The 48,513-nt window shown below is 72.1% G+C and carries 50 protein-coding genes (1 of these 50 cut by a window edge); 24 read left to right on the top strand and 26 right to left on the bottom strand.

Annotated features, from left to right (window positions below; translation table 11 throughout):
• Nucleotides 1-73: 73 nt before the first annotated feature.
• The 3 genes from Q1B24_RS15885 to speB form a co-directional block, all read right to left on the bottom strand.
• On the bottom strand, nucleotides 74-565 hold the full coding sequence (locus Q1B24_RS15885; protein WP_299930816.1) for a MarR family transcriptional regulator: 492 nt from the start codon (nucleotides 563-565) through the stop codon (nucleotides 74-76).
• Between the two features lie 64 nt (nucleotides 566-629).
• On the bottom strand, nucleotides 630-815 hold the full coding sequence (locus tag Q1B24_RS15880) for a hypothetical protein (protein ID WP_299930814.1): 186 nt from the start codon (nucleotides 813-815) through the stop codon (nucleotides 630-632).
• A 102-nt stretch (nucleotides 816-917) separates the two neighbouring features.
• A complete protein-coding gene (gene speB / locus Q1B24_RS15875; RefSeq protein ID WP_299930812.1) occupies nucleotides 918-1,928 on the bottom strand; it encodes an agmatinase in 1,011 nt (336 codons plus the stop codon).
• 77 nt (nucleotides 1,929-2,005) lie between these two features.
• Here speB and Q1B24_RS15870 point away from each other — a divergent pair, with 77 nt between their 5' ends.
• Nucleotides 2,006-3,307, top strand: a complete 1,302-nt coding sequence (locus Q1B24_RS15870; protein WP_299930810.1) for an aspartate aminotransferase family protein — start codon at nucleotides 2,006-2,008, stop codon at nucleotides 3,305-3,307.
• Nucleotides 3,304-4,308 carry a formylglycine-generating enzyme family protein gene (locus tag Q1B24_RS15865; protein ID WP_299930807.1) on the top strand — a complete coding sequence of 335 codons (1,005 nt, stop codon included), beginning with the start codon at nucleotides 3,304-3,306 and terminating at the stop codon, nucleotides 4,306-4,308. The genes Q1B24_RS15870 and Q1B24_RS15865 overlap by 4 nt, the downstream gene beginning before the upstream one ends.
• 22 nt (nucleotides 4,309-4,330) lie before the next feature.
• Here Q1B24_RS15865 and Q1B24_RS15860 read toward each other — a convergent pair whose 3' ends face one another.
• The 4 genes from Q1B24_RS15860 to Q1B24_RS15845 are packed head-to-tail and all read right to left on the bottom strand — an operon-like array spanning nucleotide 4,331 to nucleotide 7,216.
• Nucleotides 4,331-5,470 carry an SGNH/GDSL hydrolase family protein gene (locus tag Q1B24_RS15860; protein WP_299930804.1) on the bottom strand — a complete coding sequence of 380 codons (1,140 nt, stop codon included), beginning with the start codon at nucleotides 5,468-5,470 and terminating at the stop codon, nucleotides 4,331-4,333.
• Entirely contained in the window at nucleotides 5,467-6,063 is a 597-nt protein-coding gene (locus tag Q1B24_RS15855; protein WP_299930801.1) for a TetR/AcrR family transcriptional regulator, read from the bottom strand. The genes Q1B24_RS15860 and Q1B24_RS15855 overlap by 4 nt, the downstream gene beginning before the upstream one ends.
• Before the next feature lie 45 nt (nucleotides 6,064-6,108).
• Entirely contained in the window at nucleotides 6,109-6,708 is a 600-nt protein-coding gene (locus Q1B24_RS15850) for a DNA starvation/stationary phase protection protein (RefSeq protein WP_299930798.1), read from the bottom strand.
• Nucleotides 6,709-6,751: 43 nt separating this feature from the next.
• Nucleotides 6,752-7,216, bottom strand: coding sequence for a DUF6328 family protein (locus tag Q1B24_RS15845; RefSeq protein ID WP_299930795.1), 465 nt, complete (start codon nucleotides 7,214-7,216; stop codon nucleotides 6,752-6,754).
• 85 nt (nucleotides 7,217-7,301) lie between these two features.
• Between Q1B24_RS15845 and Q1B24_RS15840 the strand changes: the two genes are divergently transcribed.
• A complete protein-coding gene (locus tag Q1B24_RS15840; RefSeq protein WP_299930792.1) occupies nucleotides 7,302-7,577 on the top strand; it encodes a Rho termination factor N-terminal domain-containing protein in 276 nt (91 codons plus the stop codon).
• Nucleotides 7,578-7,596: 19 nt separating this feature from the next.
• On the opposite strand, the gene Q1B24_RS15835 is transcribed toward Q1B24_RS15840, so the two are convergent.
• Nucleotides 7,597-8,433: a DICT sensory domain-containing protein gene (locus tag Q1B24_RS15835; RefSeq protein ID WP_299930789.1), complete on the bottom strand. Its 837-nt coding sequence runs from the start codon at nucleotides 8,431-8,433 to the stop codon at nucleotides 7,597-7,599.
• Between the two features lie 107 nt (nucleotides 8,434-8,540).
• Here Q1B24_RS15835 and Q1B24_RS15830 point away from each other — a divergent pair, with 107 nt between their 5' ends.
• Together Q1B24_RS15830 and Q1B24_RS15825 are read left to right on the top strand one after the other, a co-directional pair.
• Nucleotides 8,541-8,729 (top strand): hypothetical protein, encoded by a 189-nt coding sequence (locus tag Q1B24_RS15830; protein WP_299930786.1) that lies wholly within the window; start codon nucleotides 8,541-8,543, stop codon nucleotides 8,727-8,729.
• A gap of 164 nt (nucleotides 8,730-8,893) precedes the next feature.
• Nucleotides 8,894-9,067: a CsbD family protein gene (locus Q1B24_RS15825; RefSeq protein WP_172257600.1), complete on the top strand. Its 174-nt coding sequence runs from the start codon at nucleotides 8,894-8,896 to the stop codon at nucleotides 9,065-9,067.
• Here Q1B24_RS15825 and Q1B24_RS15820 read toward each other — a convergent pair.
• Entirely contained in the window at nucleotides 9,057-10,229 is a 1,173-nt protein-coding gene (locus Q1B24_RS15820) for a hypothetical protein (protein ID WP_299930778.1), read from the bottom strand. The two genes, Q1B24_RS15825 and Q1B24_RS15820, sit on opposite strands and share 11 nt — an antisense overlap.
• A 48-nt stretch (nucleotides 10,230-10,277) precedes the next feature.
• On the opposite strand from Q1B24_RS15820, the gene Q1B24_RS15815 reads away from it, so the two are divergent.
• From Q1B24_RS15815 to Q1B24_RS15795, 5 genes are all read left to right on the top strand, one after another.
• Entirely contained in the window at nucleotides 10,278-10,412 is a 135-nt protein-coding gene (locus Q1B24_RS15815) for a hypothetical protein (RefSeq protein ID WP_299930775.1), read from the top strand.
• Nucleotides 10,413-10,478: 66 nt separating this feature from the next.
• Nucleotides 10,479-13,841, top strand: coding sequence for an exodeoxyribonuclease V subunit gamma (gene recC / locus Q1B24_RS15810; protein WP_299930772.1), 3,363 nt, complete (start codon nucleotides 10,479-10,481; stop codon nucleotides 13,839-13,841).
• Between the two features lie 10 nt (nucleotides 13,842-13,851).
• Nucleotides 13,852-17,187 carry a UvrD-helicase domain-containing protein gene (locus Q1B24_RS15805; RefSeq protein ID WP_299930849.1) on the top strand — a complete coding sequence of 1,112 codons (3,336 nt, stop codon included), beginning with the start codon at nucleotides 13,852-13,854 and terminating at the stop codon, nucleotides 17,185-17,187.
• Nucleotides 17,184-18,992, top strand: coding sequence for an exodeoxyribonuclease V subunit alpha (gene recD / locus Q1B24_RS15800; RefSeq protein WP_299930769.1), 1,809 nt, complete (start codon nucleotides 17,184-17,186; stop codon nucleotides 18,990-18,992). The genes Q1B24_RS15805 and recD overlap by 4 nt, the downstream gene beginning before the upstream one ends.
• A gap of 36 nt (nucleotides 18,993-19,028) precedes the next feature.
• Nucleotides 19,029-19,637, top strand: a complete 609-nt coding sequence (locus tag Q1B24_RS15795) for an ACT domain-containing protein (RefSeq protein ID WP_299930766.1) — start codon at nucleotides 19,029-19,031, stop codon at nucleotides 19,635-19,637.
• A gap of 441 nt (nucleotides 19,638-20,078) precedes the next feature.
• Here the strand turns inward: Q1B24_RS15795 and Q1B24_RS15790 are convergent, their stop codons facing one another.
• Nucleotides 20,079-21,395, bottom strand: a complete 1,317-nt coding sequence (locus tag Q1B24_RS15790; protein WP_299930763.1) for an MFS transporter — start codon at nucleotides 21,393-21,395, stop codon at nucleotides 20,079-20,081.
• Nucleotides 21,396-21,518: 123 nt separating this feature from the next.
• On the opposite strand from Q1B24_RS15790, the gene Q1B24_RS15785 reads away from it, so the two are divergent.
• Nucleotides 21,519-21,698, top strand: a complete 180-nt coding sequence (locus Q1B24_RS15785) for a hypothetical protein (RefSeq protein ID WP_299930760.1) — start codon at nucleotides 21,519-21,521, stop codon at nucleotides 21,696-21,698.
• 1 nt (nucleotide 21,699) lies between these two features.
• Here Q1B24_RS15785 and Q1B24_RS15780 read toward each other — a convergent pair whose 3' ends face one another.
• Nucleotides 21,700-22,140 (bottom strand): nitroreductase family deazaflavin-dependent oxidoreductase, encoded by a 441-nt coding sequence (locus tag Q1B24_RS15780; RefSeq protein ID WP_299930757.1) that lies wholly within the window; start codon nucleotides 22,138-22,140, stop codon nucleotides 21,700-21,702.
• Nucleotides 22,141-22,200: 60 nt separating this feature from the next.
• Here Q1B24_RS15780 and Q1B24_RS15775 point away from each other — a divergent pair, with 60 nt between their 5' ends.
• Nucleotides 22,201-23,151 carry a 1,4-dihydroxy-2-naphthoyl-CoA synthase gene (locus Q1B24_RS15775; RefSeq protein WP_299930755.1) on the top strand — a complete coding sequence of 317 codons (951 nt, stop codon included), beginning with the start codon at nucleotides 22,201-22,203 and terminating at the stop codon, nucleotides 23,149-23,151.
• Between the two features lie 36 nt (nucleotides 23,152-23,187).
• Here Q1B24_RS15775 and Q1B24_RS15770 read toward each other — a convergent pair whose 3' ends face one another.
• The 6 genes from Q1B24_RS15770 to Q1B24_RS15745 all read right to left on the bottom strand — a co-directional run bounded on the left by Q1B24_RS15770 (nucleotide 23,188) and on the right by Q1B24_RS15745 (nucleotide 27,538).
• A complete protein-coding gene (locus Q1B24_RS15770; RefSeq protein ID WP_299930752.1) occupies nucleotides 23,188-23,652 on the bottom strand; it encodes a DUF5994 family protein in 465 nt (154 codons plus the stop codon).
• 142 nt (nucleotides 23,653-23,794) lie between these two features.
• Nucleotides 23,795-24,019, bottom strand: a complete 225-nt coding sequence (locus tag Q1B24_RS15765; protein WP_299930847.1) for a hypothetical protein — start codon at nucleotides 24,017-24,019, stop codon at nucleotides 23,795-23,797.
• Between the two features lie 2 nt (nucleotides 24,020-24,021).
• Nucleotides 24,022-24,366 carry a hypothetical protein gene (locus Q1B24_RS15760; RefSeq protein WP_299930749.1) on the bottom strand — a complete coding sequence of 115 codons (345 nt, stop codon included), beginning with the start codon at nucleotides 24,364-24,366 and terminating at the stop codon, nucleotides 24,022-24,024.
• A 147-nt stretch (nucleotides 24,367-24,513) separates the two neighbouring features.
• Nucleotides 24,514-25,554 (bottom strand): glutathione synthetase, encoded by a 1,041-nt coding sequence (locus tag Q1B24_RS15755; protein WP_299930746.1) that lies wholly within the window; start codon nucleotides 25,552-25,554, stop codon nucleotides 24,514-24,516.
• Nucleotides 25,551-26,738, bottom strand: coding sequence for a tyrosine/phenylalanine carboxypeptidase domain-containing protein (locus Q1B24_RS15750; RefSeq protein WP_299930739.1), 1,188 nt, complete (start codon nucleotides 26,736-26,738; stop codon nucleotides 25,551-25,553). Before Q1B24_RS15750 ends, Q1B24_RS15755 begins: the two co-directional genes overlap by 4 nt.
• Nucleotides 26,735-27,538 (bottom strand): N-formylglutamate amidohydrolase, encoded by an 804-nt coding sequence (locus Q1B24_RS15745; protein ID WP_299930736.1) that lies wholly within the window; start codon nucleotides 27,536-27,538, stop codon nucleotides 26,735-26,737. The genes Q1B24_RS15750 and Q1B24_RS15745 overlap by 4 nt, the downstream gene beginning before the upstream one ends.
• 90 nt (nucleotides 27,539-27,628) lie before the next feature.
• On the opposite strand from Q1B24_RS15745, the gene Q1B24_RS15740 reads away from it, so the two are divergent.
• The gene (locus tag Q1B24_RS15740; protein ID WP_299930733.1) at nucleotides 27,629-28,306 is read left to right on the top strand and encodes an NAD-dependent deacylase; all 678 of its coding nucleotides are present in this window, start codon (nucleotides 27,629-27,631) and stop codon (nucleotides 28,304-28,306) included.
• 15 nt (nucleotides 28,307-28,321) lie between these two features.
• Here the strand turns inward: Q1B24_RS15740 and Q1B24_RS15735 are convergent, their stop codons facing one another.
• Nucleotides 28,322-30,109 (bottom strand): GAF domain-containing sensor histidine kinase, encoded by a 1,788-nt coding sequence (locus tag Q1B24_RS15735; protein ID WP_299930730.1) that lies wholly within the window; start codon nucleotides 30,107-30,109, stop codon nucleotides 28,322-28,324.
• A 118-nt stretch (nucleotides 30,110-30,227) separates the two neighbouring features.
• Nucleotides 30,228-31,997: a HAMP domain-containing sensor histidine kinase gene (locus Q1B24_RS15730; protein ID WP_299930726.1), complete on the bottom strand. Its 1,770-nt coding sequence runs from the start codon at nucleotides 31,995-31,997 to the stop codon at nucleotides 30,228-30,230.
• Nucleotides 31,998-32,114: 117 nt separating this feature from the next.
• Between Q1B24_RS15730 and Q1B24_RS15725 the strand changes: the two genes are divergently transcribed.
• The 3 genes from Q1B24_RS15725 (at nucleotide 32,115) to Q1B24_RS15715 (ending at nucleotide 34,632) form a co-directional block, all read left to right on the top strand.
• Nucleotides 32,115-33,260, top strand: a complete 1,146-nt coding sequence (locus Q1B24_RS15725; RefSeq protein WP_299930723.1) for an acyl-CoA dehydrogenase family protein — start codon at nucleotides 32,115-32,117, stop codon at nucleotides 33,258-33,260.
• A gap of 13 nt (nucleotides 33,261-33,273) precedes the next feature.
• Nucleotides 33,274-33,831 (top strand): RNA 2',3'-cyclic phosphodiesterase, encoded by a 558-nt coding sequence (thpR, locus tag Q1B24_RS15720; RefSeq protein WP_299930845.1) that lies wholly within the window; start codon nucleotides 33,274-33,276, stop codon nucleotides 33,829-33,831.
• A 66-nt stretch (nucleotides 33,832-33,897) separates the two neighbouring features.
• The gene (locus Q1B24_RS15715; RefSeq protein WP_299930720.1) at nucleotides 33,898-34,632 is read left to right on the top strand and encodes a VIT family protein; all 735 of its coding nucleotides are present in this window, start codon (nucleotides 33,898-33,900) and stop codon (nucleotides 34,630-34,632) included.
• Between the two features lie 18 nt (nucleotides 34,633-34,650).
• Here the strand turns inward: Q1B24_RS15715 and Q1B24_RS15710 are convergent, their stop codons facing one another.
• Nucleotides 34,651-35,943, bottom strand: coding sequence for an HNH endonuclease signature motif containing protein (locus tag Q1B24_RS15710; RefSeq protein ID WP_299930717.1), 1,293 nt, complete (start codon nucleotides 35,941-35,943; stop codon nucleotides 34,651-34,653).
• A gap of 691 nt (nucleotides 35,944-36,634) precedes the next feature.
• Between Q1B24_RS15710 and Q1B24_RS15705 the strand changes: the two genes are divergently transcribed.
• Both Q1B24_RS15705 and Q1B24_RS15700 read left to right on the top strand, forming a co-directional pair.
• Nucleotides 36,635-37,111: a hypothetical protein gene (locus Q1B24_RS15705; protein ID WP_299930715.1), complete on the top strand. Its 477-nt coding sequence runs from the start codon at nucleotides 36,635-36,637 to the stop codon at nucleotides 37,109-37,111.
• Complete coding sequence (locus Q1B24_RS15700; protein ID WP_299930712.1) at nucleotides 37,108-37,512, top strand: hypothetical protein; 405 nt, start codon at nucleotides 37,108-37,110, stop codon at nucleotides 37,510-37,512. The genes Q1B24_RS15705 and Q1B24_RS15700 overlap by 4 nt, the downstream gene beginning before the upstream one ends.
• Nucleotides 37,513-37,670: 158 nt before the next feature.
• On the opposite strand, the gene Q1B24_RS15695 is transcribed toward Q1B24_RS15700, so the two are convergent.
• The 3 genes from Q1B24_RS15695 to Q1B24_RS15685 all read right to left on the bottom strand — a co-directional run bounded on the left by Q1B24_RS15695 (nucleotide 37,671) and on the right by Q1B24_RS15685 (nucleotide 39,589).
• Nucleotides 37,671-37,796 carry a hypothetical protein gene (locus Q1B24_RS15695; protein ID WP_299930709.1) on the bottom strand — a complete coding sequence of 42 codons (126 nt, stop codon included), beginning with the start codon at nucleotides 37,794-37,796 and terminating at the stop codon, nucleotides 37,671-37,673.
• Nucleotides 37,783-37,965 (bottom strand): hypothetical protein, encoded by a 183-nt coding sequence (locus Q1B24_RS15690; RefSeq protein ID WP_299930706.1) that lies wholly within the window; start codon nucleotides 37,963-37,965, stop codon nucleotides 37,783-37,785. Before Q1B24_RS15690 ends, Q1B24_RS15695 begins: the two co-directional genes overlap by 14 nt.
• A 604-nt stretch (nucleotides 37,966-38,569) precedes the next feature.
• Nucleotides 38,570-39,589: a LacI family DNA-binding transcriptional regulator gene (locus tag Q1B24_RS15685; protein WP_299930703.1), complete on the bottom strand. Its 1,020-nt coding sequence runs from the start codon at nucleotides 39,587-39,589 to the stop codon at nucleotides 38,570-38,572.
• A 125-nt stretch (nucleotides 39,590-39,714) separates the two neighbouring features.
• Here Q1B24_RS15685 and Q1B24_RS15680 point away from each other — a divergent pair, with 125 nt between their 5' ends.
• The 3 genes from Q1B24_RS15680 to Q1B24_RS15670 all read left to right on the top strand — a co-directional run bounded on the left by Q1B24_RS15680 (nucleotide 39,715) and on the right by Q1B24_RS15670 (nucleotide 42,990).
• Nucleotides 39,715-41,022 carry an extracellular solute-binding protein gene (locus tag Q1B24_RS15680; protein ID WP_299930700.1) on the top strand — a complete coding sequence of 436 codons (1,308 nt, stop codon included), beginning with the start codon at nucleotides 39,715-39,717 and terminating at the stop codon, nucleotides 41,020-41,022.
• 100 nt (nucleotides 41,023-41,122) lie between these two features.
• Nucleotides 41,123-42,070: a sugar ABC transporter permease gene (locus Q1B24_RS15675; RefSeq protein ID WP_299930697.1), complete on the top strand. Its 948-nt coding sequence runs from the start codon at nucleotides 41,123-41,125 to the stop codon at nucleotides 42,068-42,070.
• Complete coding sequence (locus Q1B24_RS15670; protein WP_299930694.1) at nucleotides 42,070-42,990, top strand: carbohydrate ABC transporter permease; 921 nt, start codon at nucleotides 42,070-42,072, stop codon at nucleotides 42,988-42,990. Before Q1B24_RS15675 ends, Q1B24_RS15670 begins: the two co-directional genes overlap by 1 nt.
• 13 nt (nucleotides 42,991-43,003) lie before the next feature.
• On the opposite strand, the gene pntB is transcribed toward Q1B24_RS15670, so the two are convergent.
• The gene (pntB, locus tag Q1B24_RS15665) at nucleotides 43,004-44,473 is read right to left on the bottom strand and encodes a Re/Si-specific NAD(P)(+) transhydrogenase subunit beta (RefSeq protein ID WP_299930691.1); all 1,470 of its coding nucleotides are present in this window, start codon (nucleotides 44,471-44,473) and stop codon (nucleotides 43,004-43,006) included.
• An 18-nt stretch (nucleotides 44,474-44,491) separates the two neighbouring features.
• Nucleotides 44,492-46,021 carry a Re/Si-specific NAD(P)(+) transhydrogenase subunit alpha gene (locus Q1B24_RS15660; RefSeq protein ID WP_299930687.1) on the bottom strand — a complete coding sequence of 510 codons (1,530 nt, stop codon included), beginning with the start codon at nucleotides 46,019-46,021 and terminating at the stop codon, nucleotides 44,492-44,494.
• A gap of 198 nt (nucleotides 46,022-46,219) precedes the next feature.
• Between Q1B24_RS15660 and Q1B24_RS15655 the strand changes: the two genes are divergently transcribed.
• Nucleotides 46,220-47,131: a hypothetical protein gene (locus tag Q1B24_RS15655; protein ID WP_299930684.1), complete on the top strand. Its 912-nt coding sequence runs from the start codon at nucleotides 46,220-46,222 to the stop codon at nucleotides 47,129-47,131.
• 51 nt (nucleotides 47,132-47,182) lie between these two features.
• Here the strand turns inward: Q1B24_RS15655 and upp are convergent, their stop codons facing one another.
• Nucleotides 47,183-47,824: a uracil phosphoribosyltransferase gene (gene upp, locus Q1B24_RS15650; RefSeq protein ID WP_299930682.1), complete on the bottom strand. Its 642-nt coding sequence runs from the start codon at nucleotides 47,822-47,824 to the stop codon at nucleotides 47,183-47,185.
• Between the two features lie 98 nt (nucleotides 47,825-47,922).
• On the opposite strand from upp, the gene Q1B24_RS15645 reads away from it, so the two are divergent.
• Entirely contained in the window at nucleotides 47,923-48,408 is a 486-nt protein-coding gene (locus tag Q1B24_RS15645; protein WP_299930679.1) for a tRNA adenosine deaminase-associated protein, read from the top strand.
• A gap of 26 nt (nucleotides 48,409-48,434) precedes the next feature.
• Nucleotides 48,435-48,513 carry the beginning of a tRNA adenosine(34) deaminase TadA gene (gene tadA / locus Q1B24_RS15640; RefSeq protein WP_299930843.1) on the top strand. It continues 377 nt past the right edge of the window, so 79 of the gene's 456 nt are visible here — the first part of the coding sequence; it begins with the start codon at nucleotides 48,435-48,437; its stop codon lies off the right edge, out of view.

Genomic DNA, 48,513 nt, shown 5'->3' with positions numbered 1-48,513 from the left:
ACGCCCCTGGCATCATTCCGCCCCCAGCCCACGCTGCCACGCTCGCCCAGATGACGCCTTGTTCAGCAGTCTCCTAGGCCCGGTCGGGGTCGTACAGGGCGGTCATCCGGCCGTCGGGGTCGAGGCGGGCGAGGAGCGCATCGCCGATCTCCTTGAGCTGGGCGAGCTGTTCGCGGCTGAGCGGGTCGAGCACGTGGCGCCGCACGGTGTCGACGTGCCCCGGGGCCGCGGCCACCACCTGGTCCCACCCGGCCCCGGTCAGCCGGGCGTTGGTGGCGCGGCCGTCCTCCGGGCAGGGGAACCGCTCGACGAGCCCGCGGTCCTCGAGGCGTCGTACGACGTGGGACAGGCGCGGCAGAGTGGCATTGGTGCGCTGGGCCAGGCCCGTCATGCGCAGGGTGCGCTCGCGGGACTCCGAGAGCATCGCGAGCACGAGGTACTCGAAGTGGGTGAGCCCGGACCCGCTGCGCAGCTGGTGGTCGAGGACGCCGGGGAGCAGCTCGGCGACGGCGATCAGACGCAGCCAGGCCTCACGCTCGGTGGGATCGAGCCACTGCGTCTCCATGCCCACAGGCTAGCCAATTGGTTGACAGGACAACCCTTGGCGGACCGCCTGTCGCAGGGGCGGGTCAGTGCGGGACGGGGCCGTGCTTCGCCGCGCTCCGGGCATGGCGAGCGGTGGTGCCGCGCTGCTCGCGGTTCGCCGCCACGAGGAACATGCCCATGCCCACGACGAAGAGGATCGCCATCGTCAGGAACACCAGTGCGAAGACAGTGGGCGACCAGTCGTGCTGGACGTACTGCTGGGGGAGCATCGCGGACCTCCGGGACTCGTCGGAACCTCCAGCGTGCGCGTCCGGACGCCCGGGCGGCAGGTCCGAAGGACCCGGGCCGTGCTGCCGGACGTCCCGGCGTGGTCAGCGGTCGAGGAGCGGCCGGGCCGGGTCCCAGCTCGTGCCGTCGCGCTCGTCGCGGCGCTTGCGCGCGATCGCGGACAGCGCCTCGAGGACCACGCGGTTGGCGAGCGCCGCGGTGATGTCGGCGTGGTCGTAGGGCGGGCTGACCTCCACCACGTCGATCCCGACGACGGGCAGCTCGAGGCAGATGCGACGTACGGAGTCGAGCAGCTCGCGTGCGGACAGGCCGCCGGGCTCCGGCGTCCCGGTGCCCGGCGCGTGGCCGGGGTCGCAGACGTCGATGTCGACGGAGAGGAAGACGCCTTCGCACTCGTCGGTCGCGATGGTGAAGGCCTCGGTGAGGCACTCCGGGAGCCCCCGGTGGACGATCTCGGTCATCTCGTAGGACCGCATGTTCTCCGCGGCCATCCAGTCGAGGGTCTCGGGCCCGGGCCAGTAGCCGCGGAGCCCGACCTGCAGGAAGCGGTCGCCGCGCAGCGCACCCGACTCGATGAGCCGGCGCATCGGCTGGCCGTGCCCCCACAGCGACCCGAACTCGATGTCGCCGGTGTCGGCGTGCGCGTCGAAGTGGATCATCGACACCCGGCCGTGGCCGAGCACGTTGGCCACACCCTTGGCGTCGGGGTAGGCGATGGAGTGGTCGCCGCCCAGCACGACCGGGATCGCGCCGGCCCGCGCCACCTTCTCCACCGCCGCCTCGAGCCGGCCGAGGGTGGTCTCGATGTCACCGGGCGGCAGCTCGACGTCGCCGGCGTCGACGACCCGCAGGTCCTGCAGCGCGTCGGTGCGCAGCGCCAGCGAGGGCCGGGAGCCGTCGTGGGGCAGGTAGTCCGTCATCCGGATGGCTTGCGGCCCGAAGCGCGTGCCCGGGCGGTGCGACGTACCCCCGTCGAACGGTGCGCCGACGACCACGACGTCCGCATCGGCGTACGTCGTCTCGTCGTCCAGGTCGCACTGCGGGACGCCGAGGAACGTGATGTCGGGCCCGAACTGGGCGCCGTAGCGAGCCATGCGCCGACTCTAGGGTCTCGTGCTCGCCCGTGTCCCCTGCGAGGCTGTGGCCCACGCACCGACGAGCGGGAGGCAGCATGGGAGAGGACACCTTCTGGACCGATGCCGAGCAGCACCTGATCAGGTACGGCGGCGGGTTCACACCGCGGATCATCGCCCGGGCGGCCGGGTGCTACGTCTACGACGAGCAGGACCGCGCGATCCTCGACTTCACGTCGGGCCAGATGAGCGCCGTGCTCGGCCACTCGCACCCCGAGGTGGTGCGCACGGTCACCGAGTCGATCTCGACGCTCGACCACCTCTACTCCGGCATGCTCAGCCGGCCGGTGGTCGAGCTGGCCCGCCGCCTGGCGACGAGCCTGCCCGAGCCGCTGACCCGGATGCAGCTGCTGAGCACCGGCGGCGAGGCCAACGAGGCGGCGATCAAGATGGCCAAGCTGTCCACCGGGCGCTACGAGGTCGTCGCCCTCGACCGGTCCTGGCACGGCATGACGACGGGCGCAGCGGGGGCGACCTTCTCCGCCGGCCGTCAGGGCTACGGCCCGCCCCCGGTCGGCAACCTGACGCTGCCCGCGCCCGACGCCTACCGCTCTCCCTTCCGGCGTCCGGACGGCAGCCACGACTGGGAGACCGAGCTCGAGTGGGGCTTCGCCACCCTCGACCGGCAGTCCTCCGGCAGCCTCGCCGCGTGCCTGGTCGAGCCGATCCTGTCGTCCGGGGGGATCCTCGAGCTGCCCGAGGGCTACCTCGTGCGCCTGCAGGAGAAGTGCCGCGAGCGCGGGATGCTGCTGGTCGTCGACGAGGCCCAGACGGGGCTCGGCCGCACCGGCACGATGTACGCCGTCGAGCGCGACGGCGTGGTGCCCGACATCATCACCCTGTCCAAGACCCTCGGAGCCGGACTGCCGGTGGCGGTGGTGGTGACGTCCGCGGAGATCGAGGAGCGCTGCCACGAGCGCGGGCACCTCTTCTTCACCACCCACTCCTCCGACCCGCTCGCCGCGGCCGTCGCGCTCACGGTGCTCGGCGTGGTCGAGCGCGAGGGGCTCGCGCACCGCGCGAAGGTGCTCGGCAAGGAGCTCGGCGACCGGCTGCTCGACCTGCACGAGCGCTACGACGTGGTCGGCGACGTCCGCGGCCGCGGCCTGCTGCAGGGCGTCGAGCTCGTCACCGACAAGGAGAGCCGCACGCCCGCCGACGCCCTGGGCCGTGCCGTCACCGCGGCCGCCCTCGACCTGGGCCTGCACATCAACATCGTCCAGCTGCCCGGGCTCGGCGGGGTGATCCGGATGGCTCCGCCGCTCACCATCTCCGAGACCGAGCTCCACGACGGCGTCGACAAGCTGGAGCGGGCGATCGCCGGCGCGGTGGCGCCATGACGTCGTCGGCGGACGACCCGGGCGAGGCCGGCGGCTCCTGCTGTGCCCCGACCGCGAGCCGGCCCGGGGAGGGGCCGACGGCCGCGCCCGTTCCGGCCGTTCCGCCCTCCGAGCGGAGCACCCGCGGCCAGGTCCGGATCCCGGCCGGGACGTTCTGGATGGGCGACAGCCACGGCGACGGGGACCCCGCCGACGGGGAGCGTCCCGTGCACGCGGTGCGCCTGTCGTCGTACCTCATCGACGCGAAGGCCGTGACCAACGCGCAGTTCGCCGCCTTCGTGAAGGCGACCGGCCACGTGACCGAGGCGGAGCGCGACGGCGTGTCCGCGGTGTTCCACCTCGCCGTGCAGGCGGCCCCCGCCGACGTGCTGCAGCGGGTGGCCGCCGTGCCCTGGTGGCTGGCCGTGCGCGGCGCCGACTGGCGCCACCCGGCCGGACCTCGGTCGGGCATCGGGGACCTGCAGAACCACCCCGTCGTCCACGTCTCGTGGCGGGACGCGCAGGCCTACGCCCGGTGGGCCGGCAAGCGCCTGCCCACCGAGGCCGAGTGGGAGCACGCCGCGCGCGGCGGCCTCGACCGCGCGCGCTACCCGTGGGGTGTCGAGCTCACCCACGGCGGCCGCTGGCGCTGCAACATCTGGCAGGGCGACTTCCCCCGCCACAACACCCTCGAGGACGGCCACCTCACCACGGCGCCCGTCACCGCGTTCCAGCCCAACGGCTACGGCCTGCACAACACCGTCGGCAACGTCTGGGAGTGGTGCCAGGACGCGTTCCGGCCCAGTGAGTACGCCGACCGGGCCGGTGCGGACGCGGTCGTCGACCCGCTCGCCGCGGAGCCGGACGACGTCCCCGACGCGCTGGTCCCGCGCGTGATGCGCGGCGGGTCCTACCTGTGCCACGACAGCTACTGCAACCGCTACCGCGTCGCGGCGCGCTCCTCGAACACCGCCGAGTCCGCCTCGGCCAACATCGGCTTCCGCTGCGCCAACGACGCCTGAACGCGCTGGGCGCCCGGTCCCGCTACCAGTCCCCCAGCGCCGCGAACCGCTCGCCGATGAGCCGGTGGGTGGCGGAGTCGGGGTGCAGGTTGTCGGGGAGCGGCAGCCGCTCCGCGTCCGCGGGGCCGTAGAGCGCGAGCCCGTCGACGTACGTCAGGTGCGGGTCGCCGCGTCGCTCGACCACCTCGGCCAGCACCTCGCGCACCACCTCGAGCGTCAGCGCGCCGCGCGCCACGGCCTCCGGGTCACCGGTGGCGACGAAGGCGACGCGCCCCTCGGCGAGCGCCTCCATGTCGGGGCCGGTCGGACCGGGCACGGCCTCGTGGATCCCGCAGAAGACGGGCGAGACCAGGCGGATCGGCGTCTCCGGATGGCCGTCGCGGATCGTGTCGAGCCAGCCGTGGAGGGCGGGGCCGAGGGCGCGACGGCGCAGCAGGTCCTGGTTGACCACGTTGATGCCGATCTTGAGGCTGATCACGTCGGCCGGGGTGTCGCGGATCGTGCGGGCGACGAACGGGTCGAGGAGCGCGCTGCCGCCGAAGCCGAGGTTGACGAGGTCGAGCCCCGCGAGCCCGGCGGCGACGACGGGCCACGGCTCGGTCGGGTGGACCGCGACCGACCCGTGGCTGATCGAGCTGCCGTGGTGCACCCACCGCGGCCGGTCGTCGGCGACCGGCGCCACCGGGGCGTCCGCGCGCAGCGCGATGAGCTCGGTCTGCTCGTCGTGGGGCAGCCAGACCTCGACGACCGCCTCGCCCTCGGGCAGCGGGATCACGAGGGTCGTCGGCTCCCCGGGGGTGAAGGTGCTGGCGCCGGTCATCATGTCGACGTCGAGCACGTTGCCGCCGGGCGCCTGCTGCCGGTCGACGAGCTGGCCGCCGACGAGGACGTCGTACCAGCCGTCGGGCCGGGCCGGCGCGCCGACGTAGCGCCGCTTGGTGGGCAGCACGTCGAGCTCGAGGCGGGTGGCGACCGTGCGCAGGACGAGGCGTACGCCGGCGGGCTGGGCCTCGACGAGGTGGAGCTGCGGGTCCTCGGACTGCGCACGCGCCCACGCGGGGAGGCGGTGGGGCAGCAGCCCGCGGCCGGTGCGCTCGAGCTCGAGCGCGCCCCTCACCAGCGGGGCGAGGGCGTCGAGGGTCGTCGGGCTCAGGGTGGTCATCGGGTCTCCCAGGAGCGGAGCAGCGTGTCGAGCCCGTCGAGCACGCGCTCCCACGTGTCGTCGGACGTGGGCACGGAGGGCCCGCCGTGGCTGAAGGCGCCGGCGGCGTCGAGCGCGGCGTAGCCGTGGAAGGTCGCACCGAGCAGGCGCACGGCATGCACCTCGTCGGCCTCGGACAGGCCGTAGGCACGCACGGCCGCGCGGGCGAGCTCGGCGTGGCGCGGTCCGGCACTGGTCGCCGCGGCCGACGCGTCGAGCGGCAGGCGGGTGGCGGAGTACCGCCCCGGGTGCTGGCGGGCGTACGAGCGCCACACGCCGCCGACGGATGCGAGCGCGGCGCGGCCGCTGACCCCGGCGAGCGCGTCGGCCACGAGGTCGGCGGTCTCGGCCAAGGCCAGCAGTGCGACCCGCGTGCGTACGTCGTCGGCGCTGCGGACGTGGGTGTAGAGGCTGGGCGTCGCCACCCCGAAGCGGGCGGCGAGCGCGGCGAGGGTGACGCGGTCGAGCCCCACCTCGTCGGCGAGCGTGGCCGCCGCCTCGGCGACGCGGGCACTGGTCAGTCCGGCACGCGGCACGACGACCCCTTTCCTCATGTCCTTAGGTTTGAACCTTAGAGCATGAGGAAAGGGGTCGGAGAATCAGCGCTTCTTCGACGCCCGTCGGGCCGCACCGACCTCGTCGGGCGCGCCGTCGGTGGCCAGCGCGCCGCTCGTGCCCTGGAGGTGGGCGCGGACGAACCACTGGTACTGCTCGAGGTCGGCGGTCTGCCCGATGAGGATGTCCTCGGTGACGGGGTCGTCGCCCACGGCCTCGATCGCGGCGCGATGGTCCTCGATGACGCCGCTGTAGACGACCTCGAGGGCCGCGAGGTGGGCGGTCGTGTCGGCGCGCGTGAGGTCGTAGTCGTCCCACGTGCGGGCGGCGACCAGGGCGCCGGGGAGCCCGTTGGGCGGCACCCCGAGGGTCGACATCCGCTCGGCGAGGACGTCGACCATGTCGCGGACGCCGTCGATCTGGGGGTCGAGCATCTCGTGCACGCCGATGAAGTGCGGGCCCACGACGTTCCAGTGCGCGTGCTTGAGCGTCAGCTGGAGGTCGTTGAGGGCGTGCACCCGCATCTGCAGGGCGTCGGCGACGGCGTGACCCGTCGTGGTGTCGAGCCCCGGGACCGTCAGCGGCGCGTCGGCGTCGCTCGTGACCGGGGAGGTGCGGGAGGAACGTGTCGTCTTCTTGGCCATGTCGCCAACCTAGGCTCGCCGCACAACCCTGCGCGCCACCTCCTCAGCGGGCGCTCGCGACCCGCTTCGGCAGCACGAGCAGGAGGCCTGCGAGCACCACCACCGAGCCCACGGCCGCCGCTGCGGCCGCCCGCCGGTCGTAGACCACGTCCACGACGAGGAAGAAGATCCCGCCCAGCAGTACCGCGATCATCACCAACGCGATGCTCGTGAGGCGGTGACCCGCCTGCACCAGCTCGGGCTTGGCGTCGGACTGGAAGACGTGGCGGTGGATGGCGACCGGCGCGAGAGTCACGCCTACGGTGCCGAAGGCCAGCGCCAGCAGGCCGACGTACCAGGCCCGCTGGAACGCGTCGAGCAGCTCGAAGCGGGACTGGAAGGGCAGCGTCGCGAGGAACCCGGCCAGCAGCTGGACGCCGGTCTGGCTCACCCGGAGCTCCTGGAGGAGCTCGTTCCAGTTGCGGTCCGCCCGCTCCTGCGGGGTCTCGTCGCGCGCCTGGTCGCCCATCCTCGCGACGCTACTCACGGCGCGACCCGCGCCCACCCCCTGACGGGTGAGCAGGGCCCCCTGGCGTGGTGGCACCGTGGGATCCATGGCCGAGAAGAAGAAGGATCCGGGACCGTCCGTCAAGGACGCAGAGGTCTACGAGGCCCTGCGCGACGACGGCGCCAGCAAGGAGAAGGCGGCTCGCATCGCCAATGCGTCCGCCGCCCAGGGCCGCTCGACGGTGGGCGACCGGGGCGGGCACGCGGAGAGCTATGAGGACCGCACCGTCGACGAGCTGCGCGAGCGAGCCGCGGAGCTCGACATCGAGGGGCGCTCGTCGATGACGAAGGACGAGCTGATCGACGCGCTCCGCAATCACTGACGCCTGGGCACGACCCCCCTCAGCGCGGGTCGAGCTCGGCGAGCGCCCGTAGCCAGGTGCGGTCGGCGTCGACCGCCGACGTCGCCGGCATCGGCGCGGTCGCGTCGAGGAGGCGCGCGGCCGCATCGGGTACGTCGCCACCGGCCTCGCGCACGACCCCGGCGAGCACCCGGCCCGCCGCCGTCGCCGCCCCCCGGTGGGTGCTGATGACGGCCTCGTAGATCGGCGGGCCCTTCGCGACGGGCACCTCCCACGCGGCGACGAGCGCGGCGTAGGTCTCGCTGAGGCAGACCACCGCCCACTCCCGGCGCAACGGCGAGTCGCCGGGCAGCTGGCAGCGCGCGGGGGAGGCGTCGAGGTCGGCCTCACCGTCGAAGTCGGCGACCACCGCGGCCCACGCAGCGGTGCGACCCAGCTCCTCCCAGCGACGGCGCGAGGACTCGTAGCGGTGGCCCAGCTGGAAGGCGCCGAGCACGACGGACCGGTCACCGCGGGCCAGGCACTCGTCCTCGACCGCGTGCGACGCGGCGATCAGCGGACGACGGTGCAGCCGGAGGAGTCGTACGCCCGCGACGGCCTCCGCGGCCGCCGCGAAGACCGACCGCTCCTCCCCGGCCTCCCGGGCGCGCACCACGGAGTCGATCGCGACCTGCAGCGGCAGGCCCGAGTCGCGCACCTCCAGCACCTGACGCACGAGGGCGACGTCGGCATCGGTGAAGCGCCGGTGACCCGAGGCGGAACGCTCTCCGCGAGGAAAGCCGAACCTGTTCTCCCAGGTGCGCAGCACCCCCGGCGTGACGCCCGCGCGTGCCGCGAGCACCCCGATGCTGAACCCGTCCGAGACCCGGTCCGCCACGTGCCCTCCTCAAAAAGATCGCTGTCCGTCCTTGCCAGACATGCTCGCATAACTTATACAGGTGTGTAGAGGTTTTGTCCTCATCCACCCCACCCCAGGAGACTCCCATGACCGCCATGATCCTCATCAGCACCGCCGCCATCCTCGTCGCGATCGTCGGCTGCGCGGTCATCTGGCGCCTGGACATGCTCCGTGCCGACGAGATCGAGCACACCCGGCCCCCCGCCCCGCGCCCGGCGACCCCGCAGCTCGGCGGCTCGGAGGGCACCCACCCCGCGTCACTGCCGTCGACCTGACCCCCTTCCAGGTCACGGCCGACGACCCGGGTGGGCCGGCGCGCATCCCCGCTCCGGTCCACCCGCACGGGTGTCGTTCCCCGACCACCCCCGTGGCAGGTTGGAACGAGGGACCACCCGGTCCGCACCGACCTCGCACCACCGCTCACCACAGGAGGAACGACATGGGTCTGGACGACAAGTTCGACAACAAGTCCGACGAGCTCAAGGGCAAGGCGAAGGAGGCCACCGGCAAGGCGACCGACGACGAGAAGCTCGAGGCCGAGGGCAAGGGCGACCAGGCGGGCGCCAACCTCAAGCAGGCCGGCGAGAAGGTCAAGGACGCCTTCAAGGGCTGACGGGCTCTCCTGCCCACACGTGCCCGCCGTCGCCCGCGTCGGCGACGACCAGCACCCCGCCGCCGGCGGCCACCGACATCGTGTGGTCGCCGGCGGTGCGTGGTTCGAGGGGCACCTCGACCTGCTGCCACGCCTGGCCGTCCCCGGTGTGCCACAGCTCGTAGTGGTCGCCGGTGCTTACGGTGGCCAGGACCCCGGCGGACGTGACGGCCAGCGAGGCGACGTACGGCGCCCCGCGCCAGGAGTCCGCGATCCGGCCGAACTCCACGGCGTCCTGCCAGCCGTCGTCGTCGCGCACCCAGGCGGCGTACGCGTCGTCGCTGCGTCCGACCGCCAGCAGCCGGCCGTCGTCGAGCATCGTCACGCGCTGAACGTCCTGCGCGCCGTCGGCCGCTGGCATCTCCTCCGGCGCCCAGGTGAGGCCGTCGGGCGAGGTCCACGCGAGCGGGTCCGGGTCGAGGTGGCGTCCCGTCCTCGCGCCCGCCCCGACCACGACCCACTCCTCCCCCGCCCAGCCCGCGCCCTGCGCGAGCGACTCCAGGTCGCCGTCGTCGGTCAACCCGGGCTCGGCCTCGACGCGCACGAACTCGCGGGGGTCGTCGGTGAACCAGACGCCCGGGCCGGAGGTGCGGTTGCCGGTGATCAGCCAGCCCGTCGGGCCGCCCGCGACCGGGCCGACGTTGGTCGCGCTGACGCCGCCGTACTGCGTGAACACCGCGCGTACGTCGACCAGCGTCTCGCCGTCCATCCAGAAGGTCGTGACCCGGGGGTTGCCGTGTGCGCCACCGGAGCGGGCCCCGACGACCGCGATCCGGTCGCGCGAGCAGGCGATCGAGTTGAGGATCGCCCGGCGCCCCCAGTAGGTGCGGGCGTCGACCGGCACGGGCTCCCACCGCTCGCGGTCGGTCGAGAACCACAGCGCGGGCCGGGTGTCGCGGGTCTCGGTCGGCCGGTCGAGGAACACCGCCCCGGCGACCCACCACCCCTCGCCGCACTCCACGGCGTCGCGCAGGACCGTACGACCGGCGGCGCCCGGGTGCGGCGGCAGCGGGTGCTCCACCCACCTCATCTCCACCGGCTCCGGCGGGGGCGGCTCCCCCTCGCAGCCCGCCAGCGCGACGGCGCCCAGCAGTGCCACCACGACCAGGGCCCGGTTGCGCACCCTTCGAGTGTGACGCATGGGCGCCACCGCGCTGGGTACGAAGCGACCATGACCCACGGCCACGACCCCGACCGGATCGACCCCTCGAAGCAGAGCGGTCGGCCGTGGATGGTCACGGCGGTGCCGATCGGGCTGCTGCTCGCCCTCACGATCCTCGTGGTCGTCTACTTCCTCGCGCGCTGACGCCTTCGTCCACAGCCTGACCGCGTCGCCCGCCCGGGTGTCGGTCGCCGCTCATAGGGTGGCGCCGTGACCCTGCACCTGCACACCTCCGAGCGCACCGACGCGCTCGCCGACGGCCTGGCGGACCTGCTGGTCACCCCGCTCCCCGACCCCTTCGCGCGTGAGGTCGTCGTCGTGCCCGCGCGCGGCGTCGAGCGCTGGCTCACCCAGCGGCTCTCGCACCGCCTCGGCGTGGGCGCCCGCGGGCGCGACGGCGTGTGCGCCGGCGTCGACTTCGTGACCCCCCACTCGCTGGTGTCGATGCTGCTCGACCGCGACGCCGACGACCCGTGGAGCCCCGACCGGCTGGCGTGGCCGCTCCTCGAGATCATCGACTCGGTGATGGGGGCGCCGGGGTTCGACGACCTGACCAAGCACCTGACCGACCGGCACCCCGGCGACCAGCGCAGCGTCCGTCGCTACGCCGTCGCCCGGCGCCTCGCCGGGCTGTTCTCCTCCTACGCCGTCCAGCGCCCCCAGCTCGTCCGCGACTGGCGGGCAGGCGACGACACCGACGGCGCCGGCGGCCCCCTCGACCCCGACCTGCGGTGGCAGGCCGAGCTGTGGCGCAGGCTCGCCGCCCGGGTCGAGGCACCTGCACCTGACGTCCGGCACGCCACGACGCTCGAGCAGCTGCGCGACGGCGCCGACGGGCTCGACCTGCCCGGTCGCCTCTCCCTGTTCGGCCACACCCGTCTGCCGGTGACCGAGGTCGAGCTCCTGCGCGCCCTGGGCGAGCGCCGCGACGTCCACCTGTGGCTCCCGCAGCCCTCCCCCGCCCTGTGGGAGTCGCTGGCGCCGACGGCCGCTGCCGGGCCGGTGGCGCGTGCCGACGACCGGTCCGCCGACCTGGTCGGCCACCCGCTCCTGGCCTCCCTGGGGCGCGACTCCCGCGAGCTGCGCCGCACCCTCGGCCCCGTCGAGGCCGAGCAGCACGCGGCGGGCCGCGCCGGCTCGGCGACCCTGCTCGGCTGGCTGCAGTCGGACCTGCGGGCCAACCAGGCGCCCGACGGTGACGCCCTCGCGGCCCGGGTCCGCCGGCCCACCGACCTCTCGGTGCAGGTGCATGCCTGCCACGGCACCGCCCGACAGGTCGACGTCCTGCGCGAGGTGCTGGTCGGGCTGCTCGAGGACGACCCGACGCTCGAGCCGCGCGACATCCTCGTGATGTGCCCCGACATCGAGACCTACGCCCCGCTCATCTCGGCCGGGTTCGGGCTGGCCGACGTCGCGCGCGAGGACGTCGGCCACCCGGCCCACCGGCTCCGCGTCCGCCTCGCCGACCGCTCGCCCGGCGCGACCAACCCGCTCCTCGGCGTCGCCGCCGACCTCGTCGAGCTGGCAGCCGGCCGGATGACGGCCACCTCCGTCCTCGACCTCGCCGCGACCGAGCCGGTGCGGGCCCGGTTCGGCTTCACCGACGACCACCTCGAGCGGATGGCGCGGTGGGTCGACCAGGCGGCCATCCGCTGGGGCTACGACCGCGACCACCGCTCCGCCTTCGGCCTCGACCTCGACGCCAACACCTGGCTCGCCGGGCTGCAGCGGGTGCTCCTCGGTGCGGCGATGTCCGGGGAGGGGCACCGGTTCGTCAGCGGCACGCTGCCGCTCGACGACGTCGGCGACGGCCACCTCGAGCTCGTCGGCAGCTTCGTCGAGATGGTCGACCGCCTGCACGCCTTCGTGAGCGCCGCCGCGTCGGCGACGTCGGTCGCCGACTGGACCGTCGCCCTCGGCCGGGCGGTGCACGGCCTGACCCTGAGCGGGTCCGACGACGCGTGGCGCGTCGCGCAGTTCGACCGCGAGCTGGCCCGCATCTCGGCCGGCGTCGGCGACCACGAGACCCGCCTGCGCCACGCCGACGTACGCGCCCTGCTCCGCCACCGCCTGCGCGGACGCCCCACGCGCAGCAACTTCCGCACCGGCACCCTCACCGTCTGCACGATGGTGCCGATGCGCTCGGTCCCGCACCGCGTCGTGTGCCTGGTCGGGCTCGACGACGGCGTCTTCCCGAGGATCGAGGCCGTCGACGGCGACGACGTCCTGGCCCGGCGACCGATGACCGGCGAGCGCGACATCCGCTCGGAGGACCGCCAGCTGCTGCTCGACGCGATCGGAGCCGCCACCGAGACGCTCGTGGTGACCTACGCCGGCCGGGGTGAGCACACCAACGACGACAAGCCGCCGGCCGTGCCGCTCGGGGAGCTCCTCGACGCGCTCGACCGCACCAGCAGCACGCCCGTGCGCGACGACGTGCTCGTGCACCACCCGCTCCAGCCCTTCGACGAGGCCAACCTGACCGCCGGGGCGCTGGTGGGGTCCGCGGACCGGCCCTTCTCCTTCGACCGCACGGCGCTCGCCGGCGCCCTGGCGGCGCGGGCGCCGATGCCGGCCCCGCGGGCACTCGTGCCCGGTCCGCTGCCGCCGCCCGAGCCGGTGCGGGAGGTGGCGCTCGCCGACCTCCACGACTTCCTCGCCCATCCCGTGCGCAGCTTCCTGCGCCAGCAGCTGCGGATCACCACCCCCTACGACGTCGACGAGACCAAGGACGCCATCCCGATCACCCTCGACGGCCTGGAGAAGTGGGACGTCGGCGACCGGCTGGTGCGCGACGTGCTCAGCGGGGGCGACCCCCAGGCGGCGATGCTGGCCGAGCAGCTGCGCGGCCTGCTTCCGCCCGAGGAGCTCGGGTCAGCCATGCTCACCGAGATCGTCCAGCGGGTGCGCCCGCTCGTGGAGGCAGCCGTCCCGCTGCGCACCGGGCCCGCGCGCACGATCGACGTCGACGTCGACCTCGGCGACCGCCGGCTGACCGGCACCGTCGGCAGCGTCTTCGGCAACAACCTGGTCTCCGTGAGCTACTCCAGCCTCGGCGCCAAGCACCGGCTGTCCGCGTGGCTCGACGCCCTCGCCCTCGCCGCCGGCCACCCCGACGAGAACTGGACCGCCCACACGATCGGTCGCTGGGGCAGGTCGGGCCGCCGGGCGCTCGTGTCGCCACTGCCGGACCACGAGGCGCGCACACACCTGCGCGACCTCGTCGCCGTGATGGAGCGCGGCCAGCGCGAGCCGCTGCCGTTGCCGGTGCGGACCAGCCTGGCCTTCGCCGAGGAGTTCGCGATCATCGAGCGGTCCGGCGGGGGGAGCCCGGCCGACCCCGACGCCAAGGCACGTGCGGAGTGGGTGACGCCGCGGTTCAACGAGACCGGCTTCCCCAAGGAGGACGGCGACCAGTGGCACGTGCGCGCCTGGGGCGAGCAGGCTCCCTACGACCTGCTCGCCGCGCCGCTGCTGGCCGACGAGGAGGGACCGGCGCCCCACCGCCTGGCCCACTACGCGCTCCGCGTCTGGTCGCCGTTGCTCGCCCACGAGCTGGTCCGGGGGATCTGACGTGGACGAGATGCAGACCTTCGACATCTGCGGTCCGCTGCCGACCGGCACGACGCTGCTCGAGGCCAGCGCCGGCACCGGCAAGACGTGGACGATCGCCGCGCTGGTGACCCGCTACCTCGTCGAGGGCGTCGCCACCCTCGAGGAGATGCTCGTCGTCACCTTCACCCGCGCCGCCAGCCAGGAGCTGCGCGACCGCGTACGCCGCCAGCTCGACGACGCTGCGGCCGTGCTGGCCGACCCCGCCACCGCCGACCCCGCCAACCGGCTGCACGACTGGCTGCTCGACGCCGACGAGGCCGAGCGGGCCGTCCGGCTCGGTCGGCTGACCGACGCGCTGACGTCGTTCGACGCCGCGACCATCGCGACCATCCACCAGTTCTGCCAGCTGGTGCTGCGCAGCCTGGGCGTCGCCGGCGACACCGACACCGGCGCCGTCCTGGTCGAGGACCTCGAACAGCTCACCACCGAGGTCACCGACGACCGCTACCTCCACCTCTTCGCCCGCGAGCAGCAGGCGGCATGGAGCCGCGAGGAGGCACTCGGCATCGCCCGCGCCGTCGTCGGGGACCCCCGCGCGCGGGTGGCTCCCCAGGAGGCACTCGCCGAGGACCCCGAGGGCCTGGCCGCGGGCCGGGTGCGCTTCGCGTGCGACGTGCTCGACGAGATCGACCGGCGCAAGCGCCGCCTGGGCGTGCTGTCCTACGACGACCTCCTCGGCCAGCTCGCCGACGCGCTCGCCGACGACGACGCGCCGGCCCGCACCCGCATGCGCCAGCGGTGGAAGGTCGCGCTGATCGACGAGTTCCAGGACACCGACCCCGTGCAGTGGCAGGTCTTCGCGCGCGCCTTCCACGGCGTCGCCACGCTCGTGCTCATCGGCGACCCCAAGCAGGCCATCTACGCCTTCCGCGGTGGCGACATCGTCACCTACCTCGACGCCGCCGAGCAGGCCACGACCCGGCAGACGCTCGGCGTCAACTGGCGTGCCGACCAGCCGCTGCTCGATGCCCTCCACGTCCTCGTCGAGGGTGCCGCCCTCGGTGACGAGCGCATCTCGGTCCACCCGGTGAGTGCCCACCACGGCGCCCCACGGCTCGAGGGCGCCGGCCCGCCGTTCCGTCTCCGGGTGGTGCGCCACGAGGAGCTCGGACGTCGCCGCCCGCGCATCGGCGACTGGCGCGAGCACGTCGTCACCGACCTCGCCGCCGACGTCAAGCGCCTGCTGACCAGCGGCGCCACGGTCGGCGCCGGCGCCGACGCCCGACCGATCGAGCCCAAGGACGTCGCGGTCCTCGCGGCCCGCCGGGCCGACCTGCTCGCCGCGCAGGACGCCCTCGCCGCGGTCGGCGTGCCCGCCGTGCTCAACGCCGGCGGGTCCGTCTTCAAGACCGCGGCGGCGACGCAGTGGCTGACGCTGCTCGAGGCGCTCGAGCAGCCCCATCGCGCCGACCGCGTGCGCGCGGCCGCTTTGACCGACTTCTTCGGGCGCAGCGCCGACGACCTCCAGGCCGAGCCCGACCCGACTGACGAGCTCAGCGAGCGCGTACGCCGCCTCGCCGACGTGTTCGCCACCCGCGGCGTCGCGGCGGTGCTGGAGAGCGCGGTGCTCGAGGGTCTCATCGCCCGCGTGCTGGGGCGCGTGGGTGGCGAGCGCACGCTGACCGACCTGCGCCACGTCGGCGAGGCGCTGCACAAGGTGACCGTCAGCGAGCGCTTCGGCGTGGTCGGGGTGCTGGGCTGGCTGCGCACGCAGGTGGCCGACGACAAGATCGAGGTCGCCTCCGAGCGCACCCGCCGGCTCGACTCCGACGCGGCCGCCGTCCAGCTCGTGACGATCCACGGCAGCAAGGGCATGGAATACCCCGTCGTCTACCTCCCGACCCTGTGGGACCGGTGGGTGCGCGACGAGGACGTGCCGCTCTTCCACGACGCCGACGGCGAGCGCTGCCGCGACGTCGGCGGACCCAGCCGCTGGCGCGACACCGCCGTCGCCGCGAGCCGGCACGAGGACGCCGGGGAGTCGCTCCGGCTCCTCTACGTCGCGCTCACCCGGGCTCAGTCCCAGGTCGTCGCGTGGTACTGCCCCACCGCCAACAACACCGCGTCCGCACCCCTGCACCGCATGCTGTTCGGGCGCGCGCCGGGGCACGCCCGCGTGCACGACGAGCAGCCGGTCGTCGGCGACGACGAGCTCGTCGAGATCCTCGGACGCTGGAGGACGGCCGGCGGCCCACAGCCCGAGGTCGCCGCCCTCGTCCCGGTCGACACGACACCCATCCAGCGCGACCTGCCGCCCCTGGCGGTGCGCACCTTCGACCGCGACGTCGACACCGACTGGCGCCGCACCTCCTACTCCGCCCTCTCCGCCGCCGGCGCACCCCATGCCGGCGCGCCCGACCGGGTGCTGTCCGAGCCCGACGACGCACCCGACCTCGACGACGCCGACCTCGAGGAGCTCGACGACGCGACCGCACCCGAGCCCGACCTCGAGCTGACGGCGGTGCCCTCCCCCATGGCCGACCTGCCGGTGGGCGCCGAGTTCGGCTCCCTCGTCCACGAGGTCCTCGAGCACGCCGACCCCGCCGCGACCGACCTGCGGGCCGAGCTCCTGGCCCAGGTCGAGGAGCACCGCGCGTGGTGGGCGGTCGAGGTGGACGCCGACGAGCTGGCCGACGCGCTCGTCGCGGTCTGCGACTCCCCGCTGGGTCCGCTGGCCGGCGGGCTCACGCTGCGCGACATCCGCCTCCCCGACCGGTTGCGCGAGCTCGACTTCGAGGTGCCGCTGGCCGGCGGCGACCTGACGTCGGCGCGCGACGCGGCCTCGGTCGTGCTCGGCGACCTCGCCCCGCTGCTGCGCCGGCACCTGCCCGACGGTGACCCGCTGCTGGCCTTCGCCGGGACCCTCGAGGGCGACCCGGACCTGGCCGGCCAGCGCCTCCTGGGCTACCTCACCGGCTCGATCGACGTCGTGGTGCGGGTGTCGGTCGGCGGCCGCACCCGCTACCTCACCATCGACTACAAGACCAACTGGCTCGGCGACCGGGCAGCGCCCGCGACGGCCTGGGACTACCGTCCCGACGTCCTCGACGAGGCGATGGGGCACTCCGACTACCCGCTCCAGGCGCTCCTCTACACCGTCGTGCTCCACCGCTACCTGCGCTGGCGGCTGCCCGACTACGACCCGCACCTGCACCTCGGCGGCGTGCTCTACCTCTACCTCCGCGGCATGTGCGGTCCGGCCACGCCGTTCGTCGACGGCAAGCCCTGCGGCGTGTTCTCGTGGCAGCCGCCGGTCCCGCTCGTGACGGCACTGTCCGACCTGCTGGACGGAGTCGCGCGATGAGTGACCTCTTCGAGCCCGTCGACGCCACCGACGCCCGGCTCGCGCTCGGCGCGACCGGGCTGCTCGGCGCCTTCAACACCGCCGGCGTGCTGACCAGCGCCGACGTCCACGTCGCCGCGGCCCTCGGCCGGCTCGGGCGTGAGGGCGACGAACGGGTGCTGCTGGCGGTGGCGCTCGCCGTGCGCGCCGTGCGCGGCGGGTCGGTGTGCGTCGACCTGGCGACGGTGGCCGACCCGCCCGACCTCCCCTGGCCCTCGCCGGACGAGTGGGCGCAGGCCGTCGCTGCGAGCCCCCTGGTGGCGGCCGGACTGGTCCGCTGGGACCACGACCTGCTCTACCTCGACCGCTACCACGAGCAGGAGACCCAGGTCGTCGACGACCTGCTCGCACGCGCCGCCACCTCCCCCGACCACGACCCCGACCTCATGCGGGCCTCCCTCGACCGCGTGGTCGCGGCCATGCAGGCGGCGGCCGTCGCCGCCGGCCGGGACCGTCCGTCCTACGACGAGCAGGTCGCGGCCTGCCTCGCCGCGGCGGGCCAGTGGACGACCGTGCTCACCGGTGGTCCGGGCACCGGCAAGACCACGGCTGTCGCGTCCCTGCTGGTCGGGCTCCTCGACCAGCACCCGGGCGGCCTGCGCATCGCGCTCGCCGCGCCGACCGGCAAGGCCGCCGCCCGCCTGCAGCAGGCGGTGCACCAGGAGGCCGAGGCCTTCGAGGAGGCCGACCGCGTCCGCCTCGCCGGCGTCACCGCCTCCACGCTCCACCGGCTGCTCCGCCCCGACCCGGGGAACTCCACCCGGTTCCGCCACCACCGCGGCAACCGCCTGCCCCACGACGTGGTCGTCGTCGACGAGTCGTCGATGGTGTCGCTCACCCAGATGGCGCGCCTGTTGGAGGCCGTACGCCCCGACGCCCGGCTGGTGCTCGTCGGCGACCCGCACCAGCTGTCGTCGGTCGAGGCCGGCGCGGTGCTCAGCGACGTGGTCCGCGGCTTCGACGGGCGCGCCGACTCACCGGTCGCGGCGCTCGAGTCCACCCACCGCTTCGGACCGGAGATCGGCGAGCTCGCCGAGGCGCTGCGCACCGGCGACGCCGACGGCGCCCTCGCCGTCCTCGCCGCCCGGCACGAGGCGGTCGAGTGGGTCGACGACGCCGACCCGGCCTCGCGCATCCGCACGACCGCGCTCGAGGCGGCGCTCGCCGTCCGCGACGCCGCCGAACGCGGCGACGTCACCGGGGCGCTCGCCGCGCTCGACCGGCACCGCCTGCTCTGCGCGCACCGCGACGGCCCCTTCGGCGTACGCCACTGGAACCGTCGCATCGAGCACTGGCTCACCGCCGAGACCGGTGACCCGCTCTTCGAGCGGGCCTACGTCGGCCGTCCGCTGCTGGTCACCGCCAACGACCACCAGCTCGGCGTCTACAACGGCGACAGCGGGGTGGTCGTGCTGACGCCGGCCGGTCCGCGCGCCGTCATCGCCGCCAGCGACGGTCCGCGCGACCTCGCGCCGTCCCGGCTGGGCGACGTCGAGACCATGCACGCGATGACGATCCACAAGTCGCAGGGCTCGCAGGCCGACGTGGTCACGGTCCTGCTCCCCGACGAGGACTCCCGGCTGCTGTCGCGCGAGCTCTTCTACACCGCCGTCACCCGGGCCCGGTCGCGGGTGCGCGTCGTCGGGTCCGAGGCCGCGATCCGCGCGGCCATCGGTCGCCGCGCCCAGCGCGCGAGCGGGCTCGGCCTCCGCCTCGCCGCCGCCGACCGACCCGCGTCCCCCGCCGTCCCGCCGTCGCGCGCCTGAAACGCCGCCGACACAGATCACCGATAGCCTCCTTTCATGCCCTACCTGATGCGAGTCGAGCTCCCGGACGTGCCCGGGTCGCTGGGTCGCGTCGCGAGCGCGATCGGTGAGGCCGGCGGCGACATCGACGCGATCGAGATCGTGGAGAAGCGCGACGGGTTCGCCGTCGACGACGTGCTCCTCGAGATCACCCACGGCACCATGCCCGACTCGATCATCTCCGCGTGCAGCGTGCTCGACGGGGTCAGCGTGCTGTGGATCAGCCGCTACGCCGCCGGAGGCAACCTGTTCCTCGACCTCGAGGTCGTCGAGGCGCTCACCGAGGACCCCGCCTCCGCCCGCGACCGCCTCGTGGACCTGCTGCCGATCGCCTTCCGCGTCGACTGGGCCGCCCGCGTCACCCCCGGCACCGACGGCGTCGCCGCCACCGTCGTCCACGCGACCGACGCCGCGCCGTCGGCGTACGACATCGGACGCATCCCCGCACCCACCCGCCTTCCCGGCGACGAGGTCTACGTCGAGTGCGCCGCCCCGTTCGGTGACGACCTCGTCCTGCTAGGTCGCCGCGGCGGTCCGGAGTTCCTCGACTCCGAGCTCGCCCGCCTCGAGCACCTCGTCGGGCTCGCGATGACCATCAGCCACTGACCCTCGCCGTCCCCCTCCCGTCCCGGGCTCGAGCGGTGGTCCACCGACATTCCGCGCGGGCCGAGTGTGGGTGGGCCACCGCCGCCCGGCGCGTCGACGTACGACACACCGACGGGCGGTGGTCCACCGACGTTCCCAGCCGTTCGAACGTGGGTGGGCCACCGCTCGAGCGGTGTGTGACGCACGTTCCGCAGCCCGGAAACCTGCGTGGCGCACCGCCAGCCGTACGCCCCGACCCCCGCGGTGCGTGAGACACGTTCCGCAGCCCGGAAACCTGCGTGGCGCACCGCCCGCAGTACGCGCCCACTCGGGCGGTGCGTGAGACACGTTCCGCCGCCCGAAAAACTGCGTGGCGCACCGCCCGCCGGACGCGCCTGCCCGAGCGGTGGGTGAGACAGGTTCCGCCGCCCGGAAACCTGCGTGGCGCACCGCCGAGCGGGGTCAGGGCACCGAGCGGATCCGGGTGACGAAGACGGAGCCGAGGACGCAGAGCACGAAGCCGACGAGGTAGACGGCGCCGTAGCCCAGGGACCAGCCCTCGCCGTGGGTGGCGACGGAGCCACCGAGCTCGCGTACGACGACGAGGATGAGGCCGGCGATCGCCGGGGCGAGCACCTGGGGCAGGGCGGAGGCGATGTTGATGACGCCGAGGTCCTTGGCCCGGTCGCGGGCACCGGGGAGGACCTGGGTGATGAGCGCGAAGTCGACGGCCTGGTAGACGCCGAACCCCGCGCCGAGCACCACGGCGGCGAGCAGTGCTCCGCGCCAGTCCTGCCACAGGCCGAGGACGAGCGAGCTGGCGCCGATGAGCACCCCGGACCAGATCACGAAGACCTTGCGCCGGCCGATGCGGTCGCTCCAGTGCCCGACCACGACGGTGGTGGCGACGGTGCACACGCCGTAGATCAGCACGAGCGTGCCGAGCCGGGCGGTGGCGTCGTCGTCGCCGAACCCGAGGCCGTCGGTGAGGAAGTAGTAGAGGTAGTTGAGCGCGATCCAGTTGCCCAGGTTGACCAGCAGCCGCGTGAGCCACGCCCACGCGAAGTCGGGGTGCTCGCGCGGCGAGACCCAGAAGGAGCGGAGCAGCCGACGCCAGTCCATCGGCTCGAGCGGGTGGTCGGGCGGCAGCGCGAGGTCGCGCGAGCTGAGGAGGTAGGGCACCGAGAGCAGCAGCATCACGACCGCGATCGCCAGGTAGCCCTGCGCGATCGAGCCGGTCACCTCCGCGATCTTGATACCCATCAGCACGCCGACCGTGCCCGCGATGGCGACGAGCCCGCCGATGAGGCCGCGACGCTCGACAGGCACCTGGTCGGGCACGGCCGCGACGCCGCCGGCCCACGCGGCGTTGAGCGCGAGCTGGACCAGGCTCCAGGCAACGACCATCAGGGCGGCGGTCTCGGCGACCGACAGCAGCAGCAGCGACGCGGCGCCGAGCACCACGCCGCCGAGCACCCACGGCACCCGGCGCCCCAGGCGCGAGCGCGTGCGGTCGCTGAAGGCGCCCCACACCGGGTTCGCGAACAGCGACACCGCGGCGCCGCTGAACAAGACGACCGCGAGCAGGGCCTCCTTGCTCATGCCCCCGGGCTCGGCGGCGGCGATCCGGTCGGCCTGCTGCGCGAGCAGCACCTGGATCGGGCCGAACCACCCGGCCATCACGCCGAAGTTGAGCAGGACCAGCGCCCCGACCCAGCGGGCCGGCGGGTTGTCGACGGGCTCGTCGAACGGCGACCGGGTCGGCAGCGTGGTCGTCACCGCGTCATTGTGGGGCCGTGAGGTCGCTGCGGGAAGGGTGCCGTGGCGGGACTCTGCCGTCCGCGCTCTCACGCGCGCTGGTGTGCGAGTACGTTCGATTCAACCCGACGACAGGAGGTCGTGATGACGGACCAAGCAGGGACCGACGCTCCCGACGAGCTCGAGCAGGCGGGCGAGCCGTTCGAGCCCGAGGCGCCGGCCCACCTCGACCCGGACGCCGAGGCGGTCGTGCACGACGAGGACCTCGACGAGGAGGCGCTCGTGGACGAGTCCGACCCGGCGCCCGATCAGCCAGCGACCTGAGTCAGGCGCGTTCGAGCAGGAAGAGCGGGATCTCCCGGTCGGTCTTCTCCTGGTAGGAGGCGTACGTCGACCATGTCGCGACGGCGTGCTCCCACCAGTCGGCGCGCTCCTCGCCCTCGAGGATCCGGGCGGTGTAGACGTGCTTCTCGGCCCCGTCCTGCAGCTCGACCTCGGGGTGGGCGACGAAGTTGTAGTACCACTCCGGGTTCTCCGGGGCGCCGCCCTTCGAGGCCACGGCGAGGTAGGCACCGTCGCGCTCGACGCGCATCACCGGGTTCTTGCGGAGGTTGCCAGACTTCGCGCCCACCGAGGTGATGACCACGATCGGATAGCTCGTGTCGGGCAGCGTGTTGGCCCGCTCCCCGTCGCTGGCCTCGTACTCGGCCACCTGGTTGCGGACCCACTCCGCCTTGCTCGGGACGTACGTTCCAGTCAGTGACATGCCTCCCACAACACCATGCTGGGTAGCGATCTTCCTCACCCGCACGGATAGCCTCCCGCCATGAGTGCGATCGAGGGCGTCAGCGAGATCTTCGACCCGGAGGACTGGGACGTGGTGCCCGGCTTCGACGACCTCACCGACCTGACCTACCACCGCGCCCGCGAGCACGGCACCGTGCGGATCGCCTTCGACCGGCCCGACGTGCTCAACGCGTTCCGCCCGCACACGGTCGACGAGCTCCTGCGCACCCTCGAGCACGCGCGTACGACGGCCGACGTCGGCTGCGTCATCCTCACCGGCAACGGGCCGAGCGCGAAGAACGGCAAGTGGGCCTTCTGCACCGGCGGTGACCAGCGCATCCGCGGCAGGGCCGGCTACCAGTACGAGACCGACGGGCACACCGATGCCGGCGCCGAGCCCCTGAGCCCTTCGAGTCCGGCGATCGACAAGGCCAGGCTCGCCCGGCTCCACATCCTCGAGTGCCAGCGACTGATCCGCTTCATGCCCAAGGTCGTCGTCTGCGTCGTCCCCGGCTGGGCGGCCGGCGGCGGCCACAGCCTCCACGTCGTCGCCGACCTCACCCTCGCCAGCCGCGAGCACGCCCGCTTCAAGCAGACCGACGCGGACGTCGGCTCCTTCGACGGCGGCTACGGCTCGGCCTACCTCGCCCGTCAGGTCGGCCAGAAGTTCGCCCGCGAGATCTTCTTCCTCGCCGACGAGTACGACGCCGAGGAGATGCACCGCATGGGGGCGGTCAACCGGGTCGTCGAGCACGCCGACCTCGAGAAGGTCGCCCTCGACTGGGGGCGGAAGATCAACGGCAAGTCCCCGACCGCGCAGCGGATGCTGAAGTACTCCTTCAACCTCCTCGACGACGGCCTCGTCGGCCAGCAGCTCTTCGCCGGCGAGACGACCCGCCTGGCCTACATGACCGACGAGGCGCAGGAGGGACGCGACCAGTTCCTCGAGAAGCGCGAGCCCGACTGGTCGCCGTACCCCTGGTACTACTGATCTGCCGGCTGCCGGCGGCCTTCACCCCTGGACCCGCTACCAGCGGTCCGCGGGGTCGGCGTCGTGCTGGTCGGTGACCTCGTGGAGGAGCTCGGCCGCCGTGTGTCGGTTGCCCGCTGTGCTGCCGGCCAGCAGTGCCTCCTCGCCCTGACCCGGCGTGAAGTCCGGAGGCACCACGAGCAGGGTCAGCCGTCCACCGTCGCCGAGGTCGACGCTCAGCACGTGGGTGTCGTCGCGGGGACACGCATCGACCGTGATCACGCGCTGCTCGACCGTGAGGGTGCGAGGAGCTGTGTCCCAGTCCGGGCGCGAGTACACCACTCGACTGATGTGCCCGTCGGTCAGCGGGAACTGCCGTACGAGGTCCGACATCTCGGACTCGAGGTCGCGGCTGTAGGGCCACCACGCGCCGTCCAGCTGGTCCTGGCCGGGAGCGCGACCCAGCCGCAGGCGCAGCGGGCGACGGCTCTCGGGAGCGGAGACGATCTGCGGCGCGGTCATGGCGTCCGCCTCTCGACCAGCGATCGATGCCGAGCTGGCATCCATCGCGTGGGTCCTCGCCGGGCACTGTACCCCGGGCCGACCTTCCCGTTCGGCCCGGCACGGCCCTCGTCCCCAGCGGGACCCATGGTTGCTTCTTGTGTCACAGCACCGCCCCTCGCGGCGCCACCTCCACCGCGCTGACACCCCGGGCGTACAGCACCAGCAACCGATCGCCGTGCCGGCAACGAAGGACGCCCGCGTCGTCCGCCAGCAGGGTGACGACGCGGTCGATGACCTCGGCCTCGCTCCCGGCCGCGGGGTCTTCGTAGGTGACGTCCATGCTGCCCCCACCGACCAGCCGGACCCGGAGCACGATGTCGGCCATGGTCACGGGCCGATCGCGGTGCAGGCCAGCTGCCGCACTCGACGGGCCGCGTCGCGCGCGGCCTCCGCGTCGGGGAACCAGTCGCCGGACACTGCCACTCGGACGCCCTCGGGGCGCCAGGCGCCCCACTGCCACTCCCCACCGGCCCCGGTCCGGACCCGGTAGTCGGGATCATCGCTGTTCACCCGGAAGTCATGGGCAGCCTGGTCGGCGTAGGCAAGACTGACGAAGGTGCGCCCCGCCCAGGCGACCACGTGGTTCTCGTCGTCGACGAGCCACCACGCGGCGTGGCTCGCCAGATCCGTCTCGACGACGAACCTCATGATCGTCGCGATTGACGGCGACATGACGCCTGCCTCTCGACCTGGACGCTCCTCCGGTGGGGGGACGTCGCCGGTCAGTCACTCCCCACCGTACTCCCGGAAGAAGCCGCGTGACGCCGGGAGAAGGGATGTCATCCCAGTGGTCGCGGCTGCGGCCCCGAGGGGCAGGTGTCAGCTGGTCGCCAGGCTGGTGTTGTCGATCTCGGGGTAGTGCCTGCGGATGTTCACCTTGCGCTCGAGCTCGGCGATGATCGCGGGCGCGAAGTTCACCTCGTAGAGGGCGTGCGCGCTGCCGAGGCCGCCGGGGCTGAAGACGTTGATCTCCATCAGCTTGTCGCCCACGATGTCGAGGCCGACGAGGAACATCCCGTCCGCGACCAGCTTGGGCCGCACGACCTCGACCATCTGCAGCATGTCGTCGGTGACCTTGACCTTCTCGGCCTTGCCTCCGGCGGACATGTTGGAGCGGATGTCCTTCGTCGACGGCGTACGTCGGAACGCGGCGTACTCGCCGTCGACCATCAGCGGCTGCCCGTTCATGACGAACATCCGCACGTCGCCCTTGGCCGCCTCGGGGAGGTACTCCTGGGCGACGACGTAGCCGTCGCGCGAGATGGCCTCGATGATCTGCTTGAGGTTGGGCGCCTCCTTGCGGTCGACGAGGAACACGCCCGCTCCGCCCGAGCCCTGCAGCGGCTTGAGGACGGCCTTGCCGCCGAGGTCGGTGATGAACTCCTCGATCATGTCCTCGTCGCGCGAGATGAGCGTGCGCGGCCGGACGATCTCCGGGAAGTGCTGGAAGTAGGCCTTCGACAGCGCGTTGGCCAGGCTGGTGGGGTCGTTGACGACCAGCACGCCGCTCGAGGAGATCAGCTGGCCGAAGGCGACGCCGGCGTTGTTGCGCCACGGGTCGGTCTCGGCGTCGTCGGCCGGGTCGTTGCGCAGCATGACCACGTCGAACTCGTCCATGCCGATGAGCTGCTCGACGTCGGGCTTCTGGACGTCCGCCAGGTGGCGCTCGAGGGAGCGGTACGACTTGGCGTGGCCCGCGCGGGCCTTGGTGCTCAGCGAGCCGTCGGGCTCGTAGGCGAAGTCGCCGATGCCCATGTACCAGGCCTCGTGCCCCATCTCCTTCGCAGCCAGGGCGAGGCGGTTGGTGGTGTACTCCGCCTTCTCCGTCTCGATGTCGTTGACGACGAATCCGATCTTCATGCGTGTCCCTCCAGAAGGGTGCTGAGGTCTTCGGTGCCGGCCGCGCGGGCGAGGTTGTCGTGCGCGGACGGGTCGTGCAGGTATCGGGGCAGCACGCGAGGCGGCCGCAGCAGCCCGCGCGACTCGAGGTCCCCGATCAGGGGCAGGTCGCGCAGCGAGAACTTGCCGAGCCAGAGCTGGTCGAGCGTGCCACCGCCACCGAGGTGCTCGAGCAGCTCGACGAGCCCACGGAGGTAGATCGCGTCCTTGGTCATCCCGCCGGAGCGGTAGACCCGCATCACGGTGGTCCACGCACTCCCGCTGGGGAAGTCGTCGGCGACGAGCGCCTCGTGGGCCTCGGCGAACGACGCTCCGGCGACGAGGCGGTGGACGGTCACGACGCGGCTGGCGAGCTGACGGAGGCGGAAGGCGGTGAGCCCGCCGCAGGCGATCTCGGCGAGGACCGCCAGCCCCTCCTGCGTCTCGTCGTAGCCCGCGAGCCCGACGCCGAGCACCTTGATCGGCTGGTGGCTGCCGTTGGCCTGCGTGACGAGGTGCGTGCCGACCTCGTGGTGGAGCAGCGCCTGGGCGCGGGCCCGCTGGACCTTGGTCTCCGGCCCGATGAGCAGCACGTCGCCGGACACCATGACGCCGTTGACGTCGGGGCGGATCTCGGCGTGCATGTCGAGGTCGGGGTCCTCGTCGCGGTAGCGCGCGATCTCGGCCTCGGCCAGCTCGAGGAAGGCCTCGGCATCGAGCGCCTCGTCGCTGGGCTCGGTGCGGGTGATGCCGGCGAGCAGCGCCTCGGCCTGCTTGCGCAGCGACGGCGACACCCCGCCGTACAGCTCCACGCTCAGCGGCAGGAAGTCCTCGGTGTCGCGCGCCTCGAGCATGTCGAGCTGCAGCTCCATCTCGCGGTGCTTGGCGCGCAGCAGCTGGCCGAGGACGGGGTCCTCGACCGCCCCGAGGTCGATGTCGTCGAGCTCGGCGCGTACGACGGCGGGGTCGGTCTCCAGCTCGCGGTAGGTGAACGGCGGCTCGGGCTCGCGGCCCTCCAGGAAGTCGTCGCGCAGGTCGTCGGCGTCGACGGGCGTGACGTCGAGCAGGAAGCGGAAGCTCTGGGCGAGCAGGGACAGGCGGTGGTCCACGGCCAGGTCGGACGTGCTCAGCTCCGCACCCGGCCCCGTTGGGTGGCCGTCCGTCACCGCAGCTTCTCGAGCTCGATGTGCAGGCCGGGCAGCGCCGCGGCGAGACCGATCTGGGAGCGCCGGAACCGGTCGGCGTGGAGCTCGCCGGTCCACTCGTCCATGAAGGTCTTCTTGAACTCCAGCGCCAGCACGCAGCCCACCCGCGGGTAGCGGTCGTGGACCCACCAGGCGAGGTTGCGACCCTCGAAGGCGACGTTCTCGCGCGCGTCGATCGGGCCGCAGCCCAGCGAGGCGTCGCGCAGGTCGCCCACGAACCGCTCCACGAGCGGGCCGAAGAGGTCGTCCTCGACGCTGCCGGTGCCGACGTTGACCTCGGGGTTCTCCGAGGCCGGGGCCGGCGGCTCGTCGGCGCCGTCGCGCCGATGGTTGTAGGAGTGCACGTCGAGCAGCACGAACGGGCCGCGCTCGGCCAGGGCGTCGAGCCGCGGCGCGAGGGCGTCGTAGAAGGCGTCGTACGTCGCCAGGCTGCCCTCGAAGAGCTCGTCGGACAGCTCGCCGTCGCGCCACACCTCGAGCCCCCAGCAGTCGTCGGGCTTGCGGTAGACCGCCTCGCGGCGGGGCCGGTTGAGGTCGGCCTCGAAGCGGGAGCGCGACGTCACGACGTGGTCGGGGACCACGGCGGCGAGCCGGTCGGTGAACGGGTCCTCCTCGCGGAAGCGTTCCGCCCGGTCGAGCACCATCGCCTCGGCGATCTCGGGTCGCAGCTCGTGACCGGCGTGCACCGCGGTCGCCACTACCGGGCCGTCCCATTCGCCGACGAACGCAACCGCGTCCGACGTCCCTCCCAAGTCCGTCATGGCGGCCTGTCTACCCGAGTGGGCACACCACCTCCACCGCCGCGCACCCCTACGGGTGGCCGGCTGGCTGGACTGGGGTAGGACTGGGGCATGCGGATCGTCGTGCTCACCGGTGCCGGGATCTCCGCCGAGAGCGGCCTCACCACGTTCCGCGACTCGGGTGGCCTCTGGGAGGGCCACGACCCCATGCAGGTCGCCACCCCGGAGGCGTACGCCGACGACCCGGGCCTGGTCCAGCGGTTCTACGACGCGCGGCGCGCGGCCCTGTCGCAGGTCGAGCCCAATGCCGCGCACCACGCCCTCGTACGCCTCGAGGACGCGCTCGGCGACGACCTGCTGGTCGTCACCCAGAACGTCGACGACCTCCACGAGCAGGCCGGTTCACGGCGCGTGCACCACATCCACGGGCGGTTGCGCTCGGCGTGGTGCACCCGCTGCGACGAGCGGCACGACTGGCACGGCCCGCTGGCCGACGGACCCGCCTGCCCCGCGTGCGGGGCGTCCGGCCTGCGGCCGGACGTCGTGTGGTTCGGCGAGATCCCCTACGGCATGGACCTCGTCGAGCAGGCGCTCGACGAGTGCGACCTGTTCGTCTCGATCGGCACGTCGGGCGTCGTCTACCCCGCTGCGGCGTTCGTCCACTGGGCCCGCGGCGCCACCCTCGAGCTCAACCTCGAGCCCAGCGCCGGTGCCACCGACTTCGCCGAGTCGCGCCGGGGGCCGGCCACCCGCCTCGTCCCGGAGTGGGTCGACGAGCTGCTCGCCTGACCGCCCTCCGGCCGACTACGCGCGGTGCAGGGGTCGGAAGTGGAGCCGGACGCGGGTGCCGCGACCGAGGGTCGACTCGACCTCGACGCGGCCGCCGTGGCGCTGCATGATCTCCCGCACGATGCCCAGGCCCAGGCCCGTGCCCGGCCGCAGCAGCGCCTGCTCGTTGGTGGAGCGGAAGAGCGGGGCGAAGAGATTGGCCTGGTCGGCCTCGGAGATCCCGAGGCCCTCGTCGGTGCAGACGAAGGACAGGCCGCCGTCGGGTCGCTTCTCCACGCCGATCCACACCTCGTGACCGGCGTCGGAGTACTTCACGGCGTTGTCGACGAGGTTGGACACGGCGCTGGCGATCTCGCGCGGATCACCCTGGACGACGGCCTCGCCCGCATCGCCGACCAGGTGGAGCGTGATGCCCGCCCGCTCGGCCACGGCCGTCATGGCCGTCATGGTCTCCTCGGCCACCCGGACGAGGTCGACGTGCTGCATGGCCGGCGGTTGCTGCGGGTCGCTGACCTGGGACAGCATCGACAACCCCTGCAGCAGGTCGCCCAGCCTCTCGCTCGCGCGCACCACGGCCTGCGCGCGGCGCCGGTCGGGGGCGGCGATGAGCTCGCTCGAGGTCAGGAACTCGGCGTTGGCCGCGATCACCGTCATCGGGTTGTTGATCTCGTGGGTCAGCTCGCGCAGGAACCAGTGGCGGGCCACCTCGAGCTCGCGCAGCTCCTCGAGGAGGCGGCGCTCGCGCTGCGTGGCGTGGGCGTTGGCGATCGCGCGTCCGAGGTCGTGGCCGAGCTCCAGCGCCGCGACACCCTCGCCGTCGGTCCAGCGCCGCGACCCGGTGCGGCGGGCGCACATCAGCATGCCGAGCACCTCGTCGTCGACGCCGACGGGCGCGACCACGACGGCCTCGAAGCCTGCGGCTTCGAGCGCGGCGGTGAACCAGTCGGCGTACGTCGCGAGCTCGGGGTCGCCCCACACGTGACCGGGCTCGATGATGATCACGCGCTGGTGCGTCCACGCACGGGCGGCCGCCTCGTCGAGCGCGCGCCGCACCTCGGGCGCCATCCTCAGGCCCAGGCTGTCGCGCGTGCCGGCGTCGTCGTCGATGAAGACGCGGATCTCGAGCTCGTCCACCGACAGGGCACCGAGGAGGGTCGAGCGGGCCTCGCGCACGAGGTGGTCCACGTCGTGGCGGGCCGGGTTGGACCGGGCCAGGCGGCGGGTGGCCCGGATGACCCGCATGTGGTCGGCATACTCCTCGCGCTCGACGAGCGTGACGATCGAGAGCAGGACGGTCTCGAGCTCGTCGCTGATCTCGAGCATCCGGGCCTTGTCGGGCCGGGCGAGGTCGGTCGGCACGTCGAGGTAGAGCAGCGCGCGCAGGTCGCCGCGCTCGTCGGCGATCCGGGCGACGAGCATGTCCATCGGGTGCCACTCGCCGGGCGCGCCGGTGACCGGCATGTCGGGGACCACGACGACGCCGTCGATGCGCTCGCGGATCTCCTCGGAGAGCTTTTCGACCGGGATCCAGAGGAAGTGGCCCAGCTGCTCGCCCTCGGCGAAGACGATCTGCATGTCGGAGAGGCGAGACGCGGTGCCGAGGCGCTCCTGGGCGCTGGCCGTGTCGTCGTGGATCGCGACGAACTCGAGCAGGCCCTTGGGCCGGACCACCTCGATGGCACAGATGCGGAAGCCGGCGCGCGTGGCGGCGTCGCGGGCCAGGGCGTGCATGAGCGCGCGAGCCCGCTGGTCACCCCAGCTGAGGTCGCGTGTCCTGCGCTCGCCCGTTCGCCCCTGCTCCATGGCGCACTGCCCCTCCCCACCCGCCACTCGGATCGTAGGCGGGTGACCCACACGCCCGGACCGTTTTCCACAGGTTGTGACGGGGACGTGGCTCAGCCGGTGCCCCGCCGAGGTCCTGTCAATGCGCCGTGCGCGGGCCGGCGACGGGCAGCCACACGCTGAACGTCGTCCCCTCGCCGAGCACCGAGTCGACCTCGATGGTCCCGTCGTGGCCGGTCACGACGCGCTCCATGATCGCCAGGCCGAGGCCGGTGCCGGGACGCTTGCGCGCCTCGGGGCTGCTGGAGCGGAAGAAGGGGGTGAAGACCTTGTCGACCTCACCGGGCGCGATGCCGATGCCGGTGTCGGCGCAGGTGATGAGCACGCCGTCGGTCCCGTCCACCGACCGGGCCGAAGCCTGCATCGACACCCGTCCGCCCGCGGACGTGTACTTGATCCCGTTGGACAGCAGGTTGGCCACCATCCGCTCCAGCCCGGCCGCCTCGCCCGTGACGACGAGCCGGTCGGCCACGACCGCGTCGAGCGACACCCCCGCGCGCGCGGCCGTGGGGGCCAGGAACTCGCTCGTGTCCCGGACCATCGCCGACAGGTCGACCTCGCCCGTCTGGGCGCCCCGTTCGGGGTCACTGACCGAGGCGAGGGTCATCAGGTCCGCCACCATGTCCTCGATGCGCCGGGCCGAGCGGTTGAGCGCCTCGATGGAGTGGCGCGACTCCTCGGAGTGCACCTCGAGACCGAGGAGCTCGAGGTGGGAGAAGAGGACGCTGACCGGGTTGCGCAGCTCGTGGGCGAGGGTCAGGACCATGTCGCGTCGGTAGTCGCTGACATCGCGCAGCTCGGCATTGAGCGCCCGCTCGCGCTCCCTCACCCGCGCCTCGAGGAGGAGCCGGGCAAGGTCGGCTGCCACGGTCATGGCCGCGTTGATCTCGGAGGCGTTCCACCGCGGCGCGTCGGGCGCCCGGCCCATCGACAGCGTGCCGAGGTACTCGTCGCCGGCGCCGATCGGCACCAGCAGGCCCGAGCCCAGGTCGTGGGTGTCGAGCAGGCGCGTGAGCGACCGGGGGGTCTCGATCGACTCCTCCTTCATGCTCCAGGTCCGCTGCCGCTCGACGACGACGTGCCCGCGGCGCTGCCACTGCCCGCGCATCAGCTCCGCCACGTCGAGCCGGTCGTGCTCGAGCCCGGGGACGTCGGCCCCGGCGACGATCACGTCGACGGTCGCGACGTCCATCGCCTCGACCATCGCACGGGCCAGCTCGCTCAGCAGGTCCTGGACGCCGAGCCCCGGTCGCACGCTCTCGATGGCGCGCCGCGCCTGGGTGACCATCCGGACCTGCTCGCCGTAGAGCTCCCGCTCGACGATGCTGATGACCGCCTCGAAGAGCACGCCGGCCTCGGCGTTGACCGCGGCCACGCTGTCGGGCGTCGGCCGGAGCCCGGAGTGCGGCTCGTCGAGGTAGAGCAGCCCGCGGAGCTCGCCGTCCTCGTTCTGCAGCAGGCGCACCATCTGGTCGTCGGGGTCCCACCCGTTGGGCAGGCCCGAGGCGGGTACGTCGGGCCGGTGGCCGTACTCGTCGAGCCAGGCGCGCGTCTCGTCGTCCAGCCGCTCGCTCGGGATGTGCCGCCAGCCCGCCATCTCCACACCGAGCTGGTGGATGTGGTCGAGGGCCAGGGGCGACGCCTGGCCGAGCATCTTGTCGCGGGCGACGTCGTCGCCGGCGATCGCGACGAACTCGAGGTAGCCGTCGGACCGCAGCGCCTCGATGGCGACCACCTTGTGCTGCGTCCGCTTGGCGACGTCCTCCGCGATGGCGTGCAGCACCGCGCGCTGGGCCTCGTTGCCCCACGCGCGTCCCCGCGGGCGTACCCACAGCCCGTCGTCGTCCATCACTGCTCCCGCCCACCGTCCCGAGCCGCCGCCGGTGACGTTACGCCCAATCGGGCCTGCCCGGACCCACTTCCGGCTGATGGGCGCGGCTTGGTGACTCGCGGGTAACATAGCGGCATGAAGCGTGAGATCTACGACGAGGACCACGAGGCCTTCCGCGCCTCGGTCAAGCAGTTCCTGGACCGCGAGGTCGCCCCGCACCTCGAGACGTACGCCGCCGGCCACGGGCTCGATCGCGACTTCTGGCTCGCCGCCGGGAAGCAGGGCTTCCTCGGCCTGGAGATTCCCGAGCAGTACGGCGGCTCCGAGGCCGGCGACTACCGGTTCAACGCGGTCCTCACCGAGGAGCTCGCCAAGGTCAACATGACCCTGCCGAGCTGCGTCGGGATCCACGCCGACATCACCGTGCCCTACCTGGTGCGCCTGACCAACGACGAGCAGAGGGCGCGCTGGCTGCCCGGGTCCGCCACCGGTGAGATCGTCACGGCCATCGGGATGACCGAGCCCGGTGGCGGTTCCGACCTCGCCAACCTCAGGACCACCGCGGTCCGCGACGGCGACGACTGGGTGATCAACGGCTCCAAGACCTTCATCACCAACGGCGGCTCGGCCGACCTCGTGCTCGTCGCGGCCCGCACCAGCCCCGAGAAGAAGGCCAAGGGGATCTCGCTGTTCGCCGTCGACACCACGCTCGAGGGCTTCAGCGTGGGTCGGGTGCTCGACAAGGTCGGCCAGGACGAGTCCGACACCGCCGAGCTGTCCTTCGAGGACGTGCGCGTCAGCAACGACGACCTCGTCGGCCCGCTCGACACCGGCTTCATCTCGATGATGCAGTTCCTGCCCCAGGAGCGCCTCGGCTCGGCCATCACCAACCTCGCCCACGCCAAGCAGATCCTCGAGGAGACGGTCCAGTACGCCAAGGACCGGCAGGCGTTCGGCCAGCCCATCGGCTCCTTCCAGAACACCCAGTTCCTCCTCGCCGACCTCGTCACCCGCGTCGACGTCACGCAGGCGTTCGTCGACCAGTGCGTCGTGGCCCACACCAAGAAGGAGCTGACGCCCGTCGACGCGGCCAAGGCCAAGTGGTGGACCTCGCAGGTCCAGAACGACGTCCTCGACCACTGCGTGCAGGTCCACGGCGGCTACGGCTACATGAACGAGTACCGCGTCGCCCGCGCCTGGCGCGATGCCCGGGTGACCAAGATCTGGGCGGGGTCCAACGAGATCATGAAGATGCTGATCGGCCGCGACCTGGGACTTTGAACCCGTGACGCGGATGTTCGTGGCGGCGGTGCCCCCGGAGGACGCCGTCGCCCACCTCGACGAGTTGCTGGCGGTGCGCCGCGACGCCGCGGCGTACCGCTGGACCGTGCCGGACCAGTGGCACCTCACGCTGGCCTTCGCCGAGGACGTCCCTGACCGGTCACTCGACGACCTGGGCGACCGGCTCGAGCGGGCGGCCCACAAGCGGCGGCCGGTGCGGTTGCGACTGACCGGCGGCGGCGCCTTCCCCCACCCCGACCGTGCCCGGGTGCTCTTCGCCCGGCTCGCCACCGACGATGACGCTCGCACCGAGCTGGACCGGTTGGCGACCGGGTGCCGCGCCGCGCTGTCGAAGGCCGGGGCACGCGTCGACGGGCAGCGCTTCCGCGCGCACCTGACGCTGGCCCGGCTCGGGAGCCCCGACAACGTCACGTCGTGGGTGCGGCTCCTCGACGGCTACGAAGGGCCGGAGTGGGAGCTCGACGAGGTGGCGCTGGTGGCGTCGTACCTCGGCGAGGGCGCCCGTCGCCGTCCACGCCACGAGGTCGTCGCGACGTACGCCATCGGCTGATCGCGGCGCGGGCAGGCGAGCCTCACCTTCGTTGCAGGACGTACCGCCGCGAGCGACGATCGGAGCGTGAGCCTTGAGATCGGAACCGACGAGGACCCCCAGCACTTCCACGACGAGCTGGGCGACCACGTCGGCACGCGGCTCAACTGGCTGCGCGCCGCCGTGCTGGGTGCCAACGACGGCATCGTCTCGACCGCCGGCGTCGTGATGGGCGTGGCCGGTGCCACCGACGACAGCGGCGCGATCGTGATCGCGGGCATCGCCGCGCTGACTGCGGGCGCGCTGAGCATGGGCGCCGGCGAGTACGTCTCGGTCAGCACCCAGCGCGACTCCGAGAAGTCGATCCTCCAGCTCGAGTCCAAGGAGCTGCAGCAGATGCCGCAGACCGAGGAGCGCGAGCTGGCCGCGATGTACGTCGACAAGGGACTGTCGCCGGAGACGGCCGAGAAGGTCGCCCGCGAGCTCACCGAGCAAGACGCCCTGCGCGCGCACGCCGACATCGAGTTCGGCATCGACCCGGACAACCTGACCAACCCCTGGCACGCCGCATGGGCCTCGATGCTGGCCTTCACGGTCGGCGCCCTGCTCCCGCTGCTGATCGTGGCGTTCGTGCCCGACACGGTGCGGGTGCTGGTGACCGTCCTCAGCGTCGTCGCGGCGCTCGCGCTCACCGGCTTCGCCAGCGCCCGCATCGGCTACAGCCCGCGCCTGCCCGCCGTGGTGCGCAACGTGTCCGGCGGTCTGCTGGCGATGGGCGTCACCTACCTGATCGGCATGCTCGCCGGCACCCAGCTGGGATAGTCCCTCTGCCTCGGCGCCCTATCTGCGTCTGTGGAACTTCACGTCGCCGCTCGGTAGACGCTCAGCGACGTAGTCGGCGTCGTGGGCCCGGTGGTGATGGTGGGCGCAGAGCAGCACGGCGTTGTCGAGGTCGGTCAGGCCGCCCAGCAGCCACGGCAGCCAGTGGTGGGCCTCGGCCCAGGTGCCCGGCACGTCGCAGCCCGCGGCACGGCAGGTCTTGTCGCGCAGCAGGAGGGCCCGCCGCTGCGCGGCGTTGAACAGTCGCTGGGCGCGCCCGAGATCGAGGATCTCGGACCTGCCACCCAGCACGGCGGGGAGGATCCGTCCGTTGCACGCGAGTCGTCGCGCCTCCTCTGCGCTGATCCGCTCGCCGGCGCACGGGTCACCGTGCGGATCGGCCGGCACCGTGCCCGCCCCGAGGACGTCGGCCGCGCCGAGCTCGGACCTCAGCGTCTCGAGCGAGATGGTCACCACCACGGTCGTCGCGTCGCCTCCGTGGACGGGCAGGCGCTGCGGGTCGAGGCTCTCGAGCAGCTGGCAGAAGGCCTCGCCGAGACGGCGGGGGTACGGCAGCCGCGGCACCGGGTCGAGGAGGGGCGCGGCCGGCTCACCGAGTGGGGTCGGGACCCCGTCGCGCCGGGGGTTGGCGTAGGCCTCGAGGTAGGTGGCGAAGCGGGTGGCGACCGCGTCGGGCAGGCGGCCCGAGACCCGCGTGGTGCCGTCACCGAGCCGCCGGAGCATCAGTCGGGTGCGGCGGCGACCCTCCGCCTCGAGGGCGGCGAGGCGCTTGCCCTCGACCTCCGCAACCACCTCCGGCGCCACGACCTCGAGGACGTGACGCCCGACCCGGGCCAGCTGCTTCGGTCCGAGCCGCTGGGCGTGCTCGATCAGCAGGGCCTCGGCCTGGTCCAGCAGCTCGGCCGGCACGGAGTCAGGGAGGTCCTCGAGCGATCGGACGACCACCCGCGCCTGGGCGGTGTTGACCCGGCCCTCGCGGAGGGCGGCCCCCAGGGTGCTCCACCGCTGGTCGAGCGCGGTCGCGAGCCGGAGGTCGGCCCGCGCGTCCTCGAAGCGCGTGCAGGTGGCGTCGGCATACCACGCGGCCGCGTCTCGCGCCCCGACCTCGGTCGCCACGTCACCGGCGTCGACGAGCACGCGCATCCGCAGCTCGGCCACCCGGGACTCGATGCGAGCCAACTCGCGCAGCGCATCCGCCTTCTCAGCGGCCGACATGAAGAGCGGGTTGGCATCCGCCACGTCCTTCAGCACGACGTCCATCGCCGTGGCCGCAGCCAGGATCGGATGGGACATGTGCGGCCTCCTCTCGACGACGTCGTCGCGCACGCGCAACTCACTGACGGTCGTCGCTCCTGGAGGCCGGCCCAGCCGGACACTTACGTCCCTCGCAACTCGCCCACCCAGCCAATTGCGGCGAAGTGACGCATGGGACTGCTGCCCGGATAGGTGACATCTGAATCTGCGTCGATGTGTCGGCGCTAGAAGGATGTCCACCATGCCGAAGGCCTTCCCCAAGGAGTTCCGCAAGGACGTGATCCGGGTCAATAAGGACTCGGATGCTTCGATGGCCCAGGTGGCAGCGGATACTCAGGACTGGTTGTCGTGGCCGCACCCGACGAGACCGGGGCGGGATGGACCGTCATCCGACTCTGGCTCGACGCGTCGCTGCTCACGCCGTCTGCCGGAAGGTAGCAAGGCGGCAGCCGCCTACGCACCACGCCGGACCGAAGTTGTTCAACAGCGCTGCAAGCTCTGCGCGCTGGCTCCGGGCAGACTCCGTGACCGGACTCGGGTGCTGGCGCTCAGGTCCATGACCGGGACCTCGTCACCTGATTTCCCACGATTGTGGGCTAGACCACCGACAACTCCTATCGGTAGGACTACGCATTTTGGTTACCGTTCCGTTGACATCCCGTGGAAATAGCAACACCGTTCCAGTCAGGACCGGCTCGGAGCTCGGTCCACAACGGGAGGAAAACCGCACATGAAGCACATCTTCCGGGCGCTGATCACCACGATCAGCGCCCTTCTTCTCGCCATCACCATGCTGGCAGCTGCGCCAGCCCAAGCCGCCGACAGCGGCTCCACCCCCGCCCCGGCCCCGCAGGTCCAACCGGCCGAGACCGTCGAACCACCCGTGACGACCGGGGACAAGGCGTGGGACAAGCGCTTCGGTGAGCCCAAGGCCGGCAAGGTGGGCGCGGACGAGATCAGCTTCGGCGGGTGCGGGTTCCTCCAAAACTGCATCTACTTCAACACGACGGACCAGCGGGCGATCCTCGCGGGCGGTGCTGCAGCGATCACTGCAGCCATCTGCCTCGGTGGTCCCGCCATCTGCGCGGTCGCGGCGGTCGTCTCGGCGGTGGCGTTCGTGTACCTCGGCAACCGTGGCATCTGCTCGAGTGGCAGGCGACTGCGGGTGACGTGGTTCCCCTACGTCGGGAACGCGCAGTGCGTGTGAGGGACTGGTCCGACTGGACCACCCGTGAGCGCTGGGCGGTCGGGGTGATCGTCCTCGTGGCGGCAGCGGTCGTGCTGTCGCAGCTCAACGGGGACGGCACGATCGGGTCGGCCTTGGTCTACGCGGGCTTCATGCTCGGCATGGTCGGGCTCGTCCTGGCGTCTGCAAGGGTGTTCCGATCGGCGGGTCGACAGCAGGTCGTCAACTCGGGGCTCAGCACGGCCCAGAAGGTCATGCTCGCAGCGGGCGTCATCGTCTTGGTCTGGGCGGCAGTCGACGCTGCTGGGATGGACGGTGGGTTCGTGCCGGCAGCGTTCCTGGCGTCGGCAGCGATCGGCCTCGCGTACGTGACCGTCGTCGGCCTCGGGGCCATGGCCTTGATCCGCAGTCGGAACAGGTGATCACGCAGTAGCTCCACCAGGACGGAACGCTCGTTCCCTATGGGGGGACGGGCGTTTCGTCATTTCGCGGCGGTGATGCTGGAACGCAGGACCGTGATCCTGTCGCCCGACTTGGCCTTGACGGTGCCGCCGGGCCACCCGTCGATCGTGCCGAACTCCTACACGACGCACGCCTCCTCGCCCCAGATGGTGCGCAGCATGACCTTGTCGCCCCGTTTGGCGTAGTCCAGCTTCGGCTCGGCGAACAGGCCGTCGTTGTAGAGCATCTCGTCATCCGGCCTCATGGGCGTTGGCTTCCTCCCGCTCCTGGTTGCACTTGCGCACGGCGATGCGGCGGCGGGAGACGTCGTCGTGGTGCGTGACGAGGGCGGCGGGCTTTTCGACGCTGCGGTCACGGCCGTCGAGGTGGTCCGCCTCGGTCGGAAGTACCGGCTGCGCATCGGGGGCGCGCACGGCACGTAGGCGGTGAGCGTGAGGACCGTCCCGCCCGAGCTGTGCTCGGGCGGCAGACTGACCGACCTCAACCGCTGCCTCCGTACCGGGGAGAGCGATAGCTGGCGCTCGGTCATCAGTCCCGGACCTGGTCGACCGAAGGCGTAGAGCCACACAGCACTTACGTGCGGCAGGTGAATGCGCCACCGACGAAGGCATGCAGCGACTCTCGGGACTTGGCCCGGCCACAGCAGCAAGACCACTGCTCTTGCGGAGGAGTGTCTCCGCAAGAAGGACGAGTGTCCCGACTGGACCCGAGAGTATCTCGACGAGAGGCGAGTGTCCCGAGCAGACGCACTGACACTGCTTCGAGAGTCCGCACCAGTCGCGATCGCTCCAGGCACCTGACCTATGCGTTGCGCTCAACACGGGACACGGCGGCGCCGTCTGGTACATCGTCGTCCTGTGCGTCCATAGACGCCGCACGGGGTGCGTCATAGTGGGCGGTTCGCAGCGCCTCGCCCAATCTGAACGGAGAGGGCCAACCCGAGGAAGGTTGCCGTCAACCGACGGCTGGAACGGACTTCCCCCCGAGCGCTCGGTGGCCCGAAGCCATACCAAGTGCTCAGCCCCGGTCGACCGCCGGTCCGGTGGACCCGCGCAGCACCAGCTCGGGCGCGAAGAGGTACTCCCGCGAGGCGACGGGGTCGCCCGAGATGGCGTCGGCCAGGGCGGCAACGGCCGTGCCGCCCATCTGCGCGACCGGCTGCCGCACGGTGGTGAGCGGCGGGTCGAGGAACGCCACCAGCGGGGAGTCGTCGAAGCCGACGACTGACACGTCGCGAGGCACCTCGAGCCCGGCGGCGCGGGCGGCGCGGATGGCGCCGATCGCCATCATGTCGGAGCCGCACACGATGGCCGTGGCGCCCTGCTCGAGCAGCTCATCGGTGGCGGCCGCTCCACCCTCGACGGAGAAGATCGTCTCGGCGATCCACGAGCGTGCCTCGGTCTCGGGCAGGCCCAGGTGGGTGCCGAGCGCGGCGACGAAACCCTCGTGCTTGCGCGCCGAGGGCATGAACCGCGCCGGGCCGATCGCCAGGCCGATGCGCCGGTGCCCGAGATGGGCGAGGTGGGCCACGGCGATGTCCATCGCCACCCGGTCGTCGGCCGAGATGAACGGCGCCGGGACCCCGTCGACGTACCCGTTGATGAAGACCACCGGGAGCCCTCGGTCGAGCAGCATCTGGTAGCGCTCGTGGTCTGCCCGGGTGTCAGCGTGCTTGCCCGAGACGAAGATGATGCCCGCGACCCCGTGGTCGAGGAGCGACTCGACGTACTCGTCCTCCGACAGGCTGCCGGGCGACTGGGTGCAGAGCACGGGGGTGAATCGCCGACGCGCGAGGGCGTCCTCGATCACCTGGGCGAACGCGGGGAAGATCGGGTTCTCCAGCTCGGGGACCACGAGTCCCACCAGGCCGGCGGAGCGCTGGCGCAGGTGCGTCGGTCGCTCGTAGCCGAGGACGTCGAGGGCGGTGATCACCGACTGCCGGGTGCCCTCGCTGACGCCCGGCTTGCTGTTGAGCACGCGGCTCACGGTCGCCTCGCTCACGCCTGCCTCGACAGCGATCTGGGACAGGGTGGCCATGCGGGAATGTAAGCAGGCCTTTCAACTACGTTGCAAGGTCTTTCAGATTCTGAATGTTCTTGCTAATCTCTGGTGACCGTCATCACAGCGCCCTCCCCCGGGCGCGCTTTTCATGGGAGACATCGATGCGCCGATTCAAGGCCGGCTCCGCCGGGATCGCCGTCGCCGCCCTCGCCCTCACGCTCGCAGCGTGCGGAAGCGACGGCGGGGACTCGGACAGCAACACCGACAACGAGGGCGACAGCAGCTCTGCCGACCTCAGCGCCGAGCTCACCTGGTGGGACACCTCCGACCCCACCAACGAGGCCCCGGCCTACGACGAGCTGATCGCGAAGTTCAACGAGGAGTACCCGGACGTCACGATCAAGCACGAGACGGTCCCCTTCGACCAGACCCAGAACAAGTTCAAGACCGCCGCGGAGTCCGGCTCGGGTGCGCCCGACATCCTCCGCGCCGAGGTCGCCTGGACCCCGGAGTTCGCGTCGCTGGGCTACCTCTACGCCCTCGACGGCACCGCGGCCCTGGAGAACAACTTCCTCGAGACGCCGCTCTCCAGCAACGTCTACGAGGACAAGACCTACGGCGTCCCGCAGGTCACCGACACGCTGGGCCTGATGTACAACAAGGAGCTCTTCGAGAAGGCCGGCCTGGACCCCGAGGCCCCGCCGACGACCTGGGACGAGGTCCGTGAGGCGGCGAAGGCCCTGAAGAGCAAGGCCAAGGTCGACGGCATCTACCTCAACTCCGCCGGCTACTTCCTGCTGCCCTTCATGTACGGCGAGGGCGCCGACCTCGTCGACGTCGACGGCGAGACCATCACGGTCAACAGCCCCGAGGCCGCCACCGGCATCCAGACCGCCCAGGACATGGTCAAGGACGGCACGTCGGCCAAGCCGACCGCCAACGACCCCTACGGCACGATGATGACCCTGTTCAAGGAGCAGAAGGTCGCCATGATCATCAACGGTCCCTGGGAGGTCGCCGGCATCAGCGACGACCCCAACTTCGGGGGCATCGACAACCTCGGCGTCGCGCCCGTCCCTGCCGGCGGTGCCGGCCAGGGCGCCCCGGTGGGCGGCCACAACTACGTCGTCTACTCGGGCATGGACGACGCCAAGGCCGAGGCCGCAGCCGCGTTCATCGGCTTCATGAGCTCGGCCGAGTCCGAGGCCTTCATCGCCGACGAGCTCGGCCTGCTGCCCGGTAACGCCGACTCCTACGACATGGTCACCAACGAGCGCGTCGCCATGTGGGCCGACGCCATGGAGGTCGCCCAGCCGCGGCCGTGGATCGCCGAGGGCGGCCAGTTCTTCGCCCCGCTCGACGAGATGGCCACCGAGGTGATGATCCAGGGCAAGCCCGTGCAGCCTGCGTTGGACAAGGTCGCGGAGACCTACAAGAGCGACGTGGTCCCGGACTACTCGCTCCAGTGACACCCTGCTGACCGCAGGGGGCCGGACCGGGTGACGTCCCGGTCCGGCCCCCCGCGGGAAGCCCCATCCAGCACACCTTCTCGACCCCCGGAGACAACGGATGCGCAAGACCTTCGACAAGCACTGGTACGCGTGGGCGATGGTGCTCCCCACGGTGATCGTGCTCGGTGTCCTCGTCTTCTACCCGCTCGTGCGGGGCGTGGCCCAGTCGTTCACCAACCTCAACGAGTCCAACCAGCGCGACGAGATCTGCACGAAGGTCCTCGGCGGCGCGGAGACCTGCGAGCCCAACCCCGACGCCGCCCAGTTCGTGGGTCTCGACAACTACGTCGACATCCTCACCGGGGCGCAGGGCGACTTCTGGCTGCAGTTCGTCAACACCCTGGTGTGGACGGTCGCCTGCGTGGTCCTCCACTTCGGGCTGGGCCTGGGACTGGCGGTGATGCTGAACCGTGAGTTCCGGTTCCGGGGCTTCTACCGGGTCGCCCTGATCCTGCCGTGGGCGGTGCCGGCTTTCGTGGCGGCCTTCGCCTGGCGCTTCATCTTCGACGAGCGCTTCGGGGTCATCAACGGCGCGCTGCGCGCGATCGGCCTCGATCCGGTGTCCTGGTTCGAGCAACGCTGGACCTCGCTGTTCACCGCCATCGTCGCCAACGTCTGGCTCGGTGTCCCGTTCATGATGGTGGCCCTGCTCGGCGGGCTGCAGTCGATCAACGGCGACCTCTACGAGGCGGCCGAGATCGACGGGGCCTCGTCGTGGCAGCGCTTCGTCAACATCACCCTCCCCGGACTGCGTCCGGTCAGCTCGACGGTGATCCTGCTCGGCACCATCTGGACCTTCAACATGTTCCCGATCATCTACTTCGTGACCCGCGGCCAGCCCGCCGGCGAGACCGAGATCCTCGTGACCGGTGCCTACCGCGCGGCCTTCGAGGGCATCCGCGACTACTCGCTGGCCGCGACCTACGGCGTGCTGATCCTGTCGATCCTCGTCGTCTACGCCAGCGTCTACCGGCGCATGCTCGCCAAGCAGGGAGAGGTGTTCTGATGTCCGGCATGTCCGCGATGCCGCCCGCCGCAGTCGCGGCCGACCCGGTGGAGTCCGTCGCCACCACGCGCGCACCCCGCGAGCGTCGCCGCAGCGAGCGCTCGGTCCTGGCGAGCGTCGGCCTGCACGGCACGCTGGTCGTGGCGACGTTCTGCGCGCTGTTCCCGATCGCCTGGGTGATGCTGAGCTCGATCAAGCCGGCCAGCGAGATCCGTCGCTCGGAGATCAAGCTCTTCGCCAGTCCGACCCTGGAGAACTACCGCACCCTGCTGACCAGCACCGACTTCCCCTACTGGTTCCTCAACTCGGTGATCGTCGCGGCCTTCACGATGGTGTTCGGCATCGCCATGTCCGCCACCGCCGGCTACGCCCTGAGCCGCTTCAACTTCCCCGGCAAGCGCGGCCTGATGTGGACCTTCCTGCTCACCCAGATGTTCCCGGTGGCGATCCTCATCGTGCCGATCTACACGATCATGGCGAACCTGGGGCTGATCGACACCAAGGCGTCCCTCATCATCGCCTACCTCACCGTCGCGGTGCCGTTCTGCGCGTGGATGCTCCGCGGCTACTTCGACACCATCCCGCGCGAGCTCGACGAGGCGGCTGCCCTCGACGGCCTCGGCCCGTTCGGCACCTTCTGGCGCATCGTCCTCCCGCTCGCTCGCCCCGGCATCGCCGTGACGGCGTTCTACACGTTCCTGACCGCGTGGGCGGAGGTGGCGTACGCCATCGCCTTCATGCAGAGCAGCCGCAACTACACGCTGGGCGCCGGCCTGCAGCAGTTCGTCCCGCAGTTCAGCCCCCGCTGGGAGCTCCTCACCGCCGGTGCCGTCCTCGTCACGCTCCCCGCCGCGCTGGTCTTCTTCTTCGCCCAGCGCCACCTGGTGGCCGGACTGACCGCCGGCGGCACGAAGGGCTGAGCACCCGAGTCACCTACCGGCGAGCGAGCTCCTCGACCGAGAGGGCGGCGACGATCTCGTTGACCTTGTCCTTGGCGTCGCCGAAGAGCATCTGGGTGTTGTCCTTGAAGAACAGCGGGTTCTGCACGCCGGCGTAGCCGGTGGCCATGGAGCGCTTGAAGACGATGACGTCGCGGGCGTTCCAGACCTCGAGCACGGGCATGCCGGCGATCGGGGAGCCGGGCTCCTCCATCGCGGCCGGGTTGACGGTGTCGTTGGCGCCGATCACGAGGACGACGTCGACCTCGGGGAAGTCGTCGTTGACCTCGTCCATCTCGAGCACGATGTCGTACGGCACCTTGGCCTCGGCGAGCAGCACGTTCATGTGGCCGGGCAGGCGGCCCGCGACGGGGTGGATGCCGAAGCGGACGTCGACGCCCTTCTCGCGCAGCTTCCTGGTCAGCTCGGCGACGGGGTACTGCGCCTGCGCGACGGCCATGCCGTACCCGGGCGTGATGACCACCGAGGAGGCGTGGGCGAGGAGGTCGGCCACGTCGTCGGCCTGGATCTCGCGGTGGTCGCCGTAGTCGCGGGCCTCGCCGGAGACCGCGCCGTCGGAGCCGAAGCCGCCGGCGATGACGCTCACGAAGGAGCGGTTCATCGCCCTGCACATGATGTAGGAGAGGATCGCACCCGAGGAGCCGACGAGGGCGCCGGTGATGATCAGCAGGTCGTTGCCGAGCATGAAGCCCGCGGCGGCAGCGGCCCATCCGGAGTAGCTGTTGAGCATCGACACGACGACCGGCATGTCGCCGCCGCCGATCGCGGCGACGAGGTGGAAGCCGAGCACGAGCGCGAGGACGGTCATGATCGCCAGCGGCGCCATGCCGACCCAGCCGTCGGCGAGCATGAACCACACCATCAGCACGGCCGAGGACACGAGGATGGCCAGGTTGAGCAGGTGGCGTCCGGGGAGCATGAGCGGGGCTGACTTCATCCGCGCGCTCAGCTTGAGGTTGGCCACCACCGAGCCGGTGAAGGTCACGGCGCCGATGAAGACGCCGAGGAACACCTCGGCGTTGTGGACCGCGTCGGACTCCAGGCCCACGCTGCCGTGCGCCGAGGCGACCTCGATGTAGGTGTTGTAGCCCACCAGCACCGCGGCCAGGCCGACGAAGCTGTGCATCATCGCGATCAGCTCGGGCATGCCGGTCATCTCGACCCGACGGGCCAGCCGGATCCCGATCAGCGCGCCGATCGACCCCATGACGAGGATGATCGCGAGACCGACCCAGATCGGGGTCTTGTCGACGATGAGGTCGTCGGTGAGGTAGTCGAGGACGAGCAGCAGCGTCGCGACCAGCGCCAGGGCCATGCCGGCCATCCCGAAGGCGTTGCCGCGCCGGGCCGTCTCGTGCTTGCTCAGGCCGGCGAGCGCGAGGATGAACAGGAGCGCCGCGAGGATGTAGGCGCCTGACACGAACTCGACCACGTTCGATCCCATCGTGGATTCCATGCGGGCTCAGCCCTTCTGGAACATGTTGAGCATCCGCCGGGTGACGAGGAAGCCACCGAAGACGTTGATGCTGGCGAGCAGGATGGCCACCCCGGCGATGACCTGGACCGCGAGGTTGTCGACGGGTGCCTGGAGGATCGCGCCGACCACGATGATCCCGCTGATCGCGTTGGTCACGCTCATCAGCGGGGTGTGCAGCGCGTGGTGCACGTTGCCGATGACGTAGAACCCGATCACCACGGCGAGGACGAAGACCGTGAGGCTCGGCAGGAAGCTGGGTGGGGCCAGGGTCGCGAGCGCGAGGAAGAGCACGGCGGCCAGTCCGGCGGCGTACACCCGGCGGCGCGGGTCCGGCGGCGCCTCCTCCGCTGCCGGCTCCGGCTCGGCGGCCGGGGGTGCGGCCGGGGCGGCCGAGACCTGCACGGGCGGCGGCGGCCACATCCTCGCGCCGTCACGGGTGACCGTGATGCCGCGCTGCACGACGTCGTCCATGTCAAGGGTGAGTACGCCGTCCTTCTCGGGGGTGAGCAGCGTGAGGAGGTTGACCACGTTCGTGCCGTAGAGCTGGCTGGTCTGCGCCGCCAGGCGCCCGGCCAGGTCGGTGTAGCCCAGAACCGTCACCCCGTTGGCGGTGACCACCCGCTCGTCGGTCACCGTGGCGGCGACGTTGCCGCCGTTGGCCGCGGCCATGTCCACGATCACCGAGCCGGGGCGCATCGCTGCGACCGTCTCGGCGGTGATCAGCTGCGGGGCCGGCCGGCCGGGAATCAACGCGGTGGTGATGACGATGTCCGCCGCGCGCGCCTCCTCGTCGTACATCGCAGCGGTCGCGGCCTCCTGCTCGGCCGTCATCTCCTTGGCGTAGCCGTCGGAGGAGACCTCCTGCTCCATGTCGACCGTGACGAACTGCGCGCCCATCGACTCGACCTGCTCGGCCACCTCGGGACGTACGTCGAACGCGCGCACGATCGCGCCCAGCGAACCCGCCGCACCGATGGCCGCCAGGCCGGCCACGCCGGCGCCGACCACGAAGACCCGGGCCGGCGGGACCTTGCCGGCCGCGGTGACCTGACCGGTGAACAGCCGGCCGAACTCGTGGGCGGCCTCGATCACCGCGCGGTAGCCGGCCACGTTGGCCATCGACGACAGCACATCCATCGACTGGGCGCGGGAGATCCGCGGCACGGCGTCCATCGCGAGCCCCGTCACGCCGGCGGCGGCGAGCCGCTCGACCAGCTCGGGGCTGCGGGCCGGCGCCATCAGGCTGATCACCGTCGCACCCGGTCGCAACCGGGCGACCTCGCCGTCGGCGGGCGCGTTGATCTTCACCACGACGTCGCTCGACCAGACGTCCTCCCCCGTGCCGATCGCGATGCCGGCATCGGTGAAGGCGGTGTCCGGCTGGTCGGCCGCCGCGCCCGCGCCCTGCTCGACCACGACGTCGTACCCGAGCGCGGCGAGCTGGGACGCCGTCTTCGCCGTCGCCGCCACCAGCGTCTCGCCGGGCCGGGACTCACGGGGGATGCCGATGCGCACTGCTGCCTCCTGGAATGGTCGGGCCGGGCACAACGTACCGAAAAGGCGGCGCCCACACCGTCGTCTCATGTGGCGTGGACCACATCGACCCGCAGGTCGAGTGCGCTCGCGGTAGTAGTCACCGCAAGGCTGCGCACTCGACCTCGGGGCTGTGGATGAGCCGAGCGGCGACTGGCGTCCCCGCCGCAGACTGCGGCGATGGGGGACCGATTGTGGAGACATCTCGCCGCCGTGCAGGCGGGCCTGCTGAGCCATCGTCAGCTCCGCGAGCTCGGCGTGTCTCGCGGCGAGATCCGCAACCACGTCCGCGTCGGGCGCTGGGCGGCGAGGTCAGGTGAGGTGGTCAGCACGACGACCGGACCGCTCTCGCCCGAGCAGGCGCTGTGGCTGGGAGTCCTGCACGGCGGGTCGAGCGCGATGGTCGGGTCGCTCAGCGCCGCCCGCGAGCGCGGGCTCAGACGATGGGACCGCGACGAGATCACCATCTTGGTGAGCAACCCGATGAGCTTCGACCCGCTCCCGGGTTACCGGTTCTTCCGCACGCGACGTCCTTTCAAGGTGCTCGTGGGCGCGGGCGAGCTGCCTGTGTGTCGCCTCGAGCCCGCGGTGCTGATGTTCGCAGCGCACGAGCCCCACCTGCGTACGGCACTGGGGGCCGTCGCCGCAACGGTGCAGCAGCGACTCACCACGGCGGACACCCTCGTGGACTGGCTCGACCGACTCACGCCGCTGCGCCGCTCCCGCGACCTGCGCGCCCTCCTCTCGGACGTGGGCGACGGTGCCCACTCGATGGCGGAGGTCGACCTGCGCAAGGCCTGCCGCGACTACGGCGTCCAGCCACCCAGGTCCCAGCGATCGCGGGTCGACAACCGTGGCCGTCGGCGCTACACCGACGCCGAGTGGCGACTGGCGGACGGGCGGGTGCTCGTCCTCGAGGTGGACGGAGGCGTGCACGACGACCCGCAGCAGGCGACCCTCGATCGGCGCCGCAACCGGCAGCTCACCACTGAGTCGCGCACGGTGGTGCAGTGCTCGGCCTGGGAGCTCCGGCACGAGCCGTGGGAGGTGATGCAGGACCTGCTGGCGCTCGGCGTACCCCCTGTCGGTTGAGTGCGCAGCGCCGCGGCCACTACTACCGCGAGCGCACTCGACCCGGTGGGGTCAGTGCGCGACGCCGTAGAGCCGGTCGCCGGCGTCGCCGAGGCCGGGGACGATGTAGCCCTTGTCGTTGAGCTTCTCGTCGAGCGCCGCGGTCACGACGGTGACCGGCACGTCGAGGCCCTCGAGGCCCTTCTCCAGGTTCTTGACGCCCTCGGGCGCGACCAGCAGGCAGATCGCGGTGATGTCGTCGGCACCCCGGTCGGTGAGGAACCGGATCGCGGCGGCGAGCGTGCCGCCGGTGGCGAGCATCGGGTCGAGCACGTAGCACTGACGGCCCGAGAGGTCCTCGGGCAGCCGCTCGGCGTAGGTCGAGGCCTCGAGGGTCTCCTCGTTGCGCACCATGCCGAGGAAGCCGACCTCGGCCGTCGGCAGCAGCCGCATCATGCCGTCGAGCATGCCGAGACCGGCGCGCAGGATCGGGACCACCATCGGCTTGGGCTGTGCGAGGTAGACCCCCGTGGTCGGGCCCACCGGGGTGGTGATCGGGCGCGGGTCGACGCGCACCTCGCGGGTCGCCTCGTAGGCCAGCAGGGTCACCAGCTCGTCGGTCAGCCGACGGAACGTCGGCGAGTCGGTGTGCTCGTCGCGCAGGACGGTGAGCTTGTGGGAGACGAGCGGGTGGTTCACCACGTGCAGGCGCATGGGGGTCACCCTAGTGGTGAGGACGGTCGCGGATCGAGACGCCCGAGAGGGTTGGCGGCCTCCGTGGTTTCTGCGACATTGGAGGAGGAGGTGTGGGGATGTCCGAGCAGACCGCCGAGGTCGACTTCGCGCTGGCTGCGTTCCGGGTCGACGGGACGTGGCAGGTGCAGGAGATCGCCTCGCCCGCCTACGACTCCGTCGACTCCCTCAGCCATGCCCTCCGCCAGGTCGCGCGCGACGAAGGCGCCGTGGGGATGGTCGCCGTCGACGAGGACTTCTTCGTGGTCGTGCGGGTCACCGGGCCGCGCACCGGCGTGCTGCTGTCCGACGTCACCGCGGCCGACGAGTGGGAGCTCGCCCAGTCCGTGATCGACTTCCTCGGCCTCCCGCCGCCCGAGGACGACGACGAAGAGGTTCCGGCCGGCGACCTCGGCCTGCTCGACGACCTCGGCCTCCACGCCATCGACCTCGGCGCCCTCCTCGACGACGTCGAGCTCTACCCTGACGAGATGCTCTCCGAGATCGCCCGCCGGCTCGGCTTCGGCGAGCTCTTCGACGACGCGGTCGGCCTCACCTCGGCATGAGGCGCACTGGCCCCTGGGACGACGCGATGCGCCTGGCCCTGACCGAGGCGGAGGCTGCGCTGGCCGCGGACGACGTACCCGTCGGCGCCGTCGTCCTCGACCCCT

The sequence above is a fragment of the uncultured Nocardioides sp. genome (assembly GCF_947488025.1).
GTDB lineage: Bacteria > Actinomycetota > Actinomycetes > Propionibacteriales > Nocardioidaceae > Nocardioides.
This window is presented reverse-complemented; position numbering and strand designations above follow the sequence as displayed.

Coding starts and splice junctions, on each gene's coding strand:
- Q1B24_RS15885 (WP_299930816.1), bottom strand. CDS start 565: ATGGAGACGCAGTGGCTCGATCCCACCGAGCGTGAGGCCTGGCTGCGT.
- Q1B24_RS15880 (WP_299930814.1), bottom strand. CDS start 815: ATGCTCCCCCAGCAGTACGTCCAGCACGACTGGTCGCCCACTGTCTTC.
- speB (WP_299930812.1), bottom strand. CDS start 1,928: ATGGCTCGCTACGGCGCCCAGTTCGGGCCCGACATCACGTTCCTCGGC.
- Q1B24_RS15870 (WP_299930810.1), top strand. CDS start 2,006: ATGGGAGAGGACACCTTCTGGACCGATGCCGAGCAGCACCTGATCAGG.
- Q1B24_RS15865 (WP_299930807.1), top strand. CDS start 3,304: ATGACGTCGTCGGCGGACGACCCGGGCGAGGCCGGCGGCTCCTGCTGT.
- Q1B24_RS15860 (WP_299930804.1), bottom strand. CDS start 5,470: ATGACCACCCTGAGCCCGACGACCCTCGACGCCCTCGCCCCGCTGGTG.
- Q1B24_RS15855 (WP_299930801.1), bottom strand. CDS start 6,063: ATGAGGAAAGGGGTCGTCGTGCCGCGTGCCGGACTGACCAGTGCCCGC.
- Q1B24_RS15850 (WP_299930798.1), bottom strand. CDS start 6,708: ATGGCCAAGAAGACGACACGTTCCTCCCGCACCTCCCCGGTCACGAGC.
- Q1B24_RS15845 (WP_299930795.1), bottom strand. CDS start 7,216: ATGGGCGACCAGGCGCGCGACGAGACCCCGCAGGAGCGGGCGGACCGC.
- Q1B24_RS15840 (WP_299930792.1), top strand. CDS start 7,302: ATGGCCGAGAAGAAGAAGGATCCGGGACCGTCCGTCAAGGACGCAGAG.
- Q1B24_RS15830 (WP_299930786.1), top strand. CDS start 8,541: ATGACCGCCATGATCCTCATCAGCACCGCCGCCATCCTCGTCGCGATC.
- Q1B24_RS15825 (WP_172257600.1), top strand. CDS start 8,894: ATGGGTCTGGACGACAAGTTCGACAACAAGTCCGACGAGCTCAAGGGC.
- Q1B24_RS15815 (WP_299930775.1), top strand. CDS start 10,278: ATGACCCACGGCCACGACCCCGACCGGATCGACCCCTCGAAGCAGAGC.
- Q1B24_RS15805 (WP_299930849.1), top strand. CDS start 13,852: ATGCAGACCTTCGACATCTGCGGTCCGCTGCCGACCGGCACGACGCTG.
- recD (WP_299930769.1), top strand. CDS start 17,184: ATGAGTGACCTCTTCGAGCCCGTCGACGCCACCGACGCCCGGCTCGCG.
- Q1B24_RS15795 (WP_299930766.1), top strand. CDS start 19,029: ATGCCCTACCTGATGCGAGTCGAGCTCCCGGACGTGCCCGGGTCGCTG.
- Q1B24_RS15785 (WP_299930760.1), top strand. CDS start 21,519: ATGACGGACCAAGCAGGGACCGACGCTCCCGACGAGCTCGAGCAGGCG.
- Q1B24_RS15780 (WP_299930757.1), bottom strand. CDS start 22,140: ATGTCACTGACTGGAACGTACGTCCCGAGCAAGGCGGAGTGGGTCCGC.
- Q1B24_RS15775 (WP_299930755.1), top strand. CDS start 22,201: ATGAGTGCGATCGAGGGCGTCAGCGAGATCTTCGACCCGGAGGACTGG.
- Q1B24_RS15770 (WP_299930752.1), bottom strand. CDS start 23,652: ATGACCGCGCCGCAGATCGTCTCCGCTCCCGAGAGCCGTCGCCCGCTG.
- Q1B24_RS15765 (WP_299930847.1), bottom strand. CDS start 24,019: ATGGCCGACATCGTGCTCCGGGTCCGGCTGGTCGGTGGGGGCAGCATG.
- Q1B24_RS15760 (WP_299930749.1), bottom strand. CDS start 24,366: ATGTCGCCGTCAATCGCGACGATCATGAGGTTCGTCGTCGAGACGGAT.
- Q1B24_RS15755 (WP_299930746.1), bottom strand. CDS start 25,554: ATGAAGATCGGATTCGTCGTCAACGACATCGAGACGGAGAAGGCGGAG.
- Q1B24_RS15745 (WP_299930736.1), bottom strand. CDS start 27,538: ATGACGGACTTGGGAGGGACGTCGGACGCGGTTGCGTTCGTCGGCGAA.
- Q1B24_RS15740 (WP_299930733.1), top strand. CDS start 27,629: ATGCGGATCGTCGTGCTCACCGGTGCCGGGATCTCCGCCGAGAGCGGC.
- Q1B24_RS15735 (WP_299930730.1), bottom strand. CDS start 30,109: ATGGAGCAGGGGCGAACGGGCGAGCGCAGGACACGCGACCTCAGCTGG.
- Q1B24_RS15730 (WP_299930726.1), bottom strand. CDS start 31,997: ATGGACGACGACGGGCTGTGGGTACGCCCGCGGGGACGCGCGTGGGGC.
- Q1B24_RS15725 (WP_299930723.1), top strand. CDS start 32,115: ATGAAGCGTGAGATCTACGACGAGGACCACGAGGCCTTCCGCGCCTCG.
- thpR (WP_299930845.1), top strand. CDS start 33,274: ATGTTCGTGGCGGCGGTGCCCCCGGAGGACGCCGTCGCCCACCTCGAC.
- Q1B24_RS15710 (WP_299930717.1), bottom strand. CDS start 35,943: ATGTCCCATCCGATCCTGGCTGCGGCCACGGCGATGGACGTCGTGCTG.
- Q1B24_RS15705 (WP_299930715.1), top strand. CDS start 36,635: ATGAAGCACATCTTCCGGGCGCTGATCACCACGATCAGCGCCCTTCTT.
- Q1B24_RS15695 (WP_299930709.1), bottom strand. CDS start 37,796: ATGAGGCCGGATGACGAGATGCTCTACAACGACGGCCTGTTCGCCGAG.
- Q1B24_RS15685 (WP_299930703.1), bottom strand. CDS start 39,589: ATGGCCACCCTGTCCCAGATCGCTGTCGAGGCAGGCGTGAGCGAGGCG.
- Q1B24_RS15680 (WP_299930700.1), top strand. CDS start 39,715: ATGCGCCGATTCAAGGCCGGCTCCGCCGGGATCGCCGTCGCCGCCCTC.
- Q1B24_RS15675 (WP_299930697.1), top strand. CDS start 41,123: ATGCGCAAGACCTTCGACAAGCACTGGTACGCGTGGGCGATGGTGCTC.
- Q1B24_RS15670 (WP_299930694.1), top strand. CDS start 42,070: ATGTCCGGCATGTCCGCGATGCCGCCCGCCGCAGTCGCGGCCGACCCG.
- pntB (WP_299930691.1), bottom strand. CDS start 44,473: ATGGGATCGAACGTGGTCGAGTTCGTGTCAGGCGCCTACATCCTCGCG.
- Q1B24_RS15655 (WP_299930684.1), top strand. CDS start 46,220: ATGGGGGACCGATTGTGGAGACATCTCGCCGCCGTGCAGGCGGGCCTG.
- upp (WP_299930682.1), bottom strand. CDS start 47,824: ATGCGCCTGCACGTGGTGAACCACCCGCTCGTCTCCCACAAGCTCACC.
- Q1B24_RS15645 (WP_299930679.1), top strand. CDS start 47,923: ATGTCCGAGCAGACCGCCGAGGTCGACTTCGCGCTGGCTGCGTTCCGG.